This window comes from Streptomyces sp. NPDC005784 (genome assembly GCF_042871525.1).
In the GTDB taxonomy this organism is placed as follows: domain Bacteria; phylum Actinomycetota; class Actinomycetes; order Streptomycetales; family Streptomycetaceae; genus Streptomyces.
This window is the reverse complement of sequence record NZ_JBIAIQ010000031.1, coordinates 57,672-105,179: the sequence shown is the minus strand read 5'-3', so window position 1 is coordinate 105,179 and position 47,508 is coordinate 57,672. Positions and strand designations below refer to the sequence as shown.

General features: G+C 70.2%; 33 protein-coding genes and 1 pseudogene (1 of these 34 cut by a window edge). 8 read left to right on the top strand and 26 right to left on the bottom strand.

Features of this window, described 5'->3' with window-relative positions:
* Positions 1-135 precede the first annotated feature (135 nt).
* Positions 136-2,259, bottom strand: a complete 2,124-nt coding sequence (locus tag ACFYR3_RS34510; protein ID WP_355850271.1) for a DNA topoisomerase IV subunit B — start codon at positions 2,257-2,259, stop codon at positions 136-138.
* A 440-nt stretch (positions 2,260-2,699) separates the two neighbouring features.
* Between ACFYR3_RS34510 and ACFYR3_RS34505 the strand changes: the two genes are divergently transcribed.
* Complete coding sequence (locus tag ACFYR3_RS34505) at positions 2,700-2,930, top strand: hypothetical protein (RefSeq protein ID WP_103549626.1); 231 nt, start codon at positions 2,700-2,702, stop codon at positions 2,928-2,930.
* A 109-nt stretch (positions 2,931-3,039) separates the two neighbouring features.
* Here ACFYR3_RS34505 and ACFYR3_RS34500 read toward each other — a convergent pair whose 3' ends face one another.
* The 7 genes from ACFYR3_RS34500 to ACFYR3_RS34470 form a co-directional block, all read right to left on the bottom strand.
* Positions 3,040-3,858, bottom strand: coding sequence for a serine protease (locus ACFYR3_RS34500; protein ID WP_355850268.1), 819 nt, complete (start codon positions 3,856-3,858; stop codon positions 3,040-3,042).
* A gap of 135 nt (positions 3,859-3,993) precedes the next feature.
* Positions 3,994-5,529, bottom strand: a complete 1,536-nt coding sequence (locus tag ACFYR3_RS34495; protein ID WP_355850265.1) for an RNA polymerase sigma factor — start codon at positions 5,527-5,529, stop codon at positions 3,994-3,996.
* A gap of 408 nt (positions 5,530-5,937) precedes the next feature.
* Complete coding sequence (locus ACFYR3_RS34490; protein ID WP_355850262.1) at positions 5,938-6,825, bottom strand: FCD domain-containing protein; 888 nt, start codon at positions 6,823-6,825, stop codon at positions 5,938-5,940.
* A gap of 162 nt (positions 6,826-6,987) precedes the next feature.
* Positions 6,988-8,748, bottom strand: coding sequence for an ABC transporter ATP-binding protein (locus tag ACFYR3_RS34485; RefSeq protein ID WP_355850259.1), 1,761 nt, complete (start codon positions 8,746-8,748; stop codon positions 6,988-6,990).
* 123 nt (positions 8,749-8,871) lie between these two features.
* Positions 8,872-9,630, bottom strand: coding sequence for an NUDIX hydrolase (locus tag ACFYR3_RS34480; protein WP_261707644.1), 759 nt, complete (start codon positions 9,628-9,630; stop codon positions 8,872-8,874).
* A gap of 128 nt (positions 9,631-9,758) precedes the next feature.
* Entirely contained in the window at positions 9,759-11,732 is a 1,974-nt protein-coding gene (locus ACFYR3_RS34475) for a glycogen debranching N-terminal domain-containing protein (RefSeq protein WP_355850256.1), read from the bottom strand.
* 542 nt (positions 11,733-12,274) lie between these two features.
* Positions 12,275-14,041 (bottom strand): DUF4192 domain-containing protein, encoded by a 1,767-nt coding sequence (locus ACFYR3_RS34470; protein ID WP_389285853.1) that lies wholly within the window; start codon positions 14,039-14,041, stop codon positions 12,275-12,277.
* Positions 14,042-14,173: 132 nt separating this feature from the next.
* On the opposite strand from ACFYR3_RS34470, the gene ACFYR3_RS34465 reads away from it, so the two are divergent.
* On the top strand, positions 14,174-16,378 hold the full coding sequence (locus ACFYR3_RS34465) for a RecQ family ATP-dependent DNA helicase (RefSeq protein WP_389285851.1): 2,205 nt from the start codon (positions 14,174-14,176) through the stop codon (positions 16,376-16,378).
* A gap of 224 nt (positions 16,379-16,602) precedes the next feature.
* On the top strand, positions 16,603-17,235 hold the full coding sequence (locus ACFYR3_RS34460; RefSeq protein WP_355850248.1) for a hypothetical protein: 633 nt from the start codon (positions 16,603-16,605) through the stop codon (positions 17,233-17,235).
* A gap of 353 nt (positions 17,236-17,588) precedes the next feature.
* On the opposite strand, the pseudogene ACFYR3_RS34455 reads toward ACFYR3_RS34460, so the two are convergent.
* The 4 genes and pseudogenes from ACFYR3_RS34455 to ACFYR3_RS34440 form a co-directional block, all read right to left on the bottom strand.
* A pseudogene (locus ACFYR3_RS34455) lies at positions 17,589-18,562 on the bottom strand (IS5 family transposase).
* Positions 18,563-18,778: 216 nt separating this feature from the next.
* Positions 18,779-19,405, bottom strand: a complete 627-nt coding sequence (locus ACFYR3_RS34450) for a hypothetical protein (RefSeq protein ID WP_356784458.1) — start codon at positions 19,403-19,405, stop codon at positions 18,779-18,781.
* A gap of 68 nt (positions 19,406-19,473) precedes the next feature.
* Positions 19,474-20,175, bottom strand: coding sequence for a ribonuclease HII (locus tag ACFYR3_RS34445; protein ID WP_389285849.1), 702 nt, complete (start codon positions 20,173-20,175; stop codon positions 19,474-19,476).
* A gap of 147 nt (positions 20,176-20,322) precedes the next feature.
* Entirely contained in the window at positions 20,323-20,946 is a 624-nt protein-coding gene (locus ACFYR3_RS34440) for a TetR/AcrR family transcriptional regulator (protein ID WP_389285847.1), read from the bottom strand.
* A 189-nt stretch (positions 20,947-21,135) separates the two neighbouring features.
* Here ACFYR3_RS34440 and ACFYR3_RS34435 point away from each other — a divergent pair, with 189 nt between their 5' ends.
* Positions 21,136-22,683, top strand: coding sequence for an MFS transporter (locus ACFYR3_RS34435; protein WP_389285845.1), 1,548 nt, complete (start codon positions 21,136-21,138; stop codon positions 22,681-22,683).
* 415 nt (positions 22,684-23,098) lie between these two features.
* Here ACFYR3_RS34435 and ACFYR3_RS34430 read toward each other — a convergent pair whose 3' ends face one another.
* From ACFYR3_RS34430 to ACFYR3_RS34415, 4 genes are all read right to left on the bottom strand, one after another.
* Positions 23,099-25,057 carry a DUF4153 domain-containing protein gene (locus ACFYR3_RS34430; protein ID WP_389285843.1) on the bottom strand — a complete coding sequence of 653 codons (1,959 nt, stop codon included), beginning with the start codon at positions 25,055-25,057 and terminating at the stop codon, positions 23,099-23,101.
* A 337-nt stretch (positions 25,058-25,394) separates the two neighbouring features.
* Positions 25,395-26,324, bottom strand: coding sequence for an ADP-ribosylglycohydrolase family protein (locus ACFYR3_RS34425; RefSeq protein ID WP_355850233.1), 930 nt, complete (start codon positions 26,322-26,324; stop codon positions 25,395-25,397).
* 12 nt (positions 26,325-26,336) lie between these two features.
* Positions 26,337-26,996, bottom strand: a complete 660-nt coding sequence (locus ACFYR3_RS34420; protein WP_355850230.1) for a histidine phosphatase family protein — start codon at positions 26,994-26,996, stop codon at positions 26,337-26,339.
* 106 nt (positions 26,997-27,102) lie between these two features.
* Entirely contained in the window at positions 27,103-27,708 is a 606-nt protein-coding gene (locus ACFYR3_RS34415) for a YdbC family protein (protein ID WP_356784454.1), read from the bottom strand.
* 154 nt (positions 27,709-27,862) lie between these two features.
* On the opposite strand from ACFYR3_RS34415, the gene ACFYR3_RS34410 reads away from it, so the two are divergent.
* A complete protein-coding gene (locus tag ACFYR3_RS34410) occupies positions 27,863-28,396 on the top strand; it encodes a TerD family protein (RefSeq protein ID WP_355850225.1) in 534 nt (177 codons plus the stop codon).
* Between the two features lie 65 nt (positions 28,397-28,461).
* Here the strand turns inward: ACFYR3_RS34410 and ACFYR3_RS34405 are convergent, their stop codons facing one another.
* From ACFYR3_RS34405 to nrdR, 5 genes are all read right to left on the bottom strand, one after another.
* Positions 28,462-29,139: a DUF6215 domain-containing protein gene (locus ACFYR3_RS34405; protein ID WP_389285840.1), complete on the bottom strand. Its 678-nt coding sequence runs from the start codon at positions 29,137-29,139 to the stop codon at positions 28,462-28,464.
* 283 nt (positions 29,140-29,422) lie between these two features.
* Positions 29,423-30,286, bottom strand: a complete 864-nt coding sequence (locus ACFYR3_RS34400) for a hypothetical protein (RefSeq protein WP_389285838.1) — start codon at positions 30,284-30,286, stop codon at positions 29,423-29,425.
* A complete protein-coding gene (locus ACFYR3_RS34395; RefSeq protein WP_389285836.1) occupies positions 30,231-30,533 on the bottom strand; it encodes a hypothetical protein in 303 nt (100 codons plus the stop codon). Before ACFYR3_RS34395 ends, ACFYR3_RS34400 begins: the two co-directional genes overlap by 56 nt.
* A 196-nt stretch (positions 30,534-30,729) precedes the next feature.
* On the bottom strand, positions 30,730-33,627 hold the full coding sequence (locus ACFYR3_RS34390; protein ID WP_389285834.1) for a vitamin B12-dependent ribonucleotide reductase: 2,898 nt from the start codon (positions 33,625-33,627) through the stop codon (positions 30,730-30,732).
* Positions 33,628-33,789: 162 nt separating this feature from the next.
* The gene (gene nrdR / locus ACFYR3_RS34385; RefSeq protein ID WP_389285832.1) at positions 33,790-34,341 is read right to left on the bottom strand and encodes a transcriptional regulator NrdR; all 552 of its coding nucleotides are present in this window, start codon (positions 34,339-34,341) and stop codon (positions 33,790-33,792) included.
* Between the two features lie 517 nt (positions 34,342-34,858).
* Between nrdR and lexA the strand changes: the two genes are divergently transcribed.
* Positions 34,859-35,635: a transcriptional repressor LexA gene (gene lexA / locus ACFYR3_RS34380; protein WP_103549644.1), complete on the top strand. Its 777-nt coding sequence runs from the start codon at positions 34,859-34,861 to the stop codon at positions 35,633-35,635.
* Between the two features lie 428 nt (positions 35,636-36,063).
* Here lexA and ACFYR3_RS34375 read toward each other — a convergent pair whose 3' ends face one another.
* The 4 genes from ACFYR3_RS34375 to ACFYR3_RS34360 all read right to left on the bottom strand — a co-directional run bounded on the left by ACFYR3_RS34375 (position 36,064) and on the right by ACFYR3_RS34360 (position 42,943).
* Positions 36,064-38,082 carry an ATP-dependent DNA helicase gene (locus ACFYR3_RS34375; RefSeq protein WP_389285830.1) on the bottom strand — a complete coding sequence of 673 codons (2,019 nt, stop codon included), beginning with the start codon at positions 38,080-38,082 and terminating at the stop codon, positions 36,064-36,066.
* A gap of 143 nt (positions 38,083-38,225) precedes the next feature.
* Positions 38,226-39,041 (bottom strand): GNAT family N-acetyltransferase, encoded by an 816-nt coding sequence (locus tag ACFYR3_RS34370; RefSeq protein ID WP_389285828.1) that lies wholly within the window; start codon positions 39,039-39,041, stop codon positions 38,226-38,228.
* A 39-nt stretch (positions 39,042-39,080) separates the two neighbouring features.
* On the bottom strand, positions 39,081-41,102 hold the full coding sequence (locus ACFYR3_RS34365) for an IucA/IucC family protein (protein ID WP_389285826.1): 2,022 nt from the start codon (positions 41,100-41,102) through the stop codon (positions 39,081-39,083).
* A 383-nt stretch (positions 41,103-41,485) separates the two neighbouring features.
* Positions 41,486-42,943 (bottom strand): diaminobutyrate--2-oxoglutarate transaminase family protein, encoded by a 1,458-nt coding sequence (locus ACFYR3_RS34360; protein WP_389285825.1) that lies wholly within the window; start codon positions 42,941-42,943, stop codon positions 41,486-41,488.
* A 459-nt stretch (positions 42,944-43,402) separates the two neighbouring features.
* Here ACFYR3_RS34360 and ACFYR3_RS34355 point away from each other — a divergent pair, with 459 nt between their 5' ends.
* A complete protein-coding gene (locus ACFYR3_RS34355) occupies positions 43,403-44,632 on the top strand; it encodes a trypsin-like serine peptidase (protein WP_389285823.1) in 1,230 nt (409 codons plus the stop codon).
* A 277-nt stretch (positions 44,633-44,909) separates the two neighbouring features.
* Positions 44,910-46,094, top strand: a complete 1,185-nt coding sequence (locus ACFYR3_RS34350) for a trypsin-like serine peptidase (RefSeq protein WP_389285821.1) — start codon at positions 44,910-44,912, stop codon at positions 46,092-46,094.
* A 160-nt stretch (positions 46,095-46,254) separates the two neighbouring features.
* Here ACFYR3_RS34350 and hflX read toward each other — a convergent pair whose 3' ends face one another.
* Positions 46,255-47,508 carry the 3' portion of a GTPase HflX gene (hflX, locus tag ACFYR3_RS34345; protein ID WP_355850195.1) on the bottom strand. The gene runs 243 nt beyond the window's last position, so the window shows 1,254 of its 1,497 coding nt (coding positions 244-1,497); its start codon lies beyond the right edge, outside the window — the gene reads right to left on this strand; its stop codon occupies positions 46,255-46,257.

Genomic DNA, 47,508 nt, shown 5'->3' with positions numbered 1-47,508 from the left:
GCCCCGCGCGGGGGGGGCCCCCCCCCCCCCCGCCCGGGGGGGGGGGGGGGGGGGGGTGTTTTGGGGGGGGGGGGGGGGGGGGGCGGGCCCCGCCCCCCCCCCACAACGAACCCGGCCCGGAGACCGCCCGGAGGGCTACGCGTCGATACGCGACCGATCCAACGTCGCAGCCGAGCTCGAAATGAACTCCTTGCGCGGAGCCACGTCGTTCCCCATCAGGAGATCGAACACCTGCTCGGATGCTTCGAGGTCGGAGATGTTGATCCGGCGCAGCGTCCGGAACCGCGGATCCATCGTCGTCTCGGCCAGCTGATCGGCGTCCATCTCACCGAGACCCTTGTACCGCTGGATCGAGTCCTTGTAGCGCACACCCTTGCGCTGCAGTTCCAACACCGTCTCCCGCAGCTCACGGTCCGAGTACGTGTACACGTACTTGTCCTGCCCCTTCTTGGGCTGGCTGAGCTCGATCCGGTGCAGCGGCGGCACCGCCGCGAACACGCGCCCGGCCTCGACCATGGGCCGCATGTAACGCTGGAACAGCGTGAGCAGCAGAATCCGGATGTGCGCGCCGTCGACATCGGCGTCGACGAGAAGAATGATCTTCCCGTAACGCGCCGCGTCGATGTCGAAGGTCCGCCCGGAGCCCGCCCCTATGACCTGGATGATCGCACCGCACTCGGCGTTCTTCAGCATGTCCGTCACGGACGCCTTCTGAACGTTGAGGATCTTGCCCCGGATCGGCAGCAGCGCCTGGAACTCGGAGTTCCGGGCCAGCTTCGCCGTACCCAGCGCGGAGTCGCCCTCGACGATGAACAGCTCGCTGCGCTCGACGTCGTCACTGCGGCAGTCGGCGAGCTTGGCGGGCAGCGAGGACGACTCCAGAGCCGTCTTCCGGCGCTGCGCGTCCTTGTGCTGACGGGCGGCGATCCTCGTACGAGCGGCGGCGACGGCCTTCTCCATGACGACCCGCGCCTGCGCGGCCTCGTCCCGCTTCGCGGAGGTCAGGAACGCCTTCAGCTCCTTGGTCACCACGTTCGTCACGATGCGACGGGCGGCCGAGGTACCGAGGACCTCCTTGGTCTGCCCCTCGAACTGCGGCTCGGCGAGACGCACGGTGACGACGGCCGTGAGGCCCTCCAGCGCGTCGTCCTTGACGATGTCGTCCTCGGCGACCCGCAGCATCTTCTTGGCCCGCAGGACCTCGTTCATCGTCTTGGCGACGGCCTGCTCGAAGCCGGCGACATGGGTGCCGCCCTTGGGCGTGGCGATGATGTTCACGAACGACTTCAGGTTCGTGTCGTAACCGGTGCCCCAGCGCATCGCGACGTCGACGCCCAGCTCACGGGTGACCTCGGTCGGAGTCATCTGCCCGTGGTCGTCGAGGACCGGGACGGTCTCCTTGAAGGTGCCCTGCCCGAAGAAGCGGAGAACGTCGCAGACCGGCTTGTCGGCGGCCAGGTACTCGCAGAACTCGCTGATCCCGCCGTCGAAGCGGAACGACTCCTCGCCCTTGCTGCCGCCGTCGCCGAGCCCGTATTCGTCACGGACGACGATGGTCAGGCCCGGCACCAGGAAGGCGGTCTGGCGGGCACGCTGGTGGAGGTGCTCCAGGGAGAGCTTGGCATCCTTGAGGAAGATCTGGCGGTCGGCCCAGTAGCGCACGCGTGTGCCGGTGCGGGTCTTCGGGATCCGCTTGAGCTTGCGCAGCCCGCTCGTCGCGTCGAAGGCGGCGTCGGGGCCGTCGGCCCGGAAGGCTCCCGGCGTGCCGCGGCGGAAGCTCACGGCGTGGGTCTGGCCATTGCGGTCCACCTCGACGTCCAGCCGGGCGGAGAGCGCGTTCACCACGGAGGCGCCCACGCCGTGCAGACCGCCCGAGGCAGCGTACGAGCCGCCACCGAACTTGCCGCCGGCGTGCAGCTTGGTCATGACGACCTCGATGCCGGAGAGGCCGGTCTTGGGCTCCACGTCGACGGGGATGCCACGGCCGTTGTCCCGCACCTCGACGGAGGCGTCGTCGTGCAGGATGACGTCGATGTGGTCGCAGTAGCCCCCCAGGGCCTCGTCCACGGAGTTGTCGATGATCTCCCAGAGGCAGTGCATCAGGCCGCGGCTGTCGGTCGACCCGATATACATGCCCGGGCGCTTCCGCACTGCCTCGAGCCCCTCAAGGACGAGCAGGTGCCGCGCGGTGTAGTTGGAACCGTCCCGGTCTGCTCCGGTCAGCAGCGCTGTGGACGGCACGGACGTCTCGGCGGTCACGCGGTTCGCTCCTCGCTGAATTTCATGGGAGACCCTTTTGGGTAAGGGCCGGCTTCGGTCGCCGCTCAGAGGGTACCGAGGCCTGGTAGAGCCGTTGTAGCACCACCCTCGCATGAACTCACACTAGTCCAGGGTCGCATGGGTGTTCGATCCCTCGATGGAGTGAAGTACATATCACGTTCCCTTCGAGGCATGAACCATTTAGGCTCCGGGCACGTCCTCATGAACAACCGGCAATCCAGCCGGGAGGACCGACACCTGACAGACAGCGCGAACCCGTACAGACACGAAGACACGCAATACGGCTCATTCGCCGCCAACCGGCAGCAGACAGCCGGCTCGAAAGAAAATTTCGAGGAAAAGCCGCGAGCGGGAACGTTTTCGGCCTGGTTGGATGTTGACCCTGGTACGACAGCTCGTCGAGCTAGAGAAGAGGCGACGTGACTACTGTTCTGACCCCCGCGAGCCCGCTGACGGCCGCTGACCGCTGCGACCGTTGCGGCGCCCAGGCATATCTGCGCGTCGTCCTCCTGAGCGGCGGAGAACTGCTCTTCTGCGCCCACCACGGTCGCAAGTTCGAGCCGGAACTCAAGAAGATCGCCGCTGAGATACAGGACGAGACGGAGCGGCTCACGTCCGTTCCCGAGAGCGTCAACGACGAAGATCGCTGACCCTTCACATCAACGACGAGCGGGTGCCGGCGACAGGCCGGTGAGTGGGCGGTCACCCCCTGGACACAGGGAGTGACCGCCCACACTCGTACCGCATCACCAAGAACTCTCAGCGGCGCGCGTCGAGCGCTTGGACCACCTCCGAGACCCGTGTGTAGACACCCGGGCTCCCTGCTCGCCCGCAGCCGCTCCCCCACGACACCAGTCCGATGAGACGACCCTGGGCGACCAGCGGCCCGCCACTGTCCCCCTGACAGGCGTCATGGCCGCCCGCGGGCTCCCCGGCGCACACCATGGACACCGCGTCGTAGGTCCCGGCCTCACTGCCGGGATAGGCCCGCTCGCACGAGCTGTCGGACAGCACGTGCACATCCGCGGCCCGCAGGCTGCTCGCGTAGTCGCCGCCGCCCGTCAGGTCGCCCCAGCCGTAGACCACGGCGGCCGTACCCGGCTCGTACGCCGGATCGCCCGAGGGGGCCATACGGATCGCGGAGGCGGCCGGCAGCGGCTCGGCGAGGGTCAGCACGCCGAAGTCCCCGGCGTTCGTATCACTGTCGTAGTGCGGGTTGACCCAGATGTCGCGTACGGGGATCTCCTTGCCGTCGCCGGTCGTCAGGTCCTCGCGCCCCGCGATGACCTTCAGATCGCCCGCCTGGCGCGGCGGCGCCCCCAGCACGTCGTCTCCGAGGCAGTGGGCCGCGGTCACGACCGTCGTAGGACCGATGACGACTCCTCCGCAGAACTGCCCCGCGCGCGTACCCCCGAACCGGTCACGACTGGACAGCGCGACCGTCCACGGACTCTTCGAGATCTGGACCGGACGACTTCCGATGACAACGCTGTCGGAGGACGCCAGGGCGGGGGACGTCAGTGGTATCACCGCTGCGGCGGCCACAAGGGCCAGCATCGGGACATAGGCACGGCGCATGTGTGCTCCTCACACTGGGATGGTCGTGGAACACCCAGAGTGATCCAGTGAGCGGAGGCACGCACTCCGTCCGCGCATACGACGAGGGCCCGACCCCCATGGGGAGTCGGGCCCTCGTCGAGGTGCGGCCGAGGCCTAGTCGAGGTAGTCGCGCAGCACCTGGGAGCGCGACGGGTGACGCAGCTTCGACATGGTCTTGGACTCGATCTGGCGGATCCGCTCACGGGTCACCCCGTACACCTTGCCGATCTCGTCGAGGGTCTTCGGCTGACCGTCGGTGAGACCGAAGCGCATCGAGACGACGCCCGCCTCGCGCTCGGACAGGGTGTCGAGAACAGAGTGCAGCTGCTCCTGGAGGAGCGTGAAGCTGACCGCGTCGGCCGGGACGACGGCCTCGGAGTCCTCGATGAGGTCACCGAACTCGCTGTCGCCGTCCTCGCCCAGCGGGGTGTGCAGCGAGATGGGCTCGCGGCCGTACTTCTGGACCTCGATGACCTTCTCAGGGGTCATGTCGAGCTCCTTGGCCAGCTCCTCCGGGGTGGGCTCACGGCCCAGGTCCTGGAGCATCTGGCGCTGCACGCGCGCGAGCTTGTTGATGACCTCGACCATGTGCACCGGGATACGGATGGTGCGGGCCTGGTCGGCCATGGCGCGGGTGATCGCCTGACGAATCCACCAGGTGGCGTACGTCGAGAACTTGTAGCCCTTGGTGTAGTCGAACTTCTCGACGGCGCGGATCAAACCGAGGTTGCCCTCCTGGATGAGGTCCAGGAAGAGCATGCCGCGACCGGTGTAGCGCTTGGCCAGGGAGACCACCAGACGGAGGTTGGCCTCCAGGAGGTGGTTCTTGGCGCGGCGGCCGTCCTCGGCGATGATCTCCAGCTCGCGCTTGAGCTTGGGAGCGAGCTTGTCGGCGTTGGCCAGCTTGTCCTCGGCGAACAGACCGGCCTCGATGCGCTTGGCGAGCTCGACCTCCTGCTCGGCGTTGAGCAGCGGGACCTTGCCGATCTGCTTGAGGTAGTCCTTGACCGGGTCGGCGGTGGCACCGGCGGCGGCGACCTGCTGCGCGGGCGCGTCGTCCTCGTCCTCGTCGGACAGGACGAAGCCCTGGGCGCCGTCCTCGGCGGGCTCCTCGGCTCCGGACTTGCCCGGGGTCTCCTCGACCGCCTCGTCGTCGACGAGCTCGGCGTCGTCCTTCTTGGCGCTCGTCTTCTTGGCCGCCGTCTTCTTGGCGACCGTCTTCTTGGCGACGGCCTTCTTCGCCGTCGTCTTCTTGGCTACAGCGGCCTTGCCTGCGGACGCGTCCTCGGCCGAATCGTCGGCGAGGGCAGCCGGAGCCGCGGTGGCAGTGGCCTTCTTGGCAGTCACCGTCTTGGCCGCCACCGTCTTGGTGGCGGTGCGCTTGGCCGGACTCTTCGCTGCGACGCTCTTTCGGGTGCGCTTGGGCTCCGCGGCACTGACCATCAGCGTCACACCCTCTTCCTCGAGGATCTGGTTGAGGCTGCGCAGTACGTTCTTCCACTGAGTGGCCGGAATCTGGTCAGCTTCGAAGGCCCGACGCACGTCATCGCCGGCGATCTGCCCCTCAGCCTTTCCCCGCTCGATGAGCGCCATGACAGAGACGGACTCGGCGATCTCCGGCGGGAGCGTACGGGATGTGCTGGCCGACACGAACAACCTCTCGGAACGTTGGAAAACGGCTTCCGGCCCCGTCCATTGTGGACAGGAACCGACGACCGCCGACTGGGGATGGGCCGACGGCGCGGGCGGGGGCCGGGAAGATACACAGCGCCACACACGGCGTCTGTATTCCCTCCTCGGCTATCACCTCTTAGGTCATCGCGCTGCCCCGAAGAGCGTTACGCCCAATCTACGTGGCCCGAGTCACACCCCGTAAGAACCCAAAAGATGGCAGATCCTGTCAGACCAGGTCAGATCATGATCCGCCGCCCGGTCGCGCCGTCGGGACCCCATCGAATCCCCGAAGGATTCGATGGGGTCCCGCCGAGCGATGGTTCGTCGGCCTGGCAACGCCACGGGCGCGTACGCACTCCGGACCGCGTCACCCTCGGTGCGCGATCAGTGCTCGCGCGGCGCGGGCACGACACGCTCCACCTCGGGGTGGACGGCGAGGAGCTGCCGCATGGCCGTCTCGGCCGCCGCGCCGTCGGCGGCCGCGAGGGCGTCGGCGATGCGGGCGTGGTGTCCGAGCGAGGCGTCGTTCGGCCGGTCACAGCCGGTGATCGGACCTCCGGAGACCTGGAGCGCCGCCGACACGATCCCGGAGAGGTGCTCCAGCATCCGGTTGCCCGCGAGCTGGATGAGCAGCGAATGGAACTCGGCGTCGGCCCGCGAGAAGGTGAGGGAGTCACCCTGGGACATGGCGTGGCCCATGATCTCGACCATGTCGCCGAGCCGCTGCTGGATCTCCTCGCGTCCGTGTCCGGCCGCGAGGCGCGCGGCGAGCGGCTCGATGGTCCAGCGGAGCTCACTCAGCTCGCGCCGCTGGTCGTCCCGCTGCGGTCCGAAGGCCCGCCATTCGATGATGTCCGGGTCGAGGAGGTTCCAGTCGCTGACGGGACGCACGCGCGTGCCGACATTCGGGCGGGCGCTGACCAGCCCCTTGGCCTCCAGGACGCGGAGCGACTCACGGACGACGGTCCGGGAGACCTCGAACCGCTGGCCGATCTCCTCGGGCACGAGCGGACGGTCCGCGCCGAGGTCTCCGGAGACGATCATCTGGCCCAGTTGCTGGACGAGTTGGCCGTGCAGTCCGCGTCCACGGCTGCCGGCGGCGCGTCGGCCGACACGGCCGAGCTCCGGCTCGGCGCTCTCCCACACAGGGGGGCCCACGCGGTCGACACCGGAAGCGTCGGTATAGGGGTAACGGTCGAGTTCGCCCGGTCCGGCCAGGCCGGAGTCTGAGGAACGGGCGGCGGTCATCATGGTCTGCGCAAGGGTACTCACGGGTCTTTTGTCGGCGCCGACTCCAACTCCCTTGAGGTCTTTGGTGAAAAGCACACGAAAGGGTGATCGCTCACCCCGTCGCAATTGACGCCTTATCGGAAAGAAATGAGCGTTCTTCGGGGAGTTGTGCGCACAGGGGGAACGGAAGGGTGCGGACGGTCGTCATCGGACCCGGCTCCGCAGGGTCGTGAGCAGATATGCGCAGAGCAGGGCGGTCAGCGACAACATCAGCGCTCCGCCCACAGGTTGGGCGAGTACCCGCACGCCCGCCGCCAGGTAGCGCTCCCCACCGAACGGCCACTGCATGAGAACCAGTTCCCGAAGCCGCTCGGGGAACCCGGCCGCCGACCGCACAGACGGCCCCTGCGAGACCTTTTGTACGAGCGGTACGACGACGACCGGCACGGCGAGCACCGCCGCGAGCCCGGCGGCGGTGGACCGGAAGATGCCTGCCGCCAGCACGCCGGCCCACGCGCAGCCCACCACGAGCCCGAACCAACTCGCGCTCAGCGAAAGCCAGTCCGACGGAACTCCGGTGAGCTCCCGTCCGTAGACGAGGTAGAGCATTTCGAGGTCGCATCCCACCGTGAGGAACGCCAGCGTCAGCGCGGTGGCCGACGCGACGAGGAGCTTGGCGCTCAGCAGCCCCAGCCGGCGCGGGACGGTGCCCCGGTCCGCGGCCAGGGCGGGGTGACGGAACTCCTCGCCGAAGGCGACGGCGCCCAGCAGCCCGGCGCCGAGCGCGGCGGGCGGCAGCGGAAGTTCCCGCGGCCACGCGGCCAGCAGGCGCGGTTGAGGCGTGTGACCGATTCTGGCCAGCAGGACGGACAGGAGGACCGAGGCGATGAGAACAGCGGCCGCGGTGAGATAACCGGTGCCGACGCCGGTGGCTCTGCGCAGTTCGTAGCGCAGGGGGCGCAGCGGGCTCCGGGCGTGGCGTAGGGCGATGGGCGGCGGGAGGGCGGAGAGGTCGTTCGCGGCCGGTGCCTCGGCGGGGCACGACTCGTCGGCAGGGTGCTCACCCTCCTCGTCGGCGGGGGTTGTCGCCGGCCCCATGTCACCTGTCTCGTCGGCGATTTGGTGTACGAGGATGCCGTGCCGGAAGGCCGTCTCGCCGATGTCGGCGCAGGTGCTGCCGTACACCGAGAGCCGGTTGCCCTCCTCGCGCACGACTTCGACGGAGCGCTGCGCCGTGCGGGCCTCCTTGGTCAGGAGGGAACCGAGCCGGGCGGCGTGCGGGCTGCGGACGGCGACCCGTGGCCGGAGCCGGGTGCGGGCGAACTCCGCGGCCTCCTGGTCGGCGACGAGGCGGCCCTGGTCCAGGGTGACGACCCGGTCGGCGGTTCGCGCGGCCTCCTTGGGGTCGTCCGTGGTGAACAGCACCGTGCCGCCCTGTGTCGCGTGTGCGCGCAGAATCCCGTGCAGCCAGCGGCCCTCTCTGACGGACAGTCCGTCCGCGGGGTCGTCGAGCACGAGGGTGTGCGGGTCGGACAGGAGCGCGCAGGCCAGGCCGAGCCGGCGGTCCATACCGCGGGAAAGCTTGCCCAGCCGCTCGTCGCGGAGGCTGACGAGCCCGACCACTTCGAGGACTTCGTCCGCACGGCGCACGGGTACGCCGGCGGCGGCGCACAGCATGCGGAGCTGGCCGCGAACCGTGCGCGCGGGATGTCCCGGTACCTCGCCCATGAGCACGCCGACTTCGCGCGAGGGATGGGCGATCCGATGCAGCGGCCTGCCTCGGAAGTAGGTGATTCCACGGCCCTGTCGAAGTTCGAGCATGAGCTTCAGCGCCGTCGTCTTGCCCGCGCCCGGGGCTCCGAGGAGCGCTGTGACGTGGCCCGCGGGCGCCTCGAAGGACACGTCGTCAACGGCGGGCGGACGTGCCTTGCGGGTGTTGCTGGTCAGTCCGATGGCCTGGATCACCCAAAGCAAGATAGCGCTACATTTCCGATTTTTCGGGCACCATGCGGCTCATCTCCGACTGGCCTCGCGGCTCTCGCGAACACGCCAAGGCTCAGGGGCCCAAAACCGTGTTCGCCGCCCTCCTCAGACCTCGGGGCGCAGCATCGGCGGGTTGAGCAGCGTGGCGCCGCCCGCGCGGAACAACTGGGCGGGGCGCCCGCCCTGGCGTGTGGTCGTGCCCCCGGTGGGCACCAGGAAGCCCGGCGTGCCGGTCACCTTGCGGTGGAAGTTGCGCGGGTCGAGCACCACACCCCACACGGCCTCGTAGACGCGGCGCAGCTCGCCCACCGTGAACTCGGTCGGGCAGAAGGCGGTCGCCAGCGACGAGTACTCGATCTTGGACCGGGCGCGCTCCACGCCGTCCGAAAGGATCTGCGCGTGGTCGAAGGCGAGCGGCGCCGCCTGTTCCCCGTCGCGTCCGTACCCTCCCTGTTGCAGCAGTTCCTCGACCGGGGCCCAGCGTGCGCTGTTCGCGTCGCCGCCCGCCCGGGGCGCGGGCAGGTCGGGGGCGAGGGCCAGATGCGCGACGCTCACCACTCTCATCCGGGGGTCACGCTTGGGGTCACCGTAGGTCGCGAGCTGCTCGAGGTGCGCACCGTTGTCCTGCGCGGGCACGGAGGGGTCGTGGGCGCACAGGCCCGTCTCCTCGGCGAGCTCGCGTGCCGCGGCCTGGGCGAGGTCCTCGTCGGTCCTTACGAAGCCGCCAGGCAGTGCCCATCGCCCCTGGAACGGCTGCTCGCCCCGTCGTACCGCCAGCGCGCACAGGGCATGGCGGCGCACGGTCAGCACGACCAGGTCCACGGTCACGGCGAAGGGCGGAAAGGCTGACGGGTCGTAGGGCATGCCGCGATCATAGTCGTCTGCCTGACGATAAACACCTCCTTCGGGAGCCCTGTCCATGGCTGATCGACTTCCGTCCGGTACGGCACCCCGCGGCCGAGGGCCATCGACCCGAGACGCTTCCCGCGACGTCACATCCCCAGCTGCAGTCCGTCGCCGGCCTCCTCCACCATGGCGAGACCGAGTCCGCTGACGCGTACGGAGAAGGGGGCGCCCGAGATCCGCAGGCCCGTCAGCGCGATCTCTCCCAGGGGCGCGGCCCGGAACGGGCTCAGCGTCACGGTTCCCGCGGGCGCATCGGGGCGGATCCCGGCCAGGGAGGTGAGCAGCAGCACCCCGGCGGCGGCGGAGGTGGCCGCGGGCCGGGAGGCGGCCGGATGGGGAAGCGGGGCGCCGCCCCGCGTGCGCTGCTCCCCCGCGTACATCTCGGGCAGCCGGTTGCCGAAGGACTCGGCCGCCGCCAGAACGCCGCGCAGCAGTGCGGCGGCCTCCGTCTCGTAGCCCGCGGCGGCGAGCCCGGTGACGGCGACGGCCGTCTCCTGGACGCGCACGGCCCCGCTGCGATGGCCGAACGGGTTGTACGCCGCTTCCTTCGCCCCGAGGCTGCGCAACCCCCAGCCCGAGTCCATGGCCGGGCCGCCGAGCAGTCGCGCGAGCTGTTCGGTCCGCGCCTTGTCGAGCAGACCGGGGGCCAGCTCTCCGGAGCCCAGCAGACCGGTGTCGAGGAGATGGGCGGTGCTCGAACCGAGCTGGGGCACGAGGCGCCCGTCCGGGGTGCGGGCGCCGGCCGGGCGGCCACCGGCCCGGTCCTCGACCCAGAAGTCGTCACGGAACGCCGTCCGCAGCGCCTGGGCCCACTGGCGCAGCCCCGCGCCACCCGTCCGACCGTGCGCGTCGAGCAGATCGGCGCCGAGCAGCGCCGCACGGTGCGCGTGCGCCTGTGTCTCGCAGCGGAGCGGTCCGCCCGGCTGCGGGTCGGGCAGATACGTGCTGTCGCCGACCGTGGTCCGCAGCCAGTCCAGACACCGCTCGGCCGCGGGCAGCAGCTCCTCGACCTCCCGCTCGGCCAGTCCCCAGCGCCGGGCCTCCGCGAGAAGCACGGGAAAGAGCAGTGTTGCCTCGGTCGCCGTGCATCCCGGCGGCAGGTGCGGCCCGCTGTCCCGGAGCGGTCCCGGAATCAGTCCGGAGCGTGGTCCCGGACCGGCGAATTGGGTGCGGGCGAGGGTGCGCAGCGTGCCCGCGGCGAGACGCGTGCCGAGCGGCAGGGTCATCCGGGCCGCGGCCAGCGCCTCGGCCGGCGCCAGGCCGCAACGCCAAGGTGCTCCCGCCGCGAGGTGTGTGTCGGCCGGATGCCCGGGGTCGCGCAGCAGCAGGGCCCGAAGGTCATCGACGCAGGTACGCAGGAGCGCTTCGACCCCGGGCTCGTCGCTCAGCACCCGGGCCTCGGCGAACGGGCTCGCCGAGCCGCGGCCCACCGCTCTGACCGGCCCCTGACCGTCCGGCCGGACGTGCAGTTCCAAGGTGAGGGTTCCGCCCGGCGGCAGTTCGAGTTCCCAGCGCAGCAGTCCCGCCGAGGCCAGGGCGTCTGTTGGTGGCGGGTCGGCGGTGACGGTCACGAACCCCGTGGGGCAGGACCAGCGCAGGCCGGCGGCGTGGACGCTGGCCGGCCGTTCGGTGCCGGCCCGGCCCGAGGCGACGTCGCCCAGTTCCGCGAGATCCGTCCCGAGGGCGACCTCGACGGGCAGGCGCAGTGCCCGAGAGGCCGAGCTGCGCAGGGTGATCAGCTCGGTGCCGTCCGCATGGCGTGTCCTTTCGACGACCACGTCCGGGTCCGGACCTGCGTCGGGCGAGGCGCGCAGCGTACCCACGAAGCGGGCTCGGTCGGCCGCGAGCATCCGGGCCTGCACCGCGAGCGGTTCCCGGCCCGCGACCCGGACCTGGCAGCGGGACAGTATCCGCCGACCCGCCATGTAGAACCCCTCCAGCCCACGGCCGGAAAGCTGTCCCTCCTCCGTGGAGATCACCAGTCCTGGAAGAGCGACACAGATCAGGGTGGTGTGGGCGGGCGGCAGGTCCGCCGGTCGGCCCGGCACGGGAAGGGACATCCGGGGAACGCTGGGGCCTCGCCCGCCCGGGACGGAGGACGCACCGGCGTCGCGGCCGGCTCGTGGGGCCGCCGGGGCTCCCCCACGTCTGACGGGCTGGGCGGACTCGCGCCCGGGCGGAGGGCCGCCGTCGGGGGCCCAGGACGGATGGGGCAAGGGCATGGGGTGGCTTCCTCCGCGCTCGGTGCGCCTGGAGCGCGCTCGGCTCCTGGTGGGGGCTCCGCAGGGTCGCGGGCGTTGCGGCGGCGCAATCCGGCCACGGATTCCGCCACTCAGGTGAACGGGGCAGCCCTGTCCGGGGTCACGCCTTTGCCCCGGGAAGCCGTCCGAATGGCGGTGGGCCGGCCCGCCGGTCGCACGAGCACCCGCCGAGCGGAGGTCGACCGCACAGAAGGTGTCGTGGCCGCCGGGAATCCCACCAGTCAGCGGGAGGACCGGGACGAGGTCCGCCTTCGGGGCGTCGGGAATCCCGCCCGGCCTCGGCCGAGTGGGGTGGCCGGTCTTCGTCCCCAACCCGTCCCGCCGTGCTGTGTCCCAGCCGATCACCTGTCCTCCCCAGCATCCCGCCGACTACTGTCGCCGCGCGCGCTCAGCCGATCGTCCGCCCTGTCCGCTGCTCGCCCCGGTCGGTCACCGGCCGTCGAGGCATCGCCGGCCGGGCGACGCCGTTGGGCACTCGCGGTCCCGGGGCCGCGTCGGCCCGGTCGGTTTCCGCCGTTCGCGGTCGGGCGGGGCTTGCGGCGGCGGCGAGTGGCAGGCGTCGAGGGTGGGGTGTCCGGTACGTGGGCAGAGCGAGTCGGGTCGGCCGCCGGAAGGGGCGCGGCGGAATCGGTCGGCTGCTCCGCGTCCGTCGAGCCAGGGCCCGTACGCTCCGCGCGCAGGCAGCGTCGGACGGATTCCGGATCCAAGCCCTCATTGCATGCCTGGTGGAGAAGGCGGGCGAACAGATAGTCGGGATCGGCGCCGAGAGCCATGGCGAGCGCTTCTCGTGCTTCCAGTTCGTCGCCCATGGACCAGGCGACCCACCCCGCGAGGGTGAGGGGTGCCGCGGCATGCTCTCGGTAGGGACCGACACAGCGACGGGCCAGGGCTCGCCACAGGCGCAGCGCCGGGGCGGCCTCGTCGCCCTCCATCCACTGGGCGGCACGGTCACGGGTCGTACGGTCCTGGAGGCCGAGGATCAGTGTGGCGGCCTCGTCGTTCTCCAGGAGTCCGTCGTCGCGCAGGTCCGACGGACGCGTGCCGGACACGGCGGAAGCGACCGCGAGTCGGTCCCTGATCCGCCGGGCCAGCGCGAGGGCCTCCTCGGCCACCTCGGCGCGGCTGTCGTCCTCCAGGATCCTCGGTACGAGGGCCATGCAGGCCGTGTCGAGCGCCACCTCCTGGCCGAGCGCGGCGGTGGACTCCCAGGGAAGCAGCCTGGCTGTCAGGTCCTTCAGGGACCCGCGCACCTGAAGGCCCGCGTACGTCGCGGCGGCGGCGAGGACGGACGTCCCCGGCAGCCCCATCGACGTGCCTTCGGCCGGGCAGCACCCCTGTCCCGGGCAGGTGTACGACCAGAAACGGCCGTCGGAGATGCAGAGAGCCTCGATCACCGGAACGTCGAGGCGTCCGCAGGCGGTTCGCAGCAGTTGCGCGAGCGGGCGCAGGCGTTCCATGACCTCCAGCCCCGATTCGCCCTTCCCCGGTTCCTGACAGAGGTACGCGACCATGCTCTCGGGGCGGGCGCCTCGACGCTCGCTCCCTTTCACCAGCCCTTGTGCCAGCTGGTCGGAGACGGACGGCCAGTCCTCCGCGCCGGCGGGGATGCCGAGGCGGGCCCGGCCGCCGAACCGGCCCCTCCGCTCCCGGTCGTGCAGGGCGACCAGCACGATGCTGTCCTCGGGGCGGTACCCGAGGAGATAGGGCAGCGCGTCTGCCAGTTCTGCCGGGGTACGGAGGGTCACCTGATGCTCCCCGCCCGGGAGGCCCGCGACGCCCGCATGGTGTTCGTCACCTGCACGGGCCACGCCGCCCCCGTGGTGCAGCCCGCCGGGAATGGCCGTACCGCCGGGAACCTCCGGGTCGGCCTGCCGGTCCGTCCGGTCCCGGCCCTCGCGTCCGGACCGGCCGCCCGGACCGTCCCATCCCTCGCCGGACCCGCCGCCCGGGCCCTCCCACCCGTCTCCGGCACGGCCGCCGGTCCCGCTCCGGCCGCTGTGATTGCCTTCGCCGCCGGATCGATCGCGCCCGGGGTTCCAGCCGCATCCACCGACCGCGCTGATGTTCTCGTCGCCGGACGTGCCGGTCGCTTCGTCGTGATTCGTCATGCGGTGACCATCCCGCGGATCGCGAGATTCCGGTTGGGCCTGTGGATAACCATCACCATGATCACGACAGAAGTTGTCCACAGCTCGACGGATCGTTCGCGCTATGTCAGACCCATCGGGTTGCATGGAGTCATGACCAACGAATACCCGCGACCCACAGTCACTGACAACGCACCCGATGCCGCCCGCGGAGACCTCCGGACCGCTGCCGATGCCGTCCTGGCCCGCCTGGTCGGCGCCCGGACGGGCGAGGCGCGGCTGCGCGAGGACCAGTGGCGCGCCATCGAGGCGCTGGTGGCCGACAAGCGCAGAGCACTGGTCGTGCAGCGCACCGGCTGGGGCAAGTCCGCGGTGTACTTCGTCGCGACCGCGCTGCTGCGCGAGCTGGGCGCCGGACCCACGGTGATCGTCTCGCCGCTGCTCGCGCTGATGCGCAACCAGGTGGAGGCGGCGGCCCGAGCCGGAATCCGAGCACGAACGATCAACTCTTCCAACACGGAGGATTGGGAGACCATCCAGGCCGAGGTGGCGGCGAGCGAGGTCGATGTCCTCCTGGTGAGTCCGGAGCGGCTGAACAATCCCGACTTCCGCGACCAGGTGCTGCCCAAACTGGCCGCGGCCACCGGCCTCCTGGTGGTGGACGAGGCGCACTGCATCTCCGACTGGGGCCACGATTTCCGGCCGGACTACCGCCGCCTGCGCACCATGCTCGCCGACCTCCCGCCCGACACCCCGGTGCTGGCCACCACCGCGACGGCCAACGCGCGCGTGACGGCCGATGTCGCCGAGCAGCTGGGCACCGGAGTGAGTACCGATGCGCTGGTCCTGCGCGGCCCGCTGGACCGGGAGAGCCTGAGCCTCGGCGTGCTGCGACTGGCGGACGCCGCGCACCGGATGGCCTGGCTGGCCGAGCATCTGAACGACCTGCCGGGCTCCGGCATCATCTACACGCTCACCGTGGCCGCGGCCGAGGAGGTCACCGCGTTCCTGCGCCAGAGCGGGTACACCGTGTCGTCGTACACCGGGAAGACGGAGAACGCGGACCGCCAGCAGGCCGAGGAGGACCTGCTCGCCAATCGCGTCAAGGCCCTGATCGCCACGTCGGCGCTGGGCATGGGCTTCGACAAGCCGGACCTGGGATTCGTGGTGCACCTGGGCTCCCCCTCCTCCCCGATCGCCTACTACCAGCAGGTGGGACGCGCGGGCCGCGGTGTGGAGCATGCCGAGGTGCTGCTGCTGCCGGGCAAGGAGGACCAGGCGATCTGGGAGTACTTCGCCTCGATCGCCTTCCCCCCGGAGGAGCAGGTGCGGCGCACCCTGGACGTGCTGGCCCGCGCCGAGCGCCCGCTCTCCCTGCCCGCGCTGGAACCGCTGGTGGACCTGCGCAGGTCCCGCCTGGAGACCATGCTCAAGGTGCTCGACGTGGACGGAGCCGTGCACCGGGTCAAGGGCGGCTGGATCTCCACGGGCGCGCCCTGGACGTACGACACCGAGCGCTACGCCTGGGTCGCCAAGCAGCGGGCGGCGGAGCAGCAGGCGATGCGGGACTACGTATCGACGACCGGCTGCCGAATGGAGTTCCTCCGTCGACAGTTGGACGACGAGGGAGCCACGCCGTGCGGGCGCTGCGACAACTGCGCCGGCGGCCGGTTCCAGACGGCCGTGTCCCCCGCCGCGCTGGACGCGGCGAACGGCGAACTCGGCCGCGCGGGCGTCGACGTCGAGCCCCGCAAGATGTGGCCGACCGGACTGGCGTCCGTCGGCGTCGAGCTGAAGGGACGTATCCCGGCCGGCGAACAGGCCGCTACGGGGCGCGCACTGGGACGACTCTCGGACATCGGCTGGGGCAACAGACTGCGGCCGATACTCGCCCCGCAGGCCCCGGACGGACCTGTTCCGGACGATGTCGCCAAGGCCGTGGTAGGCGTCCTGACCGACTGGGCGAAAGGCCCCGGCGGCTGGGCCTCCGGGCAGCCCGACGCGCAGCCACGCCCGGTCGGCGTGGTGACCATCGCCTCGCGCTCGCGGCCGCAGTTGATCCAGTCGCTCGGTGCGCGGATCGCGGAGATCGGCCGGCTGCCGCTGCTGGGTTCCGTGGAGTACGTCGGCGAGGTGGCGCAGATCGCCCGGAGCAACAGCGCTCAGCGGCTGAAGGCACTCGACGGGGCCCTGACCGTGCCGCCGCGGCTGGCCGAAGCCTTGAAGGAAGCGAGTGGTCCGGTGCTGCTGGTGGACGATGCCACGGAGACGGGCTGGACGCTGGCGGTCGCATCGCGGATGCTTCGCAAAGCGGGTGCCCAGGCAGTGTTGCCGCTGGTCCTCGCCGTACAAGCGTGACTCGTGTGTCGCGATTCGAAACACCGGGCAGGTATATAGGACGCTAATCGCCTGAAAACGGTCTGTGGCCCCAATTGCTCGTTGCCGCAACCCATTTCGCCAGGAAGAATTGAGGTCCGCTCCCCGCACGGTTTGCCCGTGGTCCGGTAGGGCTCTGCTGCGGCGTGCCATTCCCCCAAGTCCGACCCCGCCCGCTGTATGGGCACGTAGCCGAAGGGAGGACCGTGACCTTCGGATTCGCTCCGTCCTCGGCGGCATCCATGTCGACGTCTCCCGACCTGTCCGCCGCTTCCACCAATCCACTGACCCGCATGCTGGAACCCGCCGAATGGGCCTCGGCCGGAATTCCGCTTCTGCGCGATCCCCGTGAGGTCGTGAGCGGCCTCCACGCTCGGCACCGACCCAGACCGTCGACGGCGGTGGTCGCGGTGCTCGACCAGGACGAGCGGCTGATGGCAAGCGCCTCCTTCACGCGGCGTTCGGCACCGGCCGACGGCTGGATGTTCCGCAACGCGCTGCTCGCACAGCTGCGCCGGGTCATCCCGCACGACCTGCGGCGCCGCTCTCCCGCACGCACGGCCGTACTGCTGTACTGCCGGGACGGCGACGCGCGCTGGACGGAGGAGGACGGGGCCTGGATGTGGGGACTGCGGGATGCCTGCACGCTCCACGGACTGCGGTGCGGGGCATACATCACCCTGACGCGTGACGGCTGGCAGGTTCTCGGCGAGGGCCGCGGCGGACGCCGCCCCAACTCCGACTCACCGCCGGAGTTCTTCGCGGGCGAGGTGCTGCCGCCCCTGCCCCGCACGGGAGGCGTCGCGTCGGAGGTCATGCGCCGGGCGGCCGCCCGCTGAGAAGCGGACGAGTCGCGAGGCATCGGCCCGCCCCGGGGGAGGCGGGCCGCGAACGTTCGACCGGGCCCGCTCCAGGGCCGTACGCCTCATGCACAGGTGTGCCACGGACGCACGGCTCGGGCGTGGGGCGCACCCAGGCCCTCGGTCGCCAGAAGGCGCCATTGAGCAAGGCACGGCGGCCGGGTGGTTACACGCATGCCGGGCAATGCGCCCATGCCGCACCAGGCGGCGGATGCCGAAGGCGGACACGGAAAGAGGTCGGTCTCCCACCCTGACGCCGACCTTGAGCAGGAAAATCCGCAGGCAAGGGGCGAACGCCCATCACGGCACCTAGGGCCTGTGTGGAGTTGTGATCAAGGCTGTGATCCGAGGTGTCGGATCCAGAGGAGGCCGGCGCATAATTCGAGTCCGGCCTGGTAGCTTTCAGGCTTTTTGTCGTAACGGACAGCGAGACCGCGCCAGTCCTTGATCTTGTTGATGGTGCGTTCGACGCTGTTGCGGAGCTTGTACAGCTGCTTGTCCCAGGTGACGGGCCGTCCGCCGCGTGAGCCGCGGTTCTTGCGGTGGGCGGCCTGATCCTTCTTCTCGGGGATGACCGCTTTGATCCCACGTTTGCGCAGGTGGGAACGGTTCTGGCGGGACGAGTACGCCTTATCGCCCGCGACTGCGTCGGGCCGGGTGCGGGGCCGGCCGACCGGGCCGGGGACGCGGATCTTGTCCAGGACGGGGATGAACTGCGGACTGTCTCCGGCTTGCCCCGCAGTGATCTTGAGCGAGAGGGGCAGGCACTGCGGCACACAGGACAGATGCGTCTTGGTGGTCAGTCCGCCACGGGAACGCCCCAGGCCGGCAGTGGCGAGTCGGGCCCTGCGGCGACGCCTCACGCGCCGCCGTTCTTCCCGCTCCGGGTCCAGTTGCCCGTCTTGTTCCTGGCCGGCGCCCCCTTTTCCGCGGCGGCCTTCTCCAACGCGTCCAGGATCTCCGGCTCCACGATCATCCCGGCAGCATCATGATGGGCCCGGACCGTGGTCGAGTCCACGCTGACCAGCGACAAGTCCACCAGGCCCCGCTTCGCCGCCTCGGCGATCGCACCCTGGAACACCGCGGTGAACACCCCGGCATCCCGCCACTGCCGAAACCGGCCGTAAACGGTGGACCAATGCCCGAACCGTTCGGGCAACTCCCGCCATTTCGCACCGTTCCTGAACCGCCACACGACGCCCTCGAAGTGCGCCCGCAGATTCTCCGGGTACGGCCCGTACTCACCGACCGGCAGGAACGGGGAGATGAACTCCCACTCGGCATCAGAAAGTTGAGGTCGAGACACCCCACCGTTTTACTCCAAGGCCCCCGACCCTCCTGCGCCGGGGGCCCACGAGATCACAACTCCACACACGCCCTAGCACCACACGAACGAGTGGCCGGCAGAACCTGCGGGCGTGGACGCATTACGGGTACGCCGAAGCGACCGCCGTACAGGTGCCGCCGTGGCGGCACCCTCAGTGTCGCGCCGGGCGCGTTCCGGACCGGGTCCGGAACGCGCTCAGACGCCTGCAGCCAGGACCGAGTTGATCTGCTGCGGGTCGCCGCAGACGATCAGCAGGGCACCGGCCAGGCCGAGGGCCAGGGGCAGTGCGGTGGCGGCAGTCTCGCCGGAACCACCGTTGACCGCGACCACGACCACGGGACGGGAAGCGGCCCGGCGCGCGGCAGTGGCGTCGGCGTAGAAGACGTCGTCGCCGGCGTCGTGCTGCGCCCAGTACGCGGCCTCGCCGAAGGAGAGTTCGTGCGCGGCCCACGGGTGGGGGTCGCCGGTGGTGATCACCAGCACCTCACCCGGGGCGCGGCCCGACTCCAGCAGCAGGTCGACGGCTTCTTCGGCGGCGTCCAGCGCACCCTCGGCCGAGGCCGGGACGAGCTGGATCTGCGGGGCGGCGGCAGCGGGTGCGGCTGCCTTGACGGACGGCCCCGGCGCGGCCACGAGCGGCTCGCGCGGGGTGCGTTGGGCCGGCATGGGCCGGACAGGACCCGGACGGCCGGGACGCGGCGGAGCCACGGGACGGGGACCGGGTACGGGGCGAGGGGTCGGCGCGGTTCGGCCACTGGCCGGAGTGACGCGGGGACCCTGGGCACTCTCGTGAATCTGAGGCTCCTCGGGAATGAGAGGCATGAGCTGATATCTATCAAACGCCGGTGCGACCCGCCTCGGCGGGTGGCACATGAGTGCGAACGGAATCGTCAGAAATCGAAGCCGAGCTGACCCTCGATCTCCGGAACGTTTCCATCCGCCCAGCTGCGGGCTTTCTTGAGGTGCCGCCACTGGGGCAGCGCATCAAGATACGCCCACGACAACCGGTGGTACGGGGTGGGTCCCCGCTCCTCCAGCGCGGCTTTGTGGACCGGCGACGGGTACCCGACGTTGGCCGCAAAGCCGAAGTCTGCATGGCCGATACCCAGTTCGGCCATCATTTTGTCGCGCTGAACCTTGGCGATCACCGAGGCCGCCGCGACGGAGACGCAGGACTGGTCGCCCTTGATCACCGTACGAACATGCCAGGGAGCGCCGAGATAGTCGTGCTTCCCGTCGAGAATGACCGCGTCGGGGCGGACCGGCAAGGCCTCCAGGGCGCGTCCGGCCGCGAGGCGCAGAGCGGCGGTCATTCCCATCCGGTCGATCTCCTCCGGGGAGGCGTGCCCGAGGGCGTACGCCGTCACCCATTTCTCCAACTCCACGGCGAGCGCGGTCCGGCGCTTGACGGTCAGGAGCTTGGAGTCGGTGAGACCTTCGGGCGGGCGGCGCAGTCCGGTGACGGCGGCGCAGACGGTGACGGGGCCGGCCCAGGCACCGCGCCCCACCTCGTCGACGCCGGCGATGACCTTCGCTCCGGTCGTGGCGCGGAGGGAGCGCTCGACGGTGTGGGTGGGGGGTTCGTACGGCATGGCGTCATCAGACTACGCCGCCCTGAGCCCCTTGCGACACCCAGGTTCCCCGAGCCGCCGGGGAGCCCGGCCCGGACCCGGTCAGCCGGTCCGGGCAAGCCACCCAGCCGGCCCGCACACGCCGCCCGGCCGACCCAAAGAAGCCGGTCAGCCGACCCGCACACCCAGCAGCGGGACCATCATCTGATCAATCATCTCCTGGAGATCCAGATCGCTCCATTCGCTCGCGCACACCTTGGAGCGATACATCATCATCGCCGGGACGGCGTCGAAGACATACGAGTTCGCGGCGTCGGAACGCACCTCGCCCCGCTCGATACCGCGATGAACGACCTCGCGGAGCAGGTGCAGGGTGGGTTCGACGACCCCGCCGACGATCACCTGGCTGAAGCGCTCAGCTTGCGTCACATCGCATTCGTGAAGCACTGAGCGAAGCGCGATTCCCGGCGGCGAGAACATCGCCTCGCGCACACGTCGGCACACTTCCAGCAGGTCCTCCCGGACACCGCCGAGGTCGGGGACCTTCGTCAGGTCCGGCAGCCCTGCCTGGAGCGCGTCCGCGACCAGGTCCTCCTTGGACGGCCAGCGACGGTAGACCGCGGCCTTGCCGGTCTGGGCGCGCGCGGCCACGCCCTCCATGGTGAGGCCGTTCCAGCCGACCGCGCCGAGCTGTTCCAGCGCGGCTTCCAGGATGGCGCGCTCGAGCACGGCACCACGCCGGCGCGAGGAGGGCGCCTGAGCGGGGGCGGCCGTCCAGCGCGAAGTAACCATCAGTGTGTCTCCGTCGTACAGGGGAGCGGAATTCGGGGAGTTCGGGCTTTCGTGGGGAGGAGCGGGCGATCGGACCGATGTCGCCGGGCAGCGACTTCAGTGAACGCTTGCGTTCACTGACGGGGACTCACTACCGTTGACGCGACAGTGAACGCGAGCGTTCACTAACGCACTTGTGGGGGAAGCACAGTGACAACCTCTCAGTTGATTCAGGACACCGAACCAGGTGCGGCCCGCCGGGAAGGGCATCCCGGCATCGCGCTCGCCGTCATCGCGGCCTGCCAACTCATGGTGGTACTCGACGCGACGATTGTGAACATCGCGCTCCCGCACATTCAAGACGCCCTCGACTTCAGTACCACCGACCTCACATGGGTGGTCAGTTCGTACACCCTCACCTTCGGCGGCCTGCTGCTTCTCGGCGCACGAGCCGGTGACATCCTCGGCCGACGCCGGGTCTTCATGACCGGCATCCTGCTGTTCACCTTCGCCTCGCTGCTCGGCGGACTCGCCCAGGAACCGTGGCAGTTGCTGGCAGCGCGCGCCCTGCAGGGGGTCGGTGGCGCGATCGCTTCGCCGACGTCACTGGCCCTGATCACCACCACGTTCCCCGAAGGCCCCGAGCGGAACCGGGCGTTCGCCGTCTTCGCGACAGTCTCGGCCGGTGGTGGCGCCATCGGCCTGCTGGCCGGAGGCATGCTCACGGAGTGGCTCGACTGGCGGTGGGTCCTCTTCGTCAACGTACCCATCGGCATCCTGATCGCCGTCCTCGCACCGATGTACATCAACGAGTCCCGGCGCCACCCAGGACGTTTCGACGTCGCCGGCGCGCTCACCTCGACGGCCGGCATGGCGTCCCTGGTGTACGGCTTCATCCGCTCGGCGGAGGACGGCTGGCGGGACAGCCTCACGATCGGGTCGTTCGGCGCGGCCGTGGCCCTGCTGCTGGCCTTCGGGATCATCGAGACGCGGGCGAAGGAACCCATCACCCCGCTGAAGATGTTCGCCGACCGCAACCGTTCGGGCACGTATGTGATCATGCTGAGCCTGGCCGCGGCGATGTTCGGCATGTTCTTCTACATCGTGCTCTTCGTACAGAACGTGCTGGGGTACAGCCCGATCTCGGCCGGTGTGGCCTTCCTTCCGGTGACGGTCGCGATCGCGGTCGGCGCGGGGCTTTCGCAGCGGTTCCTGCCGGTGCTCGGCCCCAAGCCGTTCATGATCACCGGCTCGGCGCTCGTCGCACTCGGCCTCGGCTGGCTGACCTTCATCAGCCCCGACGACTCGTACGCGGGCGGAGTCCTCGGCCCGATGCTGCTGTTCGGCATCGGCATGGGCCTGAACTTCGTGACGCTGACGGTGACCGCGGTCTCCGGTGTCGCCCAGCACGAGGCGGGCGCGGCCTCGGGTCTGCTCAACGTCACGCAGCAGGTGGGCGGTTCGATCGGTCTGTCCATCCTCACCACGGTCTTCGGTTCGGCCAGCCGCGACGAGGCGAAGACACAGATGCCGAAGTTCCTGGCGGACGGCTCGGCCGGGCAGAAGGCGGAGTTCGCCAAGACCCATCAGCTGCCTGCTACTTGGGGCCATGAAGTGCTCGCCCACGGCATCTCGACCGCCTTCGTGCCGGCGGCGGCGATGGCCCTGCTCGCCCTGATCACCGCGGCACTAGTGATCAGGGTCCGCAAGAGCGACCTGGACGCTCTCGCCGGCACGGCGGGGCCGGCCGCGGGCTGAGAACGGGACGCGGACGGCCGGGCCGTGGTCCGGGAGGGCCACGGCGACCACGGCCCGGCCGTCCGCGATACGAACCGAGGGCGGGTGCCTCTGCCGAAGCAACGGAACGCAAGGCGCACAGGCACACGGCACACCGACATGCGGCACACCGGCATGCGGCTCACGGCTCACGGCTCACGGCTCACGGCTCACCAGCTCACCGCGCACCGCGCACCGCGCACCGGCATGCGGCGACGGACGCGAGCCCGGCCCGCCGCCCAGGGATCAGGCCGTGAGCCCCGACCCGCCGCTCACGGAACACGCCGCGAACCCAGCCCCACCGCTCAAGGAACCGGCCGCAGCCCCGACCCGCCGCTGAAGGAACAGGCCGCGGGAGCCCGACCCTCGCTCGAGGAACATGCCGCCGGGAAGCCGCTCAGCGGTGCGTGGGGGCGTGCACCAACTGGCTGCAGACACTCCAGTCGGTGGACGCGGCCGGCGGGCGGTCGCGGAGGATGTCCCGGGCGCGAGCCTCGCCCCAACTGGTCGCGTACCAGGGCGTGTCGTCCTTGCCCAGGTCGTCGGCGATCGATTTCAGCACGCAGGAACGCATCGGCTCCTTGAGCTTGTCGAGGGCCGGTACGGCGTCGGCCGACAGGTCGCGCGCGTACAGGAGGTCGAAGTCGCCCGTGTCCTCGTACCGCTGGACGTTGCGTTCGGCGATCAGGCTGTCGGGCGACATCAACCCGAACGCGAGCACACCCGCCGCCGCACTGGCCGCGACGGCACGGGGCAGCCAGCGGGCGCCCCACACACCGGCCGCCATGATGAGCACGATGACCACGCCCAGCCACAGCTCCACGGCCAGCACCGACACTCTCAGCCGCGTCAGCCCGAAAGCCTCCACATACATGTCCATGCGTCGCACCGCGGATGCCACGACAACGAGCGCCAGGCCGCACAGAGTTCCCAGCACACCACGCACCAGTTTGCGGTCGCTCGCGTCGTCCCGGGGCGCCCAGCGCAACGCGAACACCACGACGAGCAGGGTCAGCAGCGTGACGACCAGCAACTGCCAGAAGCCCTGACGCGCGTACTGGGCGTACGACTGGCCGGTGTTCTTCAGCACGGCGCGGTAGCCGCCGAAGAGAACGGCGAGCTGGACGGCGTTGAAGGCCGCGAAGAGCAAGGTGAGCACGATCAACGGCAGGGCCCACTCGACGCGGTTACGTGGACGCCCGGCGGGCACCACGACCCGGTCCCACCGCACCGGCGCGGCGGCTGTGTGGGCCACGGTCAGCGCTCCGACCAGGCCGAACACCAGAAGCACGACACGCCAGGGTCCGCCTGAGACGGAGGTGTCCGGCACCAGGTCGCCGAGCAGATCGGCGAAGGCGGCGTCGGCTCCGGCGAACAGCGCGCCGAAGACCAGCAGCAGGACCGCGCTCACCACGAGCGCGCGCAGGCCGACACCCACGCTGCGACGGGCACCGCCGAATCGTTCCCGCAGCCCGCGCCAGCCCCAGACGGGGCCAGTGACCAAGGAGTTGAACACGCCGATGGGGCCCAGCAGAACCGCGGGCCAGGTGCGTCCGCCGTTCAGCGCGAGCGATCCGAGCGCGATCGCCGTGACGACGGCGAGGAACGACGGCCAGTCCGCGTCCCGCAGGGCGGGCACGGTCAGCAGGCCGATGCCGCCGATGCCCCAGACCACGCTCCACGCGCGCGTGGAGCGTCCCGCGGCCCGCCCCGAGAGGTACGCTGCGAGCGAGGCGGGGAGCGCGACGAGCAGGAGGTTGATCGCCAGACCGCCGTCGAGGAGCAGCATGCTCAGCACTCCGGTCGCGAGCACGGCCCACAGTGTGGGGGTGCGCACCGGGGCGGGTGACGTGAACTGAAGATCCGCCGACCATGGACGCGGGGCGGGCGACGGGTGCGCCCCGCCGGTGCCTGCGTGCAGCGACCGGGCGGCCTGCACCTGGGGCTTCACGCCTCCTCCGGCCCTTGCCGCTGCCCCGGCCCGGGGCTTCACACCTCCGCCAGCCGCTCGGGCGCCCCGCTCCGCGGACTCTTCGTCCCGGTCGGCCTCTCGGGCGGTCTGTCCCGCGAGTTCCTCGTCGACGTCTTCGTCGGTCTTCTCGAAGGGCCGGTCCTCGGGCCCTGTCTCGCCCCCGGGCTCATCCTCGCCCCCCGGCGCGGCGGCCTTCGCGGTGGCGTCGGGGTCGGGGCCCGGCCGCCCCCGGGATCCCGGTGCTGCCGGATCCGCGGAATCCTCCGGCTCCCGTGCCCCCGGAAGCCGCTTCTCGGCTTCCGGAATCTCCTTGCTCGCCTCCGGGCTCTTCCGCTGCGCCGATGCCTCGTCTCCGGGCTCGGGCGTGGACGGTATGTCGGACAAGGGATCCCCTCCCAGCCGGTCGCCGGGCAGCCCACAACGCGCCACTGCGGCGGGGAGGCTGCCGACCGGCGTCTCGTCGGCACACGCCCGCCATGATCAACGGGCGGGCGTGGCGCACAGGGTATCCACGGGCACAGCCGCTCACGATGGGGCTGCGGGGCTGTAGCAAGCCTGTGACAGAGCCCAGAGCCCCTCGCCCGGGCCGACCGCCCTGACGGCCTCCGCGACCGCCCTGACGGCCTCCCGAGGCCTGCCCAGGCCTCTCTCAAGCCCGCCCGACGCCGCGCCCACGCACCGCCCACGGCTCAGCGGCCCGGGAACCCCTCTGCCGTACGGCCTACGCGTCGCCGGCCGTGCGCCCGGACGCGAGCCCCGGCAGCCATTCCGGCAGCGCCTCCGTGGCTTCCAGCCACGCCCCGGGGGGTGCTCCCGCCTTCCCGGAGGCGACCACACCGCCCACGATGGAGCAGGTCGTGTCCACGTCGCCACCGACCTGCGCGGTGACCCAGAAGCCCTCTTCGTAGTCACCCAGGGCGCGGGCGGCCGACCAGAGGGCGAAGGGAACGGTGTCGTGAGCCGACGTACGCCGTCCGCAGCCCAGGACCGCGGCCACGGTCGCCGCGTCCCCGTAGTCGAGCATGTCCCGGGCGCGCCGCAGCCCGGCGCCCACGGCGCTGCGCGGCACGAGCGCGATGACGCCGTCGAGCAGGGCCTCGGCGCTCGGCGGGCCGGCCGGGTCGGCGGCCAGCGCGGCGGCCGCGGCGACGGCCATGGCACCGACCACGGCCTCACGGTGCTGGTGCGTGGGATAGGCGGAGATCTCCGCCTGGTGGGTCGCCTGCTCAGGGTCGTCGGCGTACCAGGCGCCCAGGGGGGCGATCCGCATCGCGGCGCCGTTACCCCAGGAGCCCTGCCCCTTGAAGAGGGCCGACGCCAGCTCGCGCCAGTCGCCGCCCTCCCGGATCAGCCGCAGCAGCCGGTTGACCGCCGGGCCGTAGCCCCTGTCGAAGTCGTGGTGGTCGGCGAAGGAGCGGGCCAGTTCGTCCTGGTCGACGCGGTGATGCGTGGCCAGGACCGCGACTACGGAGCAGGCCATTTCGGTGTCGTCGGTCCACTGCCAGGGATGGGGCGGCAGCTCTCGGCGCTTCAGCAGCGGGTAGTTCGCGGGGACGAAGAACTGCGAGCCCAGCGCGTCCCCCACCGCGAGTCCGCGCAGGCTGGCCAGGGCGCGCTCGAAGCGCCCGTCGGGAGAGGAGTCAGCGATCATCGCCCTGCCACTCTATCCGGTGGCTCCGTACGATTCCGGATCACGCCACTGCTCGAAGGGACGGTCGATGGTGTATCTGCCGTCCTCCCCCAGAACGAGCATCCGCATCTCTCCGTTCCCCGGGTTGGAGAGCGACTCGAACTCGGCGACCGTCCAGTGGAACCAGCGCATGCAGAACAGCCGCATGGCCAGGCCATGGGTCACCAGGAGCACGTTCGGCGGGTGGTCGGGAGCCTCGAAGCTCCGGTACAGGCTCTCCAGGAAGCCGCCGACCCGGTCGTACACATCGGCACCGGACTCTCCTTGCGCGAACCGGTAGAAGAAGTGCCCGTACGCATCGCGATAGGCCTTCTGGAGACGTACGTCGTCACGGTCCTGCCAGTTGCCCCAGTCCTGCTCCCGCAGTCGCGGCTCCTCGCGCACCCGGACGAGCCCGGGGTCGAGGTGGAAGGCGCGGAAGGTCTCGTGCGTACGCCGGTACGGGGAGACGTAAACGCTTACGCGCTCCCGGCCGAAGATTTCGCGCAGCCGTTTGCCGGTGTCCTCCGCCTGCTGCCACCCCGTCTCGGTGAGCGCCAGAGCGTGGTCGGGCTCGCGTTCGTACACGGTGTCATCGGCATTGCCCACCGACTCGCCGTGCCGGACAAGGACGATGCGCCGTGGTCGTGCCATGCCAAGACCCTAGATCGTGCGGGCACTGTTCGAGCAGTCGTACGGGCCGCATACGGCGCAGGTCACACCGTTCCCGCGCATCAGGACCCCTCGTGGGAGGGTGTCGTCAGACGATCCAGCCGGGTTCCAGCTGCACGATGTCGCCCGCGAGGGCGGCTATGTCGGCCTCGATCTGGGCGCGCAGCGCCAGCCTCTCCACCCGCTCGGCGCGGTACTTGCCGTGCTCGGCGGCCGACTGCCACATGGACAGGACCAGGAACTCGCTGCCGGGCGCCTCGCCGAACATGCCCCGAATCATGCCGGGCGAACCGGCCATCGCGGGGTTCCAGACCTTCTCCTGCATGAGCGCGAAGTGCTCGGCACGGTCCTCGTGGACACGGCAGTGCGCGACCCGGACCACGTCGGAGTCCGTGAAGCGCGGCTCGAAGCCGGTCTTCACGTCGAAGCGGTAGTCGAACAGTTTGGCCTGGGAGTCCTTGAAGGTGCCCGACTGCGCGGCGGCGAGCCGGTCATGGGACCGGGCCATGAAGGAGTCGTAGAAGGCGCGGCTCTCCCAGAACGAGAAGATGTGCGCGACGCCGGACCGCCCCACACTCCATCCTCCGCCCTGTCCCCGGAATCCCGGCTCCCCCAGAAGCCCCGCCCACTTTCGCTGCCCCCGTTCGAAACCGCGGCGATCGACCACGGTGCAGCGAATCCACTTGACCAGCACCGCGCCATCGTACGGCCCTGGAACGTGGCGCCGGTCACGCTCCGGCCCGGCGGATCCGGTCGAGCGCTCCGGCGCGCGTGGCACGATGGACAACCGGCCCTACTCTCAGGGGAGTTGGTTCGGTGGCTGTCGGAGAACGGGGAGGGGACATCCGGTGAACGGTCTCAACAAGGGCATCCGGAAAGTCGAGTTGGCGATCAAGTGGGATCCCAGTCCCGTAGGTGAGCCCGCGACCGATCTCGACATCATCGCGGCGACCTATCTGGCGTCCGCGCCGCAGGGAAATCCGGCCTATGTGGTGTACTTCGGCAGCCGTTCGCCGGACGGCACCATCTATCTGAACCGCGACAGCAAGGACGGCAAGGGCTTCGGCTGGGACGAGGTCATGACCCTGGAGCTCGACCGCCTGGACAGCCGGTACGCGCGCGTGGTCGTCGGTGTCCTCATCCAGCAGCGCACCGAAGCGAGGACCTTCGTCGGTGTCCTCAACCCCGGCTTCCGCCTGCGTGAGGGCTACACCGTCCTGACGGAGGGCGACTTCGGCGACGTGCTGGGCGCGACGGCCGCGACCATCGGGGAGTTCGTACGCGACCACTCCGGTGAGTGGACGTTCCACGCGGGCATCCACGGCTACGACACCGACCCGGCGACCTTCGCCCAGGTCATGGGCAGCCCGCAGGGGGCGTGAGGCACAGCGGAGCGCCCTCCCCTCCGGAGCCGCGCGGGCATCCGGCCACGGACCTCGTCGTCTGCTCAGCCGTTCTTCCAGCCCGGGAGTGTCGGCAGCACCATCTCGGCGACACGGAACAGTGCCGCGTCATCGGGCGTGACATCGTCCTGACGCCAGATGTCGACCTCGAACGAACCGCCGCCGTCCTTCGCGTCCCTGGCGACCAGTAGGCCGCGGGCGATGCCGCCGGGGCCGGACTCGGCTTTGCCGGAGCCGAAGGTGAGGGCGATCGTCCGGTCCGAGTAGAGGACCGCGGGATGGCCCAGGATCTGCCTCGGCTCTGCCGACGGCAGCAGATGGACACTCTGAGCAACGGAAATCCGGTCGTTGGAAGCCGACAGCTTCACGGAGTAGGTCTTCAGGGTGATGTTCGCTTCAGGGGTGGCGATCTTGGTGCCACCGTCGAGGGTGATCACGCTGTCGTTGCCGATGGCCGTCTGCGCGTGCTCGTCGGGCGTCCCGAGGAGGGCCGGCAGGTCCGCGCGGTTCAGCGCCTGGCACAGCTGCGTTCCGGAGACGTGCTTCGCCGGCCGGGTGCTGTGCTCCTTGGAGCAGACGGCCGGTTCATCGGCGTCGTTCTGCGGAAAGACCCGCGACACTCCCCATATGCCTCCGGTGACTCCCGCCACCAGCACCACCGCCGCAACGGCCTGGGCCCCCGCGCCCAGGCCCTTCTTCGATCCGGCCACCTCGTCGGCCATGTCCCCCGCCCTCCCCATCGCGCTCCATGCGCGCGGAGGGAGACTAGCCGTTGATCGTTTCGCGGGAAACCCGAATTCCACCGATGCCCCGACCATCGCACCGCGGCACGCCCCGACGCCCGGCCCCACCCGCGCGACAGGGGCCGCCGCCGGGCGCGGGGAATCCCGGTCGGCCAACGCCAAGGGCGGTGGAGCCGACTGTCGACTCCACCGCCCTGACCAGCTACTTCACGCCCTCAAGGCGCTCGATGTACTGGCGGAGAGTACTTATTCCTGGCGTGCGCTATTCCTCGACATCCGGCTCCCGATCGGGGAACGCACGCAGCCTCAACTTTGGCGCCCTGTGGTCGGCGAGCCACCGCATCCGGCTATCATCCGCCGCGAAGCCGGCGCGTGCGGTGTGGGTCCACTCCTCTCGGTCGAGGACATTGAGGTACGTCGACCGGAGCTCTTCCTGCTGCGCCGCAGTGCACCCCGCAGCCTTGGGAGGCTCCGTAGTCAGGTGCTGAGTGAGCAGCGCGATCGTGAAGTAGCGCTCGACGGTCGGGCTGAGCGAACCCACGTGTCGAGCATGAGCTTCCAGGACCACTCCCGAATGGGGGTAGTGAGCGAGGGTGAGCCCCATCCCCCCGCAGTCGCTCATCAGATGGAGTAGCCGACCGATATGGTCGACCATCTCGCTGTCAGAATCGAGGTCTTCAAGCGCCTCATGGAGCTTGGCGACTGTGGCGACCTTGCCGGCGAAGTATCCGTTGAGGAAGTCGCCGTCACAGGCCCTGCGAAGCAGCCACGGCCGGGCAGTTGGATCGTCGAGTCTGCAGAGTGCTGCAACGACATAAACGCGTCCCCAGCCGGTGACTCGCTCGGCGAGCCAGAGCAGGGCTTCAACTCCTCCTGTCTGCCGCTCGAAGGCGTGCGCCGCCAGCGGCCCGAAGCGGTCGGAGAGCAGCCCGATCGTCTGAATCAGTGGGATGTCGTCGACGGTTCCCACAACGGCGAGCAGGGCAAGCCCGACGGTTACTGAGCAGCGATCAATGCCATAGCGGACGAGCCAGCGGCCCGTTTGACGAGCGCGTTCTGTGTCCACCCGCTCAGCCGCGGCGGCGATGTGCTCGTTGTGGTGAATCGGAAACGTCGTGGAAGACATCGGCCAGTTCGCTGGGCAGGGCAGAGGCCCTGGCGAAATGCGTGTCCAGAATGAGCGCAATATCCTTGCCGGTCAAGTGCCGGTCTTTGGGTGCCTTCGGGCCTCGGCGACGGTGCAACGCGTCGTCGGGAAAAGGGTACCCGTCGCGCGGAAGCGGCTCATCCGGAACCAGTTGATGTAGCCGCAGCGCGTGGTCGAACAGCGTTGTCGGTGATCCGGGCAGTTCTGTCCCGGTCGTCTCGCTCATCGGCGGACGGAGGACTCGATTCTCTTGATCATGGCCCGGAGCATGCCACGAGAGTAATCGCCGCGACAAGCCCTCGATGCGGCGGCGCGTTGCATCAAACACAACAGCCAGGCGTCACGCTCGTCGAAGGCGGTGGAGCCGCGAGACCGACTCCACCGCCCTGACCAGCTACTTCACGCCCTCAAGGCGCTTGGTGTCAGCTGCAACCGCTGGTCGAACCGCAACCCTCGCAGATGTAGCAGGACCCGGCCCGCTGCATCTTCGTGCCGCAGGAGAAGCACAGCGGGGCGTCGGCCTGAATGCCCAGCTGCATCTCCACCAGCTCGGCGCTGGTGTGGACCTGCCTCGGGGCGGGCTCGGCCGCGACGGCCTCGACCTTGGGGGCGGCGACGGCCTTCAACTCCTGCGCGCGGGGCGCGGACTGGGCCAGACCCTCGACGTCGAGCTCGTCGTCGGAGGGCTCGTAGGAGCCCGTCTCGAGGTGACGCTGGCGCTCCTCGGCGGAGTGGATGCCGAGTGCGGAGCGCGTCTCGAAGGGCAGGAAGTCCAGCGCCAGGCGGCGGAAGATGTAGTCGACGATCGACTGCGCCATCCGCACGTCCGGGTCGTCCGTCATGCCGGCCGGCTCGAAGCGCATGTTGGTGAACTTCGAGACGTACGTCTCCAGCGGCACGCCGTACTGCAGACCGACCGAGACGGCGATCGAGAAGGCGTCCATCATTCCCGCGAGGGTGGAGCCCTGCTTCGACATCTTCAGGAAGACCTCGCCGAGACCGTCGTCCGGGTAAGAGTTGGCGGTCATGTAGCCCTCGGCGCCGCCCACCGTGAAGGAGGTGGTGATGCCGGGACGGCCCTTGGGCAGACGCTTGCGCACCGGGCGGTACTCGACGACCTTCTCGACCGCGGTACGGATCGTGTCCTCGGCCTTCGCCGTGACCTCGACCTTTTCCTTCTCCTTGGTCTTCGCGGAGAGGGGCTGGCCGACCTTGCAGTTGTCGCGGTAGATCGCGAGCGCCTTGACGCCCATCTTCCACGCCTCGAAGTAGACCTCTTCGACGTCCTCGACGGTCGCCGTCTCCGGCAGGTTGACCGTCTTGGAGAGCGCTCCGGAGATCCACGGCTGGATCGCGGCCATCATGCGGACGTGGCCCATCGCGGAGATGGAACGCTCGCCCATGGCGCAGTCGAAGACCTCGTAGTGCTCGGGCTTGAGGCCCGGGGCGTCGACGACATTGCCGTTCTCGGCGATGTGGGCGACGACTGCCTCGATCTGCTCCTCCTGGTAACCCAGGCGGCGCAGGGCCTGCGGCACGGTGCCGTTGACGATCTGCATCGAGCCGCCGCCGACCAGCTTCTTGAACTTGACCAGCGCGAGGTCGGGCTCGAGACCGGTGGTGTCGCAGGACATCGCGAGACCGATGGTGCCGGTCGGGGCGATGACGGAGGCCTGCGCGTTGCGGAAGCCGTTCTTCTCGCCGAGGCGGACGACGTCCTGCCAGGCCTCCGTGGCGGCGGCCCAGATCGGGGTGTCCAGGTCGTCCACGCGGACGGCCGTGGTGTTGGCGTCGGCGTGCTGGCGCATGACGCGCTGGTGGGGCTGCGCGTTGCGGGCGTAGCCGTCGTACGGGCCGACGACGGCGGCGAGCTCGGCGGAACGCTTGTACGACGTACCCGTCATCAGGGAGGTGATGGCGCCGGCGAGAGCGCGGCCGCCGTCGGAGTCGTACGCGTGGCCGGTCGCCATCAGGAGGGCGCCGAGGTTGGCGTAGCCGATGCCCAGCTGACGGAAGGCGCGGGTGTTCTCGCCGATCTTCTCCGTCGGGAAGTCCGCGAAGCAGATGGAGATGTCCATCGCGGTGATGACCAGCTCGACGACCTTGGCGAAGCGCTCGATCTCGAAGGACTGGCGGCCCTTGCCGTCGTCCTTGAGGAACTTCATCAGGTTCAGCGAGGCGAGGTTGCAGGACGTGTTGTCCAGGTGCATGTACTCGCTGCACGGGTTCGAGCCGTTGATACGGCCGGACTCCGGGCACGTGTGCCACTGGTTGATCGTGTCGTCGTACTGGATGCCCGGGTCGGCGCAGGCCCAGGCGGCCTCGGCCATCTTGCGGAAGAGCGCCTTGGCGTCGACCTCCTCGATGACCTCGCCGGTCATGCGCGAGGTGAGACCGAACTTCCCGCCCGTCTCGACGGCCTTCATGAACGTGTCGTTCACGCGGACCGAGTTGTTGGCGTTCTGGTACTGGACGGACGTGATGTCGTCGCCGCCCAGGTCCATGTCGAAGCCCGCGTCACGGAGGGCGCGGATCTTCTCCTCTTCCTTCACCTTGGTCTCGATGAAGTTCTCGATGTCGGGGTGGTCGACGTCGAGGATGACCATCTTGGCCGCGCGGCGGGTGGCGCCGCCCGACTTGATCGTTCCTGCGGAGGCGTCGGCACCGCGCATGAAGGAGACGGGACCCGAGGCGTTGCCGCCGGAGGAGAGGAGCTCCTTGGAGGAGCGGATACGGGAGAGGTTCAGGCCGGCGCCGGAGCCGCCCTTGAAGATCATGCCCTCTTCCTTGTACCAGTCGAGGATCGACTCCATGGAGTCGTCGACGGACAGGATGAAGCAGGCGGAGACCTGCTGCGGCTGGGGCGTCCCGACGTTGAACCAGACGGGGCTGTTGAAGCTGAAGATCTGGTGCAGGAGGGCGTACGCCAGCTCGTGCTCGAAGATCTCGGCGTCGGCGGGCGAGGCGAAGTACTTGTAGTCCTCGCCGGCCTGCCGGTACGTCTTCACGATGCGGTCGATGAGCTGCTTGAGGCTCACCTCGCGCTGCGGGGTACCCACAGCACCGCGGAAGTACTTGCTGGTGACGATGTTGACCGCGTTCACCGACCAGAAGCCGGGGAACTCGACGCCACGCTGCTCGAAGTTGATCGAGCCGTCGCGCCAGTTGGTCATGACGACGTCACGGCGCTCCCACTCCACCTCGTCGTACGGGTGCACGCCGGGGGTGGTGTGAATGCGCTCGATGCGCAGGCCCTTGCTGGCCTTGGCTCCGCTCTTCGCGCGGGAACCTCGTGCCGGACCGCTCGCCGTCTCTGTCATTGCCGCCTCCCAGTAACAGCTAAAACGCGCTGAAGTGCCACGAACTTCCCGTGGCACGGTCTGTGTCTGATGCTGCGCGCGCCGCTGATACGGCCATGCGCAGCAAGTCTGTGGTCGCCGCCCGTGGGCGGGGCCGGCCGCCCCGAAGGGCCCGGCCCGCGGTCAGTCGGCGGCGGTGGCGGGCACGGGAACCTCCACGGTTCCTGCGTGCCCGCGATCGGTCTCCTGGCGCACCACGTCCGGGTCGTCGTCGTCCACGGCGGGGCGCTGATTCACCTGCCTGAGTTCCGCGATGGCGCCTTCGAAGTCGTCGAGCGAGTCGAAGGCCCGGTACACGGACGCGAACCTCATGTAGGCCACGAGGTCGAGTTCCTGCAAGGGTCCGAGTATGGCCAGCCCCACGTCGTGGGTGGTCAGTTCGGCGCTTCCGGTGGCTCGCACGGCCTCTTCGACCCGCTGGCCGAGCTGGGCGAGCGCGTCCTCGGTGACGGGCCGCCCCTGGCAGGCCTTGCGCACGCCGTTGATGACCTTGATCCGGCTGAAGGGCTCGGTCACACCGGAGCGCTTCACCACCATCAGCGAGCACGTCTCCACGGTCGTGAAACGACGGGAGCAGTCCGGGCACTGGCGGCGCCTGCGGATCGACGTGCCGTCGTCGGTCGTACGACTGTCGACGACGCGGCTGTCCGGGTGCCTGCAGAAGGGGCAGTGCATGGCTCCAACCCTCCTTCACAGCACGACTCAGGGACCTCGGGGACCTCACGGGCCCCTCGAAGTAACCTCAAGCATAGGCGATGCCCGAGGGTCCGAAGACCCGGGGGACCACAACTTCTGGGATGCCTCCGCAATCCAACCACTAGATGTGGGGATTGGCCCGTGAATTCGCCCACGAAGCGCGTGTCGTACACGTAAGGGCACGTGCCGCACAGGCATACCCATCCCGGACACGCGGGGATAGCGTGGCCGACGCACGGAAGGGGGCCGGTTCCCGGCCGGTCGGCCATCGGATGGCAGACTGGGCGGCGGCCCAGGTCAGTCGGCACGGCTGCCGCCTCCGGCGCTGAAGGGTACAGCAATGAGCCCTTTTGTCCGCCAGGCGCGTCGCCAGCCATACACCCAGACACATGCTCTCGTCAGGCAATTCGCGTTTTTTCACTCGAACGTGTGTTTGGCGCAACCTTTCGAAAGCAACTACCGTTGTCCAGCAGGGAGACCATCGAGAGGGGCCGACGTGACCACCACCGCAGACAGCGCCACCATCACCGCCCAGGACCGCTCCCAGGGCCGACTCGAGCCGGTGCATGTGATGAACGAAGCCGCGAATCATGAGGGGCCCAAGCGCTCCCTGCCTGGGCGACCTCCAGGCATCCGGGCCGACAGCTCGGGACTGACGGACCGGCAACGCCGGGTGATCGAGGTGATCCGGGACTCCGTGCAGCGGCGCGGCTACCCGCCGTCGATGCGGGAGATCGGACAGGCCGTCGGCCTTTCCAGCACCTCCTCGGTCGCGCATCAGCTGATGGCACTGGAGCGCAAGGGCTTCCTGCGACGAGACCCGCACCGCCCGCGCGCGTACGAGGTGAGGGGCTCCGACCAGTCGTCGGTGCAGCCGACGGACACCGCGGGCAAACCGGCCGCGTCCTATGTGCCGCTCGTCGGTCGTATCGCCGCCGGTGGCCCGATCCTCGCCGAGGAATCGGTCGAGGACGTTTTCCCTCTCCCCCGCCAGTTGGTCGGCGACGGAGAGCTCTTCGTCCTGAAGGTCGTCGGTGACTCGATGATCGAGGCCGCCATCTGCGACGGGGACTGGGTGACGGTCCGCCGCCAGCCGGTCGCCGAGAACGGTGACATCGTCGCCGCGATGCTGGACGGCGAAGCCACGGTGAAGCGCTTCAAGCGCGAGGACGGGCACGTGTGGCTGCTGCCGCACAACTCGGCGTACCAGCCGATCCCCGGCGACGAGGCGACCATCCTCGGGAAGGTCGTCGCCGTACTGCGCCGGGTGTGAAACCGCGACGGGCGGTCCATCGCCCCCGCCCCTGACCGGGCCCCGGAACCAACTGCGCCGGTTCCGGGGTCCTGTGCGTTTTCTGGCCGGGGGCCTCGACCGGACTCCACTGGTCCTTCGGCCCCGGGGTGCCGGGGTTCCATACGCCCCATAGGCCGGGAGCCATGGCTCCACGTGGCTCGTGGGCGCGGGGCTGGGGTTCCGTGCGGGTCCCGGGCCCGAGGCTCAGGGCTCCACGTGGCTCGTGGGCGCGGGGCTGGGGTTCCGTGCGGGTCCTGGGGGCGAGGCTCCACGTGGCTCGTGGGCGCGGGGCTGGGGTTCTGTGCGGGTCCCGGGGGCGAGGCTTCACGTGGCTCGTGGGCGCGGGGATCGGGTTCCGTTCGGGTCGTGTACCAGGTCCAGGGGGCCATGGGCCGGGCCCTTGGGCGCTACGCGTCCTCTGGCTCACTCGCGGGCTCGGCGGCCTGCCCTGCCGTCTCCTCGATCGCCCTCGCCTTCTCGTCGATCGCGGCGAGGGATCGGCGGACCTGGTTGGGGTCCGTGGTGTACCAGAAGTCGGGGAGCGAGGCCTTCAGATAGCTGCCGTAGCGAGCCGTGGCCAGACGCTGGTCCAGTACCGCGACCACACCCCGGTCCCCCGAAGCCCGTACGAGGCGGCCGGCGCCCTGCGCCATGAGGAGCGCGGCGTGGGTGGCGGCGACGGCCATGAAGCCATTGCCCCCGTTGTCCTCGACCGCCTTCTGGCGGGCGCTCATGAGCGGGTCGTCGGGGCGGGGGAAGGGGATCTTGTCCATGACGACCAGCTGACAGCTGGGGCCCGGCACGTCCACGCCCTGCCAGAGCGAGAGCGTGCCGAAGAGGCAGGTCTTCGGGTCGGCCGCGAAGTTCTTGATCAGCTCGCCGAGTGTCTCCTCGCCCTGGAGCAGGATCGGGTACTCGGGGATGCGGGTCCGCAGTTCCTCCGCCGCGAGCTGGGCCGCGCGCATCGAGGAGAACAGGCCGAGCGTACGACCGCCGGCGGCCTGGATCAGCTCGGTGAGCTCGTCGAGCATGTCACCGCGGTCGGCGTCCCTCGCGGGGCGCGACAGATGCTTGGCGACGTAGAGAATGCCCTGCCTGGGGTAGTCGAAGGGCGAGCCGACGTCGACGCCCTTCCACTGGGGAAGGTCCTCGCCCTCCGTACCTTCCGGGGCGAGCCCCATCGACGCTCCCACGCCGTTGAAGTCGCCGCCGAGCTTGAGGGTCGCTGACGTCAGGACGACGGAGCGGTCGGCGAAGAGCTTCTCCCTGAGAAGCCCCGACACGTTCATCGGAGCCACCCGGAGCGAGGCTCCGAAGCGATCGTGCCGCTCGTACCAGACGACATCCCATTCCGAGCCGTTGGCGATGCGCTCCGCGACGGCGTGCACGGCTTCGACGGACGCCAGAGCCTGCTTGCGTACGGCGTCCTCGTCCTGGACGGACTTGTCGCGGGTGGTCCCGATGGCGGAGATCACCGTGCGGGCGGCGTCGCGCAGCGCCATCAGCGCGTACCCGAGGTCCTCCGGGATCTCCTCCAGGCGTCCCGGCAGAGCCAGCTCCATCAGGCGCTCGAAACCCTCGGCGGCGCTCTGGAGCTGGTCGGCGGCCTTCTCGTTGACGAGCTTCGCGGCGCGGCGCACCGCTCGGTTGACCTGTCCGGGCGTGAGCTCACCGGTCGCGACGCCGGTGACCCTGGAGACCAGCTCATGGGCCTCGTCGACGATCAGCACCTCGTGCTGCGGGAGGACCGGCGCACCCTCGATGGCGTCGATCGCGAGCAGCGCGTGATTGGTGACGACGACCTCCGCGAGCTTGGCCCGCTCGCGGGCCATCTCGGCGAAGCACTCCGCTCCGTAGGCGCATTTGGTGGCGCCGAGACACTCCCGGGACGACACCGAGATCTGGCCCCAGGCCCGGTCGGACACACCTGGTGTGAGGTCGTCACGGTCACCGGTCTCGGTCTCGTCCGACCAGTCGCGCAGCCGCATCAGGTCCTGGCCCAGCTTGCTGGTCGGCGCGGCCGCCTCGAACTGGTTGAAGAGGCCCTCCTCCTCTTCCTGCGGCACGCCCTCGTGCAGACGGTGCAGGCACAGGTAGTTCGACCTGCCCTTGAGCATCGCGAATTCGGGGCGGCGGCGCAGCAACGGGTGCAGCGCATCGACGGTGCGCGGCAGGTCCCGCTCCACGAGCTGGCGCTGGAGCGCCAGGGTGGCGGTCGCCACGACCACTCGCTCCCCGTGCGCGAGCGCGGGCACCAGGTAACCGAGCGACTTTCCGGTACCGGTGCCCGCCTGGACCAGCAGGTGGGAGCTGTCGTCGATGGCACTGGCGACGGCTTCGGCCATCGTCACCTGGCCAGGGCGCTCCGTACCGCCGACGGCAGTGACGGCAGCATGCAGGAGTTCGGGGAGTGAGGGCTTTGTCATAGCGCTGCCAGCCTACGGGGCGCCACTGACAACCGAGCGATCAAGGGCGTCTCTCGGGCGGCCGGGGTGGCGGATGGATTCGACACGGAGACTCCTCGACGGGCAACCGGACCGGGACGAGCGGTGAACCAGGAGTGACGGCTCTACAACAGATCGCGCAGGGCCCGGTCCCGGATCATGAGGGCTGCCCGCTTGTCGGGCAGATCGACCTCGGCGGAGAACCGGAAACCGGCACTCAGAAAAGCCGATACGGAGGGGGTGTTGCGAAGATCGGGTTCCGCGACGACACGAGCGCACGAGGGGCGCTTGTCCAGTACGTGGTCGGCGACGGCTCTGAGCAGGGTGGAGCCGAGCCCTCGCCCACGGTCGGCGACACCGCCGATGAGGAGGTGGATTCCCGTGTCGTGGGGTCGGGCGGGATAGTGGCGCGCCAGGTCGTCGAGATCCGCGCGGTAGAACTCCCAGTAGCTCATCGGCGTGCCGTCGAGCGCCCCGAGGCACGAGACGCTGCGTCCGTCGCCGTCGAGCTGCCGAAGTACATGGTCCTCGACCACTGACTCGGGTCCCGCGAGTTCCCAGAACGCCGCGACGGCGGGGTCGTTCATCCAGCGGTGGATGAGCGGGAGATCGCGCTCGGCCCGCACGGGGAGGAGGTGGAGGACGCCCGCGGGCGTCTTGACCGGTCCCCAGCCGCCGACACGGTCGAGCAGATCGTCCCCGCCCGGAGTCCCGTCGGGAGTCCCATCCGGAGTCCCGCCCGGAGCCCCGGCCCGAGATCCGGTGCCCTCCGCGAACAAGGCGATCAGTTCGTCGGGGAGACGCAGGTCGAGCGTGTCCTCGCAGTCCGTACCGGCACCGGGGTCGGAGCCGGTACCCGCGCGGGATCCGGGGCCGGATCCGGGGCCGAGTCGGGGGGCGCGGGCGGTGCCGGCGTCGGTGCTCGCATCGGTGGGGGGCACGACGACGCTCCTCTCAGGAGACGGGGTGGGTCATGTTCCTCAGAAATGAAGGGGGTTGGAGATGGTGACGTAGACGGACTGGGAGTCGACGGGACCGACGAGTTCGTCGAGGCCGTGCAGCCGGGTCAGGAGGTTGGCCTTGCAGCGCAGGACGGGTGAGTCGAGCAGGAGGGCGGGCAGCGGCGTCCGCAGTCGGGCGGGGCCGGTGGCGACGCCGGTGAGGAAGCGCCGGAACGCGGCGAGCAACAGCCTCTCGTCGGCGAGCCGTTGGGAGCCGAACGCTCCGACCAGACCGAGCACGTTGTTGATGGCGAGGTAGTAGGCGAAGCGTTCGTCGGTGACCTCGTCGGAGACGAAGGTGTCGCTGTGCGCCCCGATGCCGGGCAGCCGGGCGTCGAGTTCCGCGCGCCGCGACTCGCGGAAGTAGTAGCCCTGGTTGTCGCGGTAGCGGCCGCCCGTGGGCCAGCCTTCCGCGTCCAGCAGGAGCAGGGTGTTCTGCTGGTGCGCCTCCAGAGCGATGCCCGCCTCGCTGTCCAGCCAGAGAACGGGGCGTACGACCTGTTCGAGATAGCGCAGGAACCACTCGGTGGCGACGGCGCCGCGCGGGCGGCCGGTGCGGCCGGCGAGCCCGGTGACGATCTCGGTGAGCCGGGACCGCATGAAGGGGCCGCGCTCTGCCGGGTTGTGCGTGCCGAGCCGGGCGTACGGCCGGGGTGAGACCAGTCCCGCGACGCAGCCGACGTCGTCCGTCGGCCCGAACGGGTTGTGGCGGATCATCACGTCGAGCCCTGGAAGCGGGTTGCCGTCCTGGCCGTCGACGGCGAGCCAGGACGGGTCTCGGACGATGTCGAAGCCGGGGTGGACGGCCTGCCACTGCTCGAACAGGCCGCCGCGCAGCAGACGGTGGACCTCCACGCCACGGTGGAGCTCCTTGCGGAGGTTCTCACGACGGGAGTTGGTGATGCGCAGGCCCAGCGAGAGTTTCAGCATCGCGGAGGCGCCGGAGCGGTAGACGGTGCGGACGGAGGAGGTGGGGTGCCAAGGGGTGCCCCGCGGGCCGAGGTCCTGGAGCAGCCCGGCATCCAGCAGGGCCGCGGTCTCCTGGCGGTGCTGGATCTCGCGCATCTGCCAGGGGTGCAGCGGCAGTGCGGCGGCGTACCCGGCGGGGAGCGCCAGGCCGGGCCCGGCCAGCCGCATGGTCAGTTGCTCCGCCGGTACGGGGCGGCCGCGCTCCGTCCAGGCCGAGTCCGACGCCAGTACCGAGGGGGCGACCGCCATCCAGTGCAGAGGGAAGGAGCCGCGCAACTCCGGTGAGTAGAGCCGTCCTTCGGCATCGGAGAGGCCGTCGCGTCCCTTCGGTGTCGGGTGCAGGGGGTGGCCGAGGAGGAGTGCCTGCTCCGCGGCGAGGAAGAGGTCGGGGGTGTCGGCGGGGTGCTCCCTGCGGTCCCTGATGAACACCGCGGTGCGCCGAACCGAGTCGGCGACCCGGCCGACGAGGTCGGCGCCTTCACCGGCCGGGCTGTCCGACTGCCGGGGATCGGGGTCGCTCGGCACGGCTCCCGCCCACTCGTCGGTGAGTGCCCGGCGGGTCGTGTCCGTGGTCGGTGTCCTGGCAGCCGTCTGCCGTGCGAAGAGGGCCGCCACCATCACCGCGTCGACGGCCGGTGCCTGGTCGGGAGCGTCGGCGAGGAGGGGAAGGCCGAAGCGGTGCCAGCCGGAGGGGGACCAGTGGTGGACGGGAACGAGCAGGGTCGCGCCGCCGGCCGCCAGGGCGATGCGAAGGGTGCCGTCCTCGGGCGCGGGCAGGTTGTTCTCCCGTACCCAGCAGCGCAGCAGGTTCTCGACCGCCGCCGCCTGTGCCGCGGTCCGGGTGTCGGGGTGATCCAGCAGGTCGAGCAGGTCGAGCAGGTCGACGGTGGCCCCGCTGGGCGGTTCGGGCGCCCGGGCCGCCTCCTTCTGCCGGGGAACGGACTCCGATCCGGACAGGTGCGGGGCGGGTGTGCCGACGGCCGTTCGCTCGTACGGGGAGGGAGGGCTGTCGGGCGCGGGGGTGGCGTTCACGGGAATTCCTTGCGAGTCGTTCGGGCTCGTGCGGCGACGAACCGGGGCGGATCCGGGGTGCGTCGGGTTTGTCGGGCTTCCTGTTCGGTTGCTGGGGAGGGGTCGGCGGTGGTGACGTCGGTGGGAGGAAGGCCGAGGTTCGCCGGTGTGGACTGCGGAGGTGACGCGGGCCGGAGCTGCGGAGGCGAGACGGGCCGGACGGCGGAGGCGAGACGGGCCGGACGGCGGGGGCGACACCGGCGGGAACCGTGGAGCTGCAGAGCCGCAGTCGACTGGGGCCGTCCATCGCCGACGAGTTCGCCCAGGCCGTGGCCTCCCCGCCGGTCGAAGTTCCGGCGGGTCCCGCCCGAAGGCGTACGCCCCGTGCGGAGGCGGTCGGACCGTCACCGCGGAGCGTCGGCACCCCGTGCCCCGTCCCTCCCGAGTCGATGGTCCCCCCGCGCCACCGCGCTCACCGCGTCCGCGAGCCGGTCGAGCACGGCGGACGTCTGTTCGTCGCTGATCGTCAGGGGAGGAAGGAGCCGTACGACGCTCGAACGGCGGCCCCCGAGTTCCACGATCAGGCCTCGGCGCAGGCACTCCCGCTGGACGGCGGCGGCGAGTTCGGGGGCGGCGGGGCGGGGGCCGTCGGGGGTGAGGTGCGGCGGCCCTTCGGGGTCGACGAGTTCGAGGCCGATCATCAGGCCGCGGCCGCGTACGTCGCCGATGCAGGGGAACTCAGCCGCGAGTCCGCGGAGTTGGGTCAGCATGCGGGCCCCGACGGTGGCCGCGCGCTCGGCGAGGCCGTGCTCGCGGACGTACGCGAGGGTGGCCGTGCCGGCTGCCATGGCCAGTTGGTTGCCGCGGAACGTGCCAGCGTGGGCACCGGGCAGCCAGACGTCGAGGTCGTCGCGGTAGACGACGACGGCCAGCGGCAGGCTGCCGCCGATGGCCTTGGACAGGACCATCACGTCCGGGGTGATCCCGCTGTGTTCCACCGCCCAGAAGGCGCCCGTCCGGCCCACACCTGTCTGGACCTCGTCCACGATCAGCGGGATGGACCGGGCCGCCGTGATCTCGCGCATCCGGCGTGTCCAGGCGTCCGGCGCGGGAATGACCCCGCCCTCGCCCTGGACGGGTTCAAAGATCATCCCGGCGGGGAGCGGCACACCCGACTTCGTGTCGTCGAGGAGGGACTCCGTCCAGCGCGCGGCGAGTTCGGCGCCGCGGTCGCCGCCGATGCCGAACGGGCAGCGGTAGTCTTGCGGATAGGGCAGACGCGCGACGCGTACGTCGGTCGCGCCACCGGAGGCTTCGAGCGCGCCCGCGGTCATCCCGTGGTAGGCGCCGGTGAACGCGAGCATGCCGGTGCGGCCGGTGGCCGCGCGCACCAGTTTGAACGCGGCCTCCACGGCGTCCGTCCCCGCCGGTCCGCAGAACTGGACCCGTGCGCGTTCGGCGAACCGCGGGGGAAGCGTGCGGAACAGTTCGGTGGTGAAGGCGTCCTTGACCGGTGTCGCGAGGTCCAGGACGTGCAGGGGTGCCCCCGAGTCGAGGACCTTTCTGATCGCCTCCAGGACGACAGGATGGTTGTGCCCGAGGGCCAGGGTCCCGGCTCCGGAGAGGCAGTCGAGATAGCGGCGCCCGTCGGCGCCCTCGATCGTCAGCCCACGGGCCCGAACGGGAACGATCGGAAGGGCGCGCGCATAGGTTCGCGCAGCCGATTCGCGCGCCGACTGGCGCCGCAGAATCCCCTCGTGCGCCGCGCGCGCCCGCTCGGTCGCTCCGGCGCCACCATCCCGCGCCCCCTCGGATTCCCCTGGCGCCCCCTCCGGCGCCACCACTGACTCGGTCACGGCCACGGCTTCAGGTCCTCCCGCTGTCCAGAGGCGAGTTGGCAGGGGGGTCCGAAGGCAGGCGGCAGGCCCCCCGTACGTATCAACGACGCCGCTCGCGTTGGGAAGCGGGTGAATTCGAGGTTCCTTGCAGGTTCATTGCCGGTTTCTTGCCGGGCCGGAACCCGGGGCCGATGCGGGGCCTGCCGCCGGGCCCCCGGCCCGGCGGCAGGCCCCGGATCGGGACAGCGGCAGGCCCCGCATCGGACCGCGACCAGGAGTACGGCGCCCGGCGGACCCCTGATGACGCTCCGTCAGAACAGCGGGTCCGGGGACGCACCCCCCGTAGCTGAACCGTTGCCGTTCCGTCGGACGTCCCACACAGCGACCGCATAGTCTTTGATGCCGTTCGGTCGTACCGATCGAACCGCTCAGGCACCCGCAGAAGCACCGCACAGTTCCCATACGCTCAGGGGGAGTTACACCATGCGATCCATACGCCCGCCCTTCGCCGCCCGTCGAGGCAGGAGCGCGCGCCGCAGAACGTCCCCCGTTCTGGCCGCCGTCGGCCTCGCCGCGGCCCTGGCACTGACCGCCACCGCCTGCGACTCGGGCAGCGACACGGCGAGCAGTCAGCCGACCGCCTCCGTGCCCCAGGGCGGTGACGGAAAGATCCAGATCCCGGACGACATCAAGAACAAGCTCAAAGAGCACGGCATCGATGTCGACAAGTGGAAGCACGGCGCCTGGAAGAACTGGGACAAGGACGAATGGCTGCGCCAGGCCGACGACTTCATCAACCCGATCATCAAGGGCCTCTGGGACCCGGCCCGGATGCGCGGAGCCGACGACCCGGACAAGAACAAGGGCGTCGACGACGCCGACCTCACCGGTGACCAGGGCGTCACTGACCCGGAACCGGCCCCGGTGACGGCGCGGGCCGTGCAGACGTCCTACCACGCCAATGTGCCCGAGGCGGGCAAGGTGTTCTTCGACTCCCCCGAGGGCACGATGGTCTGCTCGGCGACGGTGGTCGAGGACCCGGCGCACCCGGGCAAGTCCAACCTGGTGTGGACCGCGGGCCACTGTGTACACGCCGGCAAGAAGGGCGGCTGGTACCGCAACATCGCCTTCGTGCCCTCGTACAACGACTCCGGCAAGTCGGCGGCGCAGCTCGAGAGCGCCCCGCGCCAGGAGGTCGCTCCGTACGGCGTCTGGTGGAGCGACTGGGCGCAGACCTCGGACCAGTGGATCGAGAAGGGCGGTTCCACGGGCGGTCAGGGAGCCTCGTACGACTACGCCGTGCTGCATGTGACCCCGGAGAAGGGAAGCGGCGGCAAGTCCCTTGAAGAGACCGTGGGTTCGGCGCTGCCGGTGAACTTCAACGCTCCGGCCGTGCCCAAGGTTTCGAGCATCACGGCGACCGGCTACCCGGCCGCGGCGCCGTTCGACGGCCAGAAGCTGTACCAGTGCACGGACAAGCCGGGACGGCTGTCGGTCGCGCAGGCCGACCCGACGATGTACCGCATCGGCTGCACGATGACCGGCGGCTCCTCGGGCGGCGGCTGGGTGGCCACGGGCTCCGACGGCAAGCCGGCGCTGGTGTCCAACACCTCCATCGGCCCGGTCAAGTTCGGCTGGCTGGCGGGTCCGCGGCTGGGCGATGTGGCCAAGGGCGTGTACGACTCGGTGAGCGCGAAGTTCGCCGGACGGTGACGCGCACGACGTAACAGGGTTCGGACGGACGGCGGTGGGACGGGGCTCGGGAACGGTCACCGGCCCGCCGCCGTCCGTCCTGGATCGGGCGGGAGATCCTTCTTCGACCGGGCGGGAGATCCATCCTCGACCCGGGCAGGAAATCGTCCCCAACTGGGCGGGCGCCGTGGGGTGTCGCGTTCGGGCGGGCTCCCTGGAGAGCCGTCCCACGCCCGACCGGCACAGCGACAGACCCGACCAGCACAGCGACAGAGCTTCGACCGGGGGGTACACCACCATGCGTTCTTCAGGACGGCGTCGTACGGTCCTCGCCGCCACCGGCCTCATGGCCGCCCTGGCACTCACCGCGACCGCCTGCGACTCCGGTGGCGACAAGGCGAGCGGCGGATCCACCGCCTCCGCGTCACAGGGATCCGCGAGCGGCAACGACAAGATCAAGATCCCGGACGACATCAAGGACAAGCTCAAAGAGCACGGCATCGATGTCGACCAGTGGAAGAACGGCGCCTGGGAGAACTGGGACAAGGACAAGTGGCTCAGTGAGGCCAAGGACTTCGTCAACCCGGTGATCGACGGTCTGTGGAAGCCCGAGCGGATGAAGTCCGCCAAGGACCCGGCCAAGACGATCTCCACCAAGGACGCGGCGGCCGACCGGGGCGTCAGCGACCCGGAGCCGGCCCCCGTCGACGCCCGGGCCGAGAAGACCCCGTACCACGACCACGCCGCGCCGGTCGGCAAGGTCTTCTTCGACTCCCCCAAGGGCTCGATGGTCTGCTCGGGCACGGTCGTCAAGGACGTCAACCACCCCGGCAGGTCCAACCTCGTGTGGACCGCGGGCCACTGCGTGCACGCCGGCAGGAAGGGCGGCTGGTACCGCAACATCGCCTTCGTGCCGTCCTACAACGACCGGGGCGGGTCCGAGGCGCAGCTCGCCGGCGCGACGGCCTCGGAGATCGCGCCGTACGGCCAGTGGTGGGCGGACTGGGCCTCGACCTCCGAGCAGTGGATCTCCGGCGGCGACGAGACGGGCGGCGCGGGCGCCCCGTACGACTACGCCTTGCTGCATGTGAAGCCGGAGCAGGGCGCCAAGTCCCTGGAGGAGACCGTCGGCAACGCGCTGGACGTGGACTTCTCCGCGCCGTCCGTCCAGGAGGCCGGGACGATGGGCGCCTGGGGTTACCCGGCCGCGCCGCCGTACGACGGCCTCAGCATGTTCAAGTGCGTAGACAAGCCGGGCCGCCTCTCGCTGAACCCGGCCCTGCCCACGATGTACCGCATCGGCTGCACCATGACCGGCGGTTCGTCCGGCGGCGGCTGGTTCCGGGTCGTCGACGGCAGGACCGAGCTCGTCTCGAACACCTCGATCGGCCCGGCCGGCCACACCTGGCTGGCGGGACCGCAGCTGGGCAGCGGCGCCCGGGCGCTCTACGAGCGGATGAGCAAGGAGTACGGCGGCCGGTAGCTGGCCCGCCGCCAGCACGGACGGCCGCGCGGTCACGTGGAAGGACATCCGCGCGACCCTGCGGACGGACGCGCGTCCACGGCGAAGGCCCGCCCCCTCTGCGAGGGGCGGGCCTTCGTGCGTTCGCAGCGACTGCTCGCCGAAGTGCTTATCGGGGTGCTTACCGGAGCGCGGGCGCCGGGACGTACGGTGCGAGGTCCGCCGCCAGTTCCTCATGGACCCGCAGCTTGAGCAGCGTGCCCTCCCCTGTGTGCTCCTCGGAGAGCACCTCGCCCTCGGTGTGGGCGCGGGCGACCAGCTTGCCGTGCGTGTACGGCACGAGCGCCTCGATCTCGACCGAGGGACGCGGCAGCTCGTTGTCGATCAGCGCGAGCAGCTCGTCCATGCCCTGGCCCGTACGCGCCGAGACCGCGATGGAACGTGTCTCGATCCGCATCAGCCGCTGGAGGACCAGCGGGTCCGCCGCGTCCGCTTTGTTGATCACCACGATCTCGGGCACCTTGGTCGCGCCGACGTCACGGATGACCTCGCGCACCGCGGCCAGCTGCTCCTCCGGAGCGGGGTGCGAACCGTCCACCACGTGCAGGATCAGGTCGGAGTCGCCGACCTCCTCCATGGTGGAGCGGAACGCCTCGACCAGGTGGTGCGGCAGGTGGCGCACGAATCCGACCGTGTCGACCAGCGTGTAGAGCCGCCCGCTCGGGGTCTCGGCCCGGCGCACGGTCGGGTCGAGGGTCGCGAACAGCGCGTTCTCGACGAGCACGCCCGCGCCCGTGAGGCGGTTGAGCAGGGACGACTTGCCGGCGTTGGTGTAACCGGCGATGGCGACCGAGGGCACCTTGTTGCGGCGGCGCTCCTGGCGCTTGATCTCGCGGCCCGTCTTCATCTCCGCGATCTCCCGGCGCATCTTCGCCATCTTCTCGCGGATACGGCGCCGGTCCGTCTCGATCTTGGTCTCACCGGGACCACGGGTGGCGAGGCCGCCGCCCTTGCCGCCGCCCATCTGACGGGACAGCGACTGACCCCAGCCGCGCAGTCTCGGCAGCATGTACTGCATCTGCGCGAGCGCGACCTGCGCCTTGCCCTCTCGGGACTTGGCGTGCTGGGCGAAGATGTCGAGGATCAGGGCCGTACGGTCGATGACCTTGACCTTGACGACGTCCTCGAGGTGGATCAGCTGGCCGGGGCTCAGCTCACCGTCACAGATCACGGTGTCGGCGCCGGTCTCGATCACGATGTCCCGGAGCTCGTTGGCCTTGCCGGAACCGATGTACGTGGCCGCGTCGGGCTTGTCACGGCGCTGGACGACGCCGTCGAGCACGAGCGCTCCCGCGGTCTCCGCGAGCGCGGCCAGCTCGGCCAGCGAGTTGTCCGCGTCCCGGATGGTCCCCGTGGTCCAGACACCGACGAGCAC

Bases quoted from the DNA above. Each gene is read 5' to 3' on its own strand.
- ACFYR3_RS34500 (WP_355850268.1), bottom strand. From the start codon at position 3,858: ATGCGCCGTGCCTATGTCCCGATGCTGGCCCTTGTGGCCGCCGCAGCG.
- ACFYR3_RS34480 (WP_261707644.1), bottom strand. From the start codon at position 9,630: ATGCCCTACGACCCGTCAGCCTTTCCGCCCTTCGCCGTGACCGTGGAC.
- ACFYR3_RS34475 (WP_355850256.1), bottom strand. From the start codon at position 11,732: ATGTCCCTTCCCGTGCCGGGCCGACCGGCGGACCTGCCGCCCGCCCAC.
- ACFYR3_RS34470 (WP_389285853.1), bottom strand. From the start codon at position 14,041: ATGACGAATCACGACGAAGCGACCGGCACGTCCGGCGACGAGAACATC.
- ACFYR3_RS34465 (WP_389285851.1), top strand. From the start codon at position 14,174: ATGACCAACGAATACCCGCGACCCACAGTCACTGACAACGCACCCGAT.
- ACFYR3_RS34450 (WP_356784458.1), bottom strand. From the start codon at position 19,405: ATGCCTCTCATTCCCGAGGAGCCTCAGATTCACGAGAGTGCCCAGGGT.
- ACFYR3_RS34445 (WP_389285849.1), bottom strand. From the start codon at position 20,175: ATGCCGTACGAACCCCCCACCCACACCGTCGAGCGCTCCCTCCGCGCC.
- ACFYR3_RS34440 (WP_389285847.1), bottom strand. From the start codon at position 20,946: ATGGTTACTTCGCGCTGGACGGCCGCCCCCGCTCAGGCGCCCTCCTCG.
- ACFYR3_RS34425 (WP_355850233.1), bottom strand. From the start codon at position 26,324: ATGATCGCTGACTCCTCTCCCGACGGGCGCTTCGAGCGCGCCCTGGCC.
- ACFYR3_RS34420 (WP_355850230.1), bottom strand. From the start codon at position 26,996: ATGGCACGACCACGGCGCATCGTCCTTGTCCGGCACGGCGAGTCGGTG.
- ACFYR3_RS34405 (WP_389285840.1), bottom strand. From the start codon at position 29,139: ATGGCCGACGAGGTGGCCGGATCGAAGAAGGGCCTGGGCGCGGGGGCC.
- ACFYR3_RS34400 (WP_389285838.1), bottom strand. From the start codon at position 30,286: ATGTCTTCCACGACGTTTCCGATTCACCACAACGAGCACATCGCCGCC.
- ACFYR3_RS34395 (WP_389285836.1), bottom strand. From the start codon at position 30,533: ATGAGCGAGACGACCGGGACAGAACTGCCCGGATCACCGACAACGCTG.
- ACFYR3_RS34390 (WP_389285834.1), bottom strand. From the start codon at position 33,627: ATGACAGAGACGGCGAGCGGTCCGGCACGAGGTTCCCGCGCGAAGAGC.
- nrdR (WP_389285832.1), bottom strand. From the start codon at position 34,341: ATGCACTGCCCCTTCTGCAGGCACCCGGACAGCCGCGTCGTCGACAGT.
- ACFYR3_RS34375 (WP_389285830.1), bottom strand. From the start codon at position 38,082: ATGACAAAGCCCTCACTCCCCGAACTCCTGCATGCTGCCGTCACTGCC.
- ACFYR3_RS34355 (WP_389285823.1), top strand. From the start codon at position 43,403: ATGCGATCCATACGCCCGCCCTTCGCCGCCCGTCGAGGCAGGAGCGCG.
- ACFYR3_RS34350 (WP_389285821.1), top strand. From the start codon at position 44,910: ATGCGTTCTTCAGGACGGCGTCGTACGGTCCTCGCCGCCACCGGCCTC.